General features: G+C 74.9%; 42 protein-coding genes. 27 read left to right on the forward strand and 15 right to left on the reverse strand.

Going from position 1 to position 52,402, the window contains the following annotated elements; all coding sequences use genetic code 11:
* From nadA to LPU43_RS11740, 3 genes are all read left to right on the forward strand, one after another.
* On the forward strand, positions 1-307 hold a 307-nt coding region (nadA, locus tag LPU43_RS11730), incomplete at its 5' end, for a quinolinate synthase NadA (RefSeq protein ID WP_229400317.1).
* A 220-nt stretch (positions 308-527) separates the two neighbouring features.
* A complete protein-coding gene (gene murA, locus LPU43_RS11735) occupies positions 528-1,883 on the forward strand; it encodes a UDP-N-acetylglucosamine 1-carboxyvinyltransferase (RefSeq protein WP_306416127.1) in 1,356 nt (451 codons plus the stop codon).
* 88 nt (positions 1,884-1,971) lie between these two features.
* Positions 1,972-2,571 carry a DUF3043 domain-containing protein gene (locus tag LPU43_RS11740; protein ID WP_229400318.1) on the forward strand — a complete coding sequence of 200 codons (600 nt, stop codon included), beginning with the start codon at positions 1,972-1,974 and terminating at the stop codon, positions 2,569-2,571.
* A gap of 21 nt (positions 2,572-2,592) precedes the next feature.
* On the opposite strand, the gene LPU43_RS11745 is transcribed toward LPU43_RS11740, so the two are convergent.
* From LPU43_RS11745 to LPU43_RS11755, 3 genes are all read right to left on the reverse strand, one after another.
* Entirely contained in the window at positions 2,593-3,591 is a 999-nt protein-coding gene (locus tag LPU43_RS11745) for an ABC transporter ATP-binding protein (protein WP_229400319.1), read from the reverse strand.
* Positions 3,588-4,379 carry an ABC transporter permease gene (locus LPU43_RS11750; RefSeq protein WP_229400385.1) on the reverse strand — a complete coding sequence of 264 codons (792 nt, stop codon included), beginning with the start codon at positions 4,377-4,379 and terminating at the stop codon, positions 3,588-3,590. The genes LPU43_RS11745 and LPU43_RS11750 overlap by 4 nt, the downstream gene beginning before the upstream one ends.
* Before the next feature lie 82 nt (positions 4,380-4,461).
* Positions 4,462-5,313, reverse strand: a complete 852-nt coding sequence (locus tag LPU43_RS11755; protein WP_373321689.1) for an ABC transporter permease — start codon at positions 5,311-5,313, stop codon at positions 4,462-4,464.
* 161 nt (positions 5,314-5,474) lie between these two features.
* Between LPU43_RS11755 and LPU43_RS11760 the strand changes: the two genes are divergently transcribed.
* Positions 5,475-11,063, forward strand: coding sequence for a WG repeat-containing protein (locus LPU43_RS11760; protein WP_229400321.1), 5,589 nt, complete (start codon positions 5,475-5,477; stop codon positions 11,061-11,063).
* Positions 11,064-11,124: 61 nt separating this feature from the next.
* Positions 11,125-12,123 (forward strand): aldo/keto reductase family protein, encoded by a 999-nt coding sequence (locus LPU43_RS11765; RefSeq protein ID WP_229400322.1) that lies wholly within the window; start codon positions 11,125-11,127, stop codon positions 12,121-12,123.
* A gap of 64 nt (positions 12,124-12,187) precedes the next feature.
* Here the strand turns inward: LPU43_RS11765 and LPU43_RS11770 are convergent, their stop codons facing one another.
* Entirely contained in the window at positions 12,188-12,988 is an 801-nt protein-coding gene (locus LPU43_RS11770; protein WP_229400323.1) for a site-2 protease family protein, read from the reverse strand.
* Positions 12,988-13,188, reverse strand: coding sequence for a hypothetical protein (locus LPU43_RS11775; RefSeq protein ID WP_229400324.1), 201 nt, complete (start codon positions 13,186-13,188; stop codon positions 12,988-12,990). The genes LPU43_RS11770 and LPU43_RS11775 overlap by 1 nt, the downstream gene beginning before the upstream one ends.
* A 151-nt stretch (positions 13,189-13,339) precedes the next feature.
* Here LPU43_RS11775 and LPU43_RS11780 point away from each other — a divergent pair, with 151 nt between their 5' ends.
* The 3 genes from LPU43_RS11780 (at position 13,340) to LPU43_RS11790 (ending at position 17,446) form a co-directional block, all read left to right on the forward strand.
* Positions 13,340-15,295 (forward strand): bifunctional adenosylcobinamide kinase/adenosylcobinamide-phosphate guanylyltransferase, encoded by a 1,956-nt coding sequence (locus LPU43_RS11780; protein ID WP_229400325.1) that lies wholly within the window; start codon positions 13,340-13,342, stop codon positions 15,293-15,295.
* Entirely contained in the window at positions 15,285-16,094 is an 810-nt protein-coding gene (locus LPU43_RS11785; protein ID WP_229400326.1) for an adenosylcobinamide-GDP ribazoletransferase, read from the forward strand. The genes LPU43_RS11780 and LPU43_RS11785 overlap by 11 nt, the downstream gene beginning before the upstream one ends.
* A 65-nt stretch (positions 16,095-16,159) precedes the next feature.
* Complete coding sequence (locus LPU43_RS11790; RefSeq protein WP_229400327.1) at positions 16,160-17,446, forward strand: DUF2314 domain-containing protein; 1,287 nt, start codon at positions 16,160-16,162, stop codon at positions 17,444-17,446.
* 34 nt (positions 17,447-17,480) lie between these two features.
* Here the strand turns inward: LPU43_RS11790 and gcvT are convergent, their stop codons facing one another.
* Positions 17,481-18,611: a glycine cleavage system aminomethyltransferase GcvT gene (gcvT, locus tag LPU43_RS11795; protein WP_229400328.1), complete on the reverse strand. Its 1,131-nt coding sequence runs from the start codon at positions 18,609-18,611 to the stop codon at positions 17,481-17,483.
* A gap of 162 nt (positions 18,612-18,773) precedes the next feature.
* Here gcvT and LPU43_RS11800 point away from each other — a divergent pair, with 162 nt between their 5' ends.
* Positions 18,774-20,348 (forward strand): leucyl aminopeptidase, encoded by a 1,575-nt coding sequence (locus LPU43_RS11800; protein ID WP_229400329.1) that lies wholly within the window; start codon positions 18,774-18,776, stop codon positions 20,346-20,348.
* 67 nt (positions 20,349-20,415) lie between these two features.
* Here the strand turns inward: LPU43_RS11800 and LPU43_RS11805 are convergent, their stop codons facing one another.
* Positions 20,416-20,745, reverse strand: a complete 330-nt coding sequence (locus tag LPU43_RS11805; protein WP_229400330.1) for a hypothetical protein — start codon at positions 20,743-20,745, stop codon at positions 20,416-20,418.
* Between the two features lie 178 nt (positions 20,746-20,923).
* Between LPU43_RS11805 and lpdA the strand changes: the two genes are divergently transcribed.
* The 5 genes from lpdA (at position 20,924) to LPU43_RS11830 (ending at position 27,561) form a co-directional block, all read left to right on the forward strand.
* Positions 20,924-22,315 (forward strand): dihydrolipoyl dehydrogenase, encoded by a 1,392-nt coding sequence (gene lpdA / locus LPU43_RS11810; RefSeq protein ID WP_229400331.1) that lies wholly within the window; start codon positions 20,924-20,926, stop codon positions 22,313-22,315.
* A gap of 73 nt (positions 22,316-22,388) precedes the next feature.
* Positions 22,389-24,224: a 2-oxoglutarate dehydrogenase, E2 component, dihydrolipoamide succinyltransferase gene (sucB, locus tag LPU43_RS11815; protein WP_229400332.1), complete on the forward strand. Its 1,836-nt coding sequence runs from the start codon at positions 22,389-22,391 to the stop codon at positions 24,222-24,224.
* 168 nt (positions 24,225-24,392) lie between these two features.
* On the forward strand, positions 24,393-25,727 hold the full coding sequence (locus LPU43_RS11820) for a low temperature requirement protein A (protein WP_229400333.1): 1,335 nt from the start codon (positions 24,393-24,395) through the stop codon (positions 25,725-25,727).
* A gap of 123 nt (positions 25,728-25,850) precedes the next feature.
* Positions 25,851-26,366, forward strand: a complete 516-nt coding sequence (locus LPU43_RS11825) for a hemerythrin domain-containing protein (RefSeq protein WP_229400334.1) — start codon at positions 25,851-25,853, stop codon at positions 26,364-26,366.
* 277 nt (positions 26,367-26,643) lie between these two features.
* On the forward strand, positions 26,644-27,561 hold the full coding sequence (locus LPU43_RS11830; RefSeq protein WP_229400335.1) for an LLM class flavin-dependent oxidoreductase: 918 nt from the start codon (positions 26,644-26,646) through the stop codon (positions 27,559-27,561).
* 45 nt (positions 27,562-27,606) lie between these two features.
* Here the strand turns inward: LPU43_RS11830 and LPU43_RS11835 are convergent, their stop codons facing one another.
* The 3 genes from LPU43_RS11835 to LPU43_RS11845 form a co-directional block, all read right to left on the reverse strand.
* A complete protein-coding gene (locus tag LPU43_RS11835; protein WP_229400336.1) occupies positions 27,607-28,155 on the reverse strand; it encodes a PIN domain-containing protein in 549 nt (182 codons plus the stop codon).
* An 11-nt stretch (positions 28,156-28,166) separates the two neighbouring features.
* On the reverse strand, positions 28,167-28,637 hold the full coding sequence (locus LPU43_RS11840; RefSeq protein WP_229400337.1) for a helix-turn-helix domain-containing protein: 471 nt from the start codon (positions 28,635-28,637) through the stop codon (positions 28,167-28,169).
* Between the two features lie 154 nt (positions 28,638-28,791).
* Positions 28,792-29,028 carry a GntR family transcriptional regulator gene (locus LPU43_RS11845; protein ID WP_229400386.1) on the reverse strand — a complete coding sequence of 79 codons (237 nt, stop codon included), beginning with the start codon at positions 29,026-29,028 and terminating at the stop codon, positions 28,792-28,794.
* A gap of 587 nt (positions 29,029-29,615) precedes the next feature.
* Between LPU43_RS11845 and LPU43_RS11850 the strand changes: the two genes are divergently transcribed.
* From LPU43_RS11850 to LPU43_RS11875, 6 genes are all read left to right on the forward strand, one after another.
* Positions 29,616-29,891, forward strand: a complete 276-nt coding sequence (locus tag LPU43_RS11850) for a hypothetical protein (RefSeq protein WP_229400338.1) — start codon at positions 29,616-29,618, stop codon at positions 29,889-29,891.
* Between the two features lie 13 nt (positions 29,892-29,904).
* Positions 29,905-30,264, forward strand: coding sequence for a hypothetical protein (locus LPU43_RS11855; RefSeq protein WP_229400339.1), 360 nt, complete (start codon positions 29,905-29,907; stop codon positions 30,262-30,264).
* A gap of 99 nt (positions 30,265-30,363) precedes the next feature.
* Positions 30,364-31,263: a TIGR01777 family oxidoreductase gene (locus tag LPU43_RS11860; RefSeq protein ID WP_229400340.1), complete on the forward strand. Its 900-nt coding sequence runs from the start codon at positions 30,364-30,366 to the stop codon at positions 31,261-31,263.
* A 119-nt stretch (positions 31,264-31,382) separates the two neighbouring features.
* Positions 31,383-33,221, forward strand: a complete 1,839-nt coding sequence (locus tag LPU43_RS11865; RefSeq protein WP_373321690.1) for a DUF6311 domain-containing protein — start codon at positions 31,383-31,385, stop codon at positions 33,219-33,221.
* Between the two features lie 66 nt (positions 33,222-33,287).
* A complete protein-coding gene (gene lipB, locus LPU43_RS11870) occupies positions 33,288-33,929 on the forward strand; it encodes a lipoyl(octanoyl) transferase LipB (RefSeq protein ID WP_229400341.1) in 642 nt (213 codons plus the stop codon).
* Between the two features lie 9 nt (positions 33,930-33,938).
* Entirely contained in the window at positions 33,939-34,331 is a 393-nt protein-coding gene (locus LPU43_RS11875; protein WP_229400342.1) for a VOC family protein, read from the forward strand.
* A gap of 399 nt (positions 34,332-34,730) precedes the next feature.
* On the opposite strand, the gene aspS is transcribed toward LPU43_RS11875, so the two are convergent.
* Entirely contained in the window at positions 34,731-36,017 is a 1,287-nt protein-coding gene (gene aspS, locus LPU43_RS11880; protein ID WP_229400343.1) for an aspartate--tRNA(Asn) ligase, read from the reverse strand.
* Between the two features lie 425 nt (positions 36,018-36,442).
* On the opposite strand from aspS, the gene lipA reads away from it, so the two are divergent.
* From lipA to LPU43_RS11900, 4 genes are all read left to right on the forward strand, one after another.
* Complete coding sequence (gene lipA, locus LPU43_RS11885) at positions 36,443-37,531, forward strand: lipoyl synthase (protein ID WP_229400344.1); 1,089 nt, start codon at positions 36,443-36,445, stop codon at positions 37,529-37,531.
* A gap of 69 nt (positions 37,532-37,600) precedes the next feature.
* The gene (locus tag LPU43_RS11890; RefSeq protein ID WP_229400345.1) at positions 37,601-39,403 is read left to right on the forward strand and encodes a hypothetical protein; all 1,803 of its coding nucleotides are present in this window, start codon (positions 37,601-37,603) and stop codon (positions 39,401-39,403) included.
* Between the two features lie 89 nt (positions 39,404-39,492).
* Positions 39,493-40,974: an NAD(P)/FAD-dependent oxidoreductase gene (locus LPU43_RS11895; RefSeq protein WP_229400346.1), complete on the forward strand. Its 1,482-nt coding sequence runs from the start codon at positions 39,493-39,495 to the stop codon at positions 40,972-40,974.
* A gap of 123 nt (positions 40,975-41,097) precedes the next feature.
* Complete coding sequence (locus LPU43_RS11900) at positions 41,098-41,787, forward strand: DUF4191 domain-containing protein (protein ID WP_229400347.1); 690 nt, start codon at positions 41,098-41,100, stop codon at positions 41,785-41,787.
* 156 nt (positions 41,788-41,943) lie between these two features.
* Here the strand turns inward: LPU43_RS11900 and LPU43_RS11905 are convergent, their stop codons facing one another.
* Positions 41,944-42,366, reverse strand: coding sequence for an RDD family protein (locus LPU43_RS11905; protein ID WP_373321691.1), 423 nt, complete (start codon positions 42,364-42,366; stop codon positions 41,944-41,946).
* 253 nt (positions 42,367-42,619) lie between these two features.
* On the opposite strand from LPU43_RS11905, the gene glnA reads away from it, so the two are divergent.
* Positions 42,620-44,044: a type I glutamate--ammonia ligase gene (gene glnA, locus LPU43_RS11910; RefSeq protein ID WP_229400348.1), complete on the forward strand. Its 1,425-nt coding sequence runs from the start codon at positions 42,620-42,622 to the stop codon at positions 44,042-44,044.
* A 104-nt stretch (positions 44,045-44,148) separates the two neighbouring features.
* Here glnA and mptB read toward each other — a convergent pair whose 3' ends face one another.
* Positions 44,149-45,561: a polyprenol phosphomannose-dependent alpha 1,6 mannosyltransferase MptB gene (mptB, locus tag LPU43_RS11915; protein ID WP_229400349.1), complete on the reverse strand. Its 1,413-nt coding sequence runs from the start codon at positions 45,559-45,561 to the stop codon at positions 44,149-44,151.
* 44 nt (positions 45,562-45,605) lie between these two features.
* Between mptB and LPU43_RS11920 the strand changes: the two genes are divergently transcribed.
* The gene (locus LPU43_RS11920) at positions 45,606-47,255 is read left to right on the forward strand and encodes a hypothetical protein (RefSeq protein ID WP_229400350.1); all 1,650 of its coding nucleotides are present in this window, start codon (positions 45,606-45,608) and stop codon (positions 47,253-47,255) included.
* 84 nt (positions 47,256-47,339) lie between these two features.
* Here LPU43_RS11920 and LPU43_RS11925 read toward each other — a convergent pair whose 3' ends face one another.
* Positions 47,340-50,423, reverse strand: coding sequence for a bifunctional [glutamine synthetase] adenylyltransferase/[glutamine synthetase]-adenylyl-L-tyrosine phosphorylase (locus LPU43_RS11925; RefSeq protein WP_229400351.1), 3,084 nt, complete (start codon positions 50,421-50,423; stop codon positions 47,340-47,342).
* A 6-nt stretch (positions 50,424-50,429) separates the two neighbouring features.
* On the reverse strand, positions 50,430-51,197 hold the full coding sequence (locus LPU43_RS11930) for a type 1 glutamine amidotransferase (RefSeq protein WP_229400352.1): 768 nt from the start codon (positions 51,195-51,197) through the stop codon (positions 50,430-50,432).
* A gap of 193 nt (positions 51,198-51,390) precedes the next feature.
* Here LPU43_RS11930 and LPU43_RS11935 point away from each other — a divergent pair, with 193 nt between their 5' ends.
* Complete coding sequence (locus LPU43_RS11935) at positions 51,391-52,320, forward strand: S66 peptidase family protein (protein ID WP_229400389.1); 930 nt, start codon at positions 51,391-51,393, stop codon at positions 52,318-52,320.
* Positions 52,321-52,402 lie beyond the last annotated feature (82 nt).

Raw genomic sequence — 52,402 nt, forward strand, 5'->3', positions numbered from 1 at the left:
CAGGGCCATCGAGGCGGCCCCGGCCGGCTCGGCGTGGGCGGTCGGCACCGAGCTGAACCTGGTACGGCGGCTGGCGCTGGCCCACCCCGACAAGCAGATCATGTTCCTGGACCGGGCGGTCTGCTACTGCTCCACGATGAACCGGATCGACCTGCCGCACCTGGTCTGGGCCCTGGAGGAGCTGGTGGCCGGGCGGGTGGTCAACCAGATCACGGTGGACCCGGACACCGCGCACCACGCCCGGGTGGCGCTGGACCAGATGCTCGCCCTGCCCGGCGCGGACACCCCGCCCCCGGCCACCGCCTGACGACGCTCGGTGAGGTGTCCGGCGGCGGAAAGTGCCGGACACCCCGATTCATGCCCCCCGGGGCGGTGTGACCGCATCCACTGCCGTCACCGAGGGCTATGCTGCCGGGGCGACGACACACACGGGCCCGTTTTCGGCCGGCCGCATCGCGGGTAGCAGGCACGAGCGCCCGCATCCGCATCACCATCAACACAGCAGCACTGACGCGCTGGAGGTTGCGTTGACCGACGACGTCCTGGTCGTACACGGAGGCACTCCGCTTGAAGGGCGGATCCGCGTGCGCGGCGCGAAGAACCTGGTTTCCAAGGCGATGGTCGCCGCCCTGCTGGGCGACAGCCCCAGCCGGCTGTTCGACGTGCCGCGGATCCGTGACGTCGAGGTGGTCCGCGGGTTGCTCGGCCTGCACGGGGTCAAGGTGACCGACGGCGAGGAGGACGGCGAGCTGGTCTTCGACCCGGCCAACGTCGAGAGCGCCAGCACCGACCAGATCAACGTGCACGCGGGCTCCAGCCGCATCCCGATCCTGTTCTGCGGGCCGCTGCTGCACCGGCTCGGCCACGCCTTCATCCCCGACCTGGGTGGCTGCCACATCGGGCCGCGCCCGATCGACTTCCACCTCCAGGCGCTGCGCGAGTTCGGCGCGACGGTCGAGAAGACCCCGGAGGGGCTGCACCTGTCCGCCCCGAACGGGCTGCACGGCACCAAGTTCAAGCTGCCGTACCCGAGCGTCGGCGCCACCGAGCAGGTGCTGCTGACCGCCGTGATGGCCGAGGGCGTCACGGAGCTGCGCAACGCGGCCGTCGAGCCGGAGATCATCGACCTGATCTGCGTGCTCCAGAAGATGGGCGCGATCATCAAGGTGCACACCGACCGGGTCATCGAGATCCAGGGCGTGCCGAAGCTGCACGGCTACAGCCACCGCCCGATCCCCGACCGGATCGAGGCGGCGAGCTGGGCGGCGGCGGCGCTGGCCACGCGCGGCCACGTCGAGGTGCTCGGCGCGCAGCAGGCCGACATGATGACCTTCCTGAACATCTTCCGCTCGGTCGGCGGCGAGTACGAGGTCACCGACCTGCGCCCGCCGCGCGGCGGTCGGCCGGGCCAGGAGGGCGGCATCCGGTTCTGGCACCCGGGCGGGGAGCTGAACGCGGTGGCGCTGGAGACCGACGTCCACCCCGGTTTCATGACCGACTGGCAGCAGCCCCTCGTGGTGGCGCTCACCCAGGCCCGGGGCCTGTCGATCGTCCACGAGACGGTGTACGAGCAGCGGCTCGGCTACACCGAGGCGCTGAACACGATGGGCGCGAACATCCAGGTCTACCGCGACTGCCTGGGCGGCACCCCGTGCCGCTTCGGCCGGCGCAACTTCAAGCACTCGGCGGTGATCGCCGGGCCGAGCAAGCTGCACGCGGCCGACCTGGTCATCCCGGACCTGCGCGCTGGGTTCAGCCACCTGATCGCGGCGCTCGCCGCCGAGGGCACCTCCCGGGTGTACGGCGTCGACCTGATCAACCGGGGCTACGAGGACTTCGAGGCGAAGCTGGCCGAGCTGGGCGCCCACGTGGAGCGCCCGTAACGCCACGGGGCGTAATCTCGCCCACTCTCCGCCGCGCCCGGTGCACCGCGATGTGCGCCGGGCGCTGGCGTTTGGCTACCCTTTCCGCGTGCCGTCGCTGTTTCGCCGCAAGTCCACCGACCTCGCCGACGAGGCCGTCACCGAGGTGACGCCCGAGTCCGCGCCCGCCCGCCGGGGCTACACCCCGAGCAAGAAGGAACTGGGGCGGGAGACGCCGAAGCGGCCCGTCGCCGGGCGGCGGCCGGCCGGCCCGACGAAGCCGCTGAGCAAGGAGGAGTCGCGGGAGCGGCGGCGGCAGATCCGCGCCGAGTCCGCGGCGGAGTTCCGCCGCGAGGGCGGCCCCCGCGACCGGGGCCCGGAGCGGCTGCTGGCCCGCAACGTGGTCGACTCCCGTCGTACGGTGGGCACCTGGTTCTTCGGCGGGGCCCTGATCGTGCTGCTCGGCTCCAACCAGGCGATGCCGCCGATCGTCCGGCTGATCTCGAACATCCTGTGGGGCGCGCTCGCCCTCGGCGTGGTGGTCGACTCCATCCTGATCAGCCGCAAGATCAAGAAGCTGGTGCGGGAGCGCTTCCCGAACACCGGCCAGCGGCTCGGCTCGCTCTACCTGTACGCGATCATGCGGTCGATCACCTTCCGCCGCATGCGCGCCCCCGAGCCCCGCGTCAACATCGGCGACCCGGTCTGACCGGGCTCCCCCCGGCGACGGTTAAGAAGGGCCCCCCGCTCTACCGGAAGCGTTAACAGGGGGCCCTTCCTTGCCGTAGAGGCGGGCGACGACCTCCTCGATGTCCGGCTCGACGATCGAGATGTCGCGCAGGGTCGCCAGGGCGCCCAGGGCGGCCACCAGTTCGGCGGCGCTCGCCGACTCCAGGGCGAAGACGAGCCGGTGCCCCTCGGCCTCCACCCGGCGCAGCGGCGCCCCGGGCAGCTCCGGCGGGTCCGGCAGGGCGGTGTCCAGGTCGGCGACGACGAGCCGACGGGAGCCGTACCGGTCGTGCAGCGCGGCGATCGAGCCGTCGTGCACCACCCGGCCGTGGTCGATCACCACGAGACGTCGGCACAGCCGCTCGATGTCGGCCAGGTCGTGGGTGGTGAGCACCAGCGTGGTGTCGCCGGCCCGGCCCAGCTCACCCAGGAAGCCCCGGACGGCCTGCTTGCTCACCAAGTCCAGCCCGATGGTCGGCTCGTCCAGGAAGAGCACCTCCGGGCCGTGCAGCAGGGCGGCGGTCAGCTCGCCGCGCATCCGCTGGCCGAGGGAGAGCTGCCGGACCGGGGTGTCCAGGAAGCCGTCCAGGTCGAGCAGGCTCCGGCAGCGGCGCAGCCGGGCGGCGTGCGCGTCGGCCGGAACCCGGTAGACGTGCCGGAGCAGGGCGAACGAGTCCCGCAGCGGCAGGTCCCACCAGAGCTGCGAGCGCTGGCCGAAGACCACGCCGACGCGCAGGGCCAGCCGGGTGCGCTCGGGCACCGGGCGCAGGCCGCACACGCGCACCTCGCCGGAGGTGGGGGTGAGCACGCCGGTGAGCATCTTCAGGGTGGTGGACTTGCCGGCTCCGTTCGGGCCGATGTAGCCGAGCATCTCGCCCCGCTCCACCCGCAGGTCGACCCCGCCGACGGCGGCGACGGTCCGCCGCTCGCGGCGCAGCCGCCCGGCCCGCACCCGGACCGTGAACTCCTTGCGCAGGTTCCGTACGTCGATGACGCTCATGACCCCGTACTCCGGTAGTGGCGGATCCCCACGCGCCAGGCCACGGCGGCGAGCCCGGCGGCGACCAGCGCGACCGCCGGCGCGGCCCAGCCCGCCCATGCCGGCAGGCCGAGCGGGTCGGCCCGGCCCAGCAGCGCCAGCGCGGGTTGGTAGCTGACGAAGGCGAACCCCATCCCGTACGCGAAGGCCGCGCGGAACCAGCCGTCGAAGACCGTGACCGGGTACGACGTGAAGTCCTTGCCGCCGTACGTGAGCGAGTTCGCCAACTCCCCCGACTCGGTCCAGTAGAACGAGACGGTGGCGGTGGCCACGAAGATCGACCCGAAGAAGACCACCCCGGCCAGCGGGGCGAGGACCACCAGCGCCGCCCGGCCCGGGGTCCAGTCGATCCCCGCCGAGCCGACCGCCACCGCCAGCACGGCCACGCCGAAGACCGCCCGGGACAGCTTGCGCAGCGGCAGGTCCATCAGCAGGAGCTGGGGCAGCGCGCCGAGCGGACGCAGCAGCACGGCGTCGAACAGGCCGGTGCGCACGTACCGGGGCAGCCGTTCGACGTTGCCGACCAGCAGGTCGGCGGTGGTGAACGCGGCCGAGGAGAGCCCGACCACGACCAGCGCCTCCCGGACGGTGAAGCCGCCCAGCTCCCGGGTCACCCCGAAGATCACCAGCACGGTGAACACGTCGAAGACGGTGCCCCCGAGGTTGCCGACGAGATCCACCACGAACGACGTCCGGTACGACGTCTGGGACCGGACCTGCGCCCCGAGCAGCGCCCGGTACGCGGCCAGCCGGCCGGGCGGCTGCCGGGGGCGGCGCGGGGGCCGCTGTCGGAGGCGGCGTGCGGGGCGTTGCCGGGGCAGCGCCGCCGGCTCAGCCACCCTGCACCACCAGCCGCCGCTCGGCGCGGCGCTGGACCAGCCGGCACAGCGCCAGCAGCGCCGCCGCCCAGCCGGCCTGCACCGCGACCAGCCCGGCCTGGGCGGCCCCCGGGCCCCGCTCCACCAGGACGTCGAGCGGGGTCTGCATGAGCCCCGGGAACGGGGTGGCGAGCTGCAACGCCAGGTAGAGCCCGTCGGGCAGGAAGGGCAGCGGGAAGTAGAGCCCGGCGAGCACCCCCGAGGAGAGCATCCAGAGGATCTGCGGCCCCCGGACGTCGTCCAGCCAGTAGGCCGTGGCGTTGACCAGGAACCGGCAGCCGAAGGAGATCACCACGGCGAGCAGCGCGGAGAGCGCGAACAGCGGCACGGTCGGCCAGCGCGTCGGCAGGTGGACGTCGAAGAAGATCGGCCCCACCGCGAGCGGCGGCAGCAGCCGGGGCAGGCAGGCCCAGGCCGCCCGGCCCAGGTCGGTGGCGAGGTAGCTGGTCACCGGGTGCACCGGCCGCAGCAGGTCGCTGGCCACCTCCCCGGTGCGGATGCGGTCGGCCAGGTCGGTCCAGCCCCAGAACAGGACCACCGCCAGCAGCCCCTGACCGGCCCAGACGAAGGTCGCGAGCTGCTCCCGGTCGTACCCGGCGGCGCTGCCGGCCGCGCCGGCCACGGCCAGGAGGACGTAGCAGCGCAGGAAGCCGAAGACGGTGTTGGTGACGGCACCGGCCAACGCCGCCTGCCGGTACGTGGCGTATCGTCGGAATCCCGATCCCGCTATGGCCCCGAATGTCCGAAACCATAGGATAACGTTTGACCCGGTGGGCGGTGCCACAGTGGCGGTGACAGAGCCCACGCCGTTACCCTCCTTCCGCAGCCACGCCGTGCCCGGCCGGGCGACTCTACCGGCAGGTGGAGCGCCCAGCGCGACAATTCCCAACGAGGTGACATCGCCGTGAGCGATCGACGCGAGCCGGGCACCGGGACGCGCCACGCGGGCGGCGAGGGGCCCGACGGATGAGCGGCGACTTCTTCGACCGCTGGTCCCACTCGGCCGAACCGTCCTGGATGTACGAGCCGACCACGGAGTGGCAGCCGCAGTTCCCGGGACAGCGCTATCCCGGCGACATCGGCCTGCGGCACCTGCCGTCCCAGCAGCGGGGACGGCCGGGCGCCGTGGGCCGGGCCGAGGTGCACCCGGTCAGCCCCGCCCCCGACCCGGTGAGCCCCGCCCCGAACGGGCGCGACGGGGCGTACCCGTGGGACGACCGCGACCACCGCGCGTGGGACGACCGCCGCGCGGCGACGGCCGAGCCGCGCCGTGCCGACGGCCGGCGGGCCTGGTCCGACCGCGCCGCCGCGCCCGACGACCGCCTTCCGGGGTACGACGACCGGCCCGCCGCCTCGGGCGAGCACGCGTGGCGGAGCGGCGGCGACGGGTTCGGCCAGCGGGGCCGCGACGACCGCGAACCCGGCCGGCGCGGCTGGAACGAGCGCGGGCACGACCGGCGCGACGAGCGCGGGCACGACCGATGGGACGAGCGCGAACACGGGCGGCGCGACGAGCGCGGGTACGGCTGGCGGGACGACGACCGGCGCACCGGGGCGGACGACCGGCGTACGAGGGCGGAGGAGTGGCACGCGGGGCCGGACGACCGGGCCGGATACGGCCGCCGGGGCCGGGACGAGGCCACGTGGCACCACGACCAGCGCCCCACGGAGCGGGGGCCGGTCGACCCGTACCCGCAGCGACGCCCCGACCCGGACCGGCCCGGCCGGCACGACCGGCGCGGCCCCGAGTGGACGCTGGACCGCGACCCGGCCGCCTGGCACGGCGACCCCCGGCGCGGCACCGCCGAACCCGATTGGCGGACGCCCCCGGTCGGCGGTCGACGGATGCCACCGGCCGACACGGCCCCGGTCTCCCCCGCACCCCGGGGCGAGGCCGGCTGGCTGCCCGAGCCGGACGAGCGCCCCCACCGGCCGTACGGCGACCGGCCCCGGTCAGACCGACCCGGCTGGCCGGAGCGCCACCGCCCCAGCCTCGACCACGAAGGCCGGTCGACGTTCGACCGGGACGACCGGTCCACCTTCGAGCAGGACGACCGGTCCACCCTGGCCCCCGACGGCCGGTCCGCCTTCGACCGGGAGGACCGGTCCACCTTCGGGCGCGACGGGCGGCAGGGCCCGGAGCGGGACGGCCGGTCGACGTTCGGCCGCAACGGCCGCGCCACTCCCGAGACCGACGACCGGTCCACCTTCGACCGGGACGGCCGGCAGCACCCGCCGGGGACCGGCCAGGGCCAGTCGACGGGCCGACCGGCTCGCCACCACGACCAGCCTGGCATCGGTCGCCCCGGTGCGGAGCAGCCCCAGCGTCATGCGGAACGGGGCGAACGACCGTACCGGGACGCCGCCGGGGACATCGCCGCGCGCGCGGAGACGTACCGCGATCCGGCCCCCCGCCCGGCCTCACCCCGGGGCGGCGGCCTGCCCTGGCCGGAGCCGGACCCCCTGCGCCCGGACCTGGGCCGCAGCCCCGACCCGATCCGGGGACCGGAGCCCAACCGGGGACCGGAGCCCAACCGGGGACCGGAGCCCAACCGGGGACCGGAGCCCAACCGGGGACCGGAGCCCAACCGGCGGCCGGAGCGGCCGGACGAGATGCCCCGTGCCGACGCACGCCCGACGGAGCCGCCCCGCACCGAGGGCCGGCCCGCCGACCGGCCGCGGGCCGATGCCCCGCCGACCGAGGCGTTCCGCGCGGACGCGCGGTGGACGGACGTGCCGCGCACCGAGGGCCGGCCCGTCGACGACGTTGGATCGGGCCCCCGGTTCGCGGACGCCGCCCGGGCGGACCTGCACCGTCAGGGCCGCCCGCTCGACGGCCGGCCCGACGAGCGTCCGGGCCCCGGTCACCGTCCGGTCGAGGACGCCGCCGGCCACCGTTCGGGGGTGGAGAACCCCAACACCGGCCAGCGACCGGCCCACGGATCTCATGCCGCTCCCCCACCGCAGCGGCCCGCCGAGTCCCCCCGGTCCGACGGGTCTTCCCGAACCGACGAGTCTTCCCGGCCTGTCGAGCCGCGTACGCCCGCCGGGCCGGATCGGCCATCGGTCGCGCCTGCCGCCGACGCGCCGCGCGACGAGGTGCCCGCTACGAAGGCGACCGGCAGGCCGGTATCGGGTCCGCCGCTGTCCGACCTGCCCCTCCCGGGCCTGCCCGTGTCCGGCCCGCCGGCTCCGGTCCCGCCCGCCACGGAGCAGTCGGTCTCCGGTCCGCCCATCCCCGCCGTGCCGGCCACCCGGCTGCGGCTGGAGTTCCTGGCGGCTCCCGGGCTGGTCAATTCCTATTCCGCGCCCGAGCCGCGCGAGGAACCACCGCTTGCGGGGGAAGCGCCGACGCGCGCGCCGGTCGGCGAGATCGCAGCGCCCGACGATGACGCACCAACGCCGGAACCGACGGTCGCGGCCGAAGCCGTCGTCCTACCCGAACCGATGGTCACGTCGGAACAGACCGTCACGCCCGAGCCGACGGTCATGCCGGAGCGGGCCGCCACGCCAGAACCGAGCGCAGCCGAACCGGCCGTCACGCCCGAAAGGGCCGCCGTGGCCGAGCCGGCGATCGCACCCGGCCCGGTCACCGTGCCGGAGCCGTCGGCAGTACCACCGGCGCCGGCCACCGCCTCGGAACCGGACGACGCGCCAGAGTCGGCTACCACCTCAGATCCGGCCGACGCACCGGAGTCGGCCACCGCCTCGGAGTCGGCCGACATACCAGAGTCGGCCACCACCTCAGAGCCGGACGACGCCTCGGAGTCGGTCGGTGGGTCGGTCGCGGACCTACCGCTGGCGCGGCAGGTCTCCGGGCCGCCGGCTGCCGAGCCCGTCGAGGCAGCCCCCGCGCCCGCCGCGCCGACTGCCGCGCCGTCACCGGACCTCGCATCGGCCCCCGAGCCGCCCTCTGCCGAACCCGTTGCCGCAGGACCGGCGGGCGACGCCGAGAGGCCGGCCGCGGGCACCGCCGCGCCGGAGTCAGTGACGGCGGGCCCGGAGTCAGTCGCCGTCGAGCCGGAAGCGGACACCGCCAGCTCGGAGGCAGGCCAACTGCCCGAAGTGGAGGCGAGCGAACGACCTGAGGTGAAGGCGGACACCGCCAGCACAGAGGTCGACCAACGGCCCGAGGCGGCCAACCAGGAGGCTGGGCGTGCTCTGGCCGCGCCGTCGCCGCCGCAGCAGGTGCCGACCGGCACCGGGTCCGCCACGCCTGCCGACGCAGCGGACCAGGGCCCACCGATCCTCGCTGACAACCAGCAGGACGCGGGCAGCGTCGCGCCGCCCACCGACGACACCGACGACGCCGGGAAGGCCGGGCGAGGCGGGCGGCAGGACGATCCCGCCCCAGCGCGCGACGACTACGCGCACCGCGTCGACGCACGGCCGACGCCCGATGGGGAGCCGACACGCGACAAGGAGCCGACGCCCGACGAGGAGCCGACAGCCGTGGCACGGCCGACGGCCGACGAGGAGCCGACGGCCGACGCACAGCCAGGCGCGCCGGTGGACGGTGGGTCTGCCACGGCACCGGACGCGCAGACGTCCCCCGCCCCGGCCGGTGCCGCGACGGCCCCCGTCCCGTCGACGACCGGGCCGGACGCCGCGACAGCCGCCCCGGTCCGCCCGACACCCCGGCCCGACCCCGACCAGTCCGACCCCTGGTTCCGACCCAGTCGGCCGGTGCCGTCGACCCCCGACGGGGACTCCTCTCCCGGCACACCGGTCGCGGGCGATCCGGCTCCCGCTGCCCAGTCGCCGGCCGCACCGCCAGGCGCCGTCACGGAACCCCGCCCGGTGGGCTCGTTTCCGGCCCGGCCGGTGTCGGCGCCCCCGGCGCGCCGTCCGACGCCGGAGCCGCCGGTGCGCCCGGTCTCGGGGCCGCCCATGCGGCCGATCTCAGGACCGCCGATCTCAGGACCGCCGATCTCGGGACCACCGATCTCCGGGCCACCCATCTCAGGGCCGCCGATCTCCGGGCCACCGGGGCGGCCGATCTCGGGCGTTCCAGCGCGGCCCGTGTCGGGCGTACCCGGAATGCCGATCTCCGGCGTGCCGGCGCGGCCCGTGTCGGGCGTACCCGGAATGCCGATCTCGGGCGTGCCGGCGCGGCATGTTCCGGGCGTACCGGTCTCGGGTGTTCCGGGGCGGCCCGTCTCGGGGCCGGCCGGGTGGCCGGTGTCGCCGGCCGGGGCGTACGCCGGCGGGATGGACCGGCGGGAGGCGGCCCGGGGCGACGCGGCGGCCGACCCGGAGCGGGCGCTCTCCGCCTTTCGGTGGCGTCTGGACCCGGAGAGCCTGCGCGAGGAGACCGACGACCCGCAGCGGCTGCGCGCCGTGCGGGACGGGCTGACCGCCAAGATCGAGGCCGCCCCGGACAACCGCTCCCGGGCCCGGCTGCTCGGCCTGCGGGCGGTGGCGTCGCGCATCCTCGGCGACCTGGGCGACGCGCTGGGCGACGCCCGGCTCGCGCTGACGTACGCGGAGGCCACCGGCGAGTTGCGCCGGACCGCGCTGGCCCGGGCGCGGCTGGCCCAGGTGTTGCGCTGGCGCGGCGAGTTCGTCGAGGCCGACCGGCTGTTCGCCGAGGCGAACTCGACCGAGCTGCCCGACCGGCTGCGCGCGGCCCTGCACGAGCACGCCGGCCGCTGCTGCTACGACCAGGGCCGGCTGATCGAGGCGTGCCACCACTTCGAGCGGGCGCTGGACCTGCGCCGGTCCACCGACCGCGAGCTGCTGGCCCGGATCCGGGTCGCGCTCGACGCGGTCGCCGCGCGGGCCGGCCGGGACGGCTTCGGCCCGTACGCGCGCGCCCGGGTCGAGATCCTGCGCGCCGGCCGGGCGCTGGTCCCCTCGTACGACGAGGGGTCCGACCGGTGGGGGTACGCCGACGTCGACGGCAACCTGGTGATCGGGGCCGACTACGCCGAGGCGCAGCCGTTCCGGGAGGGGGTGGCCTGGGTGCGCCGGCCCGAGGGCACCCGGTGGGCGCTGATCGACGACTCGGGGCGCACCCTGATCGAAGCCAACAACGGCTACCGGGCGGTCGCCTCGTTCTCCGACGGCCTGGCCTGGGTCTCCATGGACGGCGCGGGCAACTGGATGGCGGTCGACAGGTCCAACATCGTGGCGATCCCGCCTAGCTTCGACGACGTCCGGCCGTTCCGGGGCGGGGTGGCGGCGGTGCGGGTCGGCGACGGCTGGGGCGCGGTGGACCGGAGCGGGGAGCTGGTCCTCCCCACCCGGTACGACGGCCTGACCACGGCCCTCGCGGACGGCCGCTACGTCGACGGCTTCACCGACGAGGGGCTGGCCGTGGTGGAGCGCAACGGTCGGCGCGGCGTGGTGGACCGCACCGGCCGGGTGATCGTGGCGCCGGCGCACCCGGCGCTGGTCGTGCACCCGGTGGCGTTCCTGGTCGGCGACGGCGCCGGCCGCTGGGGCGCGCTGGACCGGCGGGGCGAGCCGCTGATCGACCCGGTGCACCCGAGCCGCGACCGGGTGGTCGAGGAGGTCGAGCAGCTCCTCGCCGACACCAGCCCGCTGCTGTGAGCCGCGCGCGGCGGCAGCCTGTCAGCGGGTGACCAGGACCGGGCCGGACTAGGGTCGGGGGATGGAATTCCGACACCTGGGCCGTTCGGGCCTGATCGTCAGCGAGATCTCGTACGGCAACTGGATCACCCACGGCTCGCAGGTCGAGGAGGACGCCGCGACCGCCTGCGTCCGGGCCGCCCTCGACACGGGGATCACCACCTTCGACACCGCCGACGTGTACGCCGGCACGAGGGCCGAGGAGGTGCTCGGGCGGGCGCTCCGGGGCGAGCGTCGTGAGGGGCTGGAGATCTTCACGAAGGTCTTCTGGCCGACCGGGCCGGGCCGCAACGACCGGGGCCTGTCGCGCAAGCACATCATGGAGTCGATCAACGGCTCGCTGCGTCGGCTCCAGACCGACTACGTGGACCTCTACCAGGCCCACCGGTACGACCACCACACGCCGCTGGAGGAGACGATGGAGGCGTTCGCCGACGTCGTCCACTCCGGCAAGGCGCACTACATCGGCGTCTCGGAGTGGCGGGCGTCGGAGCTCCGCGAGGCCCACCGGCTCGCCCGGGAGCTGCGGATCCCGCTGGTGTCGAACCAGCCGCAGTACTCGATCCTGTGGCGGGTCATCGAGGCCGAGGTCGTGCCGGCCAGCGAGGAGCTGGGCATCGGGCAGATCGTCTGGTCGCCGATGGCCCAGGGCGTGCTCTCCGGCAAGTACCTGCCGGGCCAGCCGCCGCCCGCCGGCTCCCGCGCCACGGACGAGAAGTCCGGGGCGAACTTCATCGCCAAGTTCCTCACCGACGACGTGCTGACCCGGGTGCAGCAGCTCAAGCCGCTGGCGGAGCAGGCGGGGCTGACGATGCCGCAGCTCGCCATCGCCTGGGTGTTGCAGAACCCGAACGTCTCCTCGGCGATCATCGGCGCGTCCCGGCCGGAGCAGGTGCACGACAACGTCAAGGCGGCCGGCGTGAAGCTCGACGCCGCCCTGCTGAAGGCGATCGACGAGATCTTCGACCCGATCGTCGAGCGCGACCCGGCGCAGACGCAGTCCCCGCCGAAGCGGCCGTGACGCCCTCGGTCCCGGCCGGCGCGCCCCGCCGGCCGGGCCCCGGGCCCGCCTCGCCGGAGGCGGCTCAGCCCTGCCAGAAGCGGATCAGATCCAGGCCGGCGGCGTAGAGCCACGGGGGCAGGCCGAGCACGTCCGCCACGGCGAAGACCGCGTCGAAGAACCAGCCGCCGATGTTGGGGTTCCACAGCAGCGCGAAGAGCAGGATGAACCCGAACGGGGCGAACAGGTCGTACATCCGCCGCCACTGCGGGTTGAGCCACGGCTGGATCATGTTGCCGCCGTCCAGGCCCGGCACCGGCAGCAGGTTGAGCACGCTGGCGGTGAGCTGGAGGAACGCCAGCAGCGCCAGCCCGGCCCAGAACTCCACCGACCCGTTGCCGCCGAAGCCGACCCGCAGGACGGCCACCAGCAGCAGGGTGAACAGCACGTTGGTGGCCGGCCCGGCCAGGCTGACCAGGGTGTGCCGCAGCCGCCCCGGGATGGCGTGCCGGTCGACCCACACCGCGCCGCCGGGCAGGCCGATCCCGCCGAGCAGCACCACCAGCACCGGCAGCGCGATCGACAGCAGCGGGTGGGTGTACTTGAACGGGTTGAGCGTCAGGTAGCCCCGGTGCGCGACGCTCCGGTCCCCCGCCCGGTAGGCGATCACCGCGTGGGCGTACTCGTGCAGGCAGAGCGAGACCAGCCAGCCCGAGACGACGAAGAGGAAGACGTCGAACCGGACGTTGCCGAACCGGTTCCAGGCCATGACGCCGCCGGCCACGAAGAGCGCGACCAGCGCCAGGAACACGGGGCTGGGCCGGAACGCCGAGCGGGGCACGCCGAGCACCAGCGGCTCGCCCCCGCCCGGACGGTCCGAGACCATCACTCGACCGGAGGTTGCAGGCTCATCCGGTACTCCACCCGGTCGTCCTCGACGAGCGTGACCGTGGTGACGCCGGACGCCGCGAGCTCCCGCCATGCCTGGCCGACCCACGACTCGGCGTCCGCCTGGCTCCCGAACGTCTCCGCCGGCCCCTCGGTCGACTCGCCGTTCGCGCCCTCGTACCGCCAGCTCCACGCCATGCCGCGTCTCCCCTCGCCGCTGAAGTCCCTGGGACGAACCCCCGCAAGCGTAGTCGGCCCGGCCCCGGCGGGCCGGCCGCCGGTCCACGCACGGTGGGGCTGCCCGGTCGGCGGGGTCGGCCACGCCGGCCCGTTCGTTAAGGTACGGGGCATGTCCGTTGACGGCTGGAACACGCTCCTGGTGCTCGGTGGTATCCGCTCCGGCAAGTCCGAGTACGCGGAGTCCCTGGTCGCCGACGCGCCCACGGTCCGCTACGTCGCGACGTCGGCGACCGGCGACCCGGAGGACGCCGAGTGGGCGGCCCGCCTGGAGGCGCACCGCAGCCGCCGCCCGGGCGGCTGGAGCACCGAGGAGACCGCCGACGATCCGCGTCGGCTGGCCGACGTCATCGCGTCGGCCGGCCCGAACGACACGCTGCTCGTCGACGACCTCGGCGGCTGGGTGACGGTGCTGCTCGACCCGGCCCACCAGCCGGCGGACGACACGGCGACGATCGCCGAGTTGGCGGCGGCGGTCCGCGACTGCCCGGCGCGGCTGGTGCTGGTCAGCCCCGAGGTGGGGCTGTCGTTGGTGCCGACGACCCCGCTGGGCCGGGCGTTCACCGACGCCCTCGGCGCGGCCAACCGGGCGGTCGCCGACGCGTGCGACGCGGTGGTCCTGGTGGTCGCCGGCCAGCCGTGCTGGCTCAAGCCGACCGCTGCCCCCGCCGTCGCCACGCGCGACGGCCACCGCCCCGCGACCGCCGCGCCGGCGGAAGCCGTCGGGGCCGTGCCGGCCACCGCGACCGTCGTGCCGGCCACCGCGACCGTCGTGCCGGCCACCGCGACCGTCGTGCCGGCCGCGCGGCCCGGGGCGCGCCCGAATGCGCCGGAGCCGTCCGCCACGCCGTGGGCGATGCGGCCCACGGGCGCCGCCGCCCCGGTCTTCAAGTCCGGCATGGACCTGCCGATGCCCGACGAGCACGCCGGGCCGCGCGCCGTGGAGCGGCTCGCCACGCTGGACCTGCCCGGGGCGGGGCTGGGCGCGATGGAGCGGGTGGTCGCCTTCGCGGCGGCCACCCAGGGCACCCCGACCCCGGCCCCCTGGGACAGCGTGCGGGTGCTGCTGCTGCGCGGCGACCACGCCGGGGCCGCCGCCGCGGGCTCGGTGCCCGGTGAGTCGGCCCGCCGGGCCGCGCAGGCCCGCTCCGGCCGGGGCGTGCTGGCCCGGCTGGCCGCCGAGATCGGCGCCGACCTCCACGTGACGGAGGCGCCGCCGTCGGGACCGATGGAGGAGGGGCCCGCCCTGGCCCGGGAGACCGTCGAGGACGCCCTGCGGTACGGGTGGCGGCTCGCCGGGGAGGCCGCCGACGCGGGCGTACGGCTGCTGGTGCTGGCCTCGTGCTCGGCCGGCACCGACGCCGCCGCGGCGGCGGTGCTGGCGGCGACGGCCGGCGCGGAGCCGCCGGTGGTGCTCGGCCGCGTGGTGACCCCGGACGGCAGGATCGACGACGCCGCCTGGATGCGACGCTGCGCCGCCGTCCGGGACGCGTTGCACCGCACCCGCAACTCGACCCGGAACGGCAAGGGCGTGCTGGCCGAGCTGGGCGGCGGGGACATCGCGGTGGCCACCGGCGTGCTGATCGGCGCGACCGCCCGCCGGCTGCCGGTGCTGCTGGACGGCCCGGTCGGCCTGGCCGCGGGCATGGTGAGCCGGGAGCTGGCCGGGCAGGTGCGGCACTGGTGCCTGCTCGCCGACCAGGGCGGCCACCCGGCGGTGCGCCTCGCCAGCGACGTGCTGGGCCTGACCCCGCTGCTGGACCTGCGGCTCGACCTGGGCGAGGGCGCGAACGCGCTGACGGCGCTGCCGCTGCTGCGCTCGGCGCTGTCGCTGGCCGCCGCCCTGCCGCCCCGCCCGAACGGCGACGACGCGGACACCGGCGACGGCGACCCGCTCGCAGACGGCACGGGCGGGGGCGACACGGGCGCAGGCGAGGGGGCTGCCGGCGACGCGGAGCCCGGCGACGGCTCGGAGTTCGTCGAGCCGGAGCCGGCCGGCCCCGGGCCGGCCACCACCGGAGCCGACGAGCCGGCCGAGCCGGAGGCGGCCGGCCGGCGTGCCGGCTGAGCCGGCCCCCGAGCCGAAGGGCGACGGGTCGGCGCGGCACCGCCTCGGTGCCGGGGTGCGGCTGGCGCTCGGCACGTTCACCGTCCTGCCGGTGCGCGCCGGCCGGGTGGACCGGGCCGCGGCCGGCACCGCGATGGCGCTCGCCCCGGCGGTGGGCGCCCTGCTCGGGGCGGCGCTGGCCGGGGTGCTGCTGCTCCTGTCGGCCGGCACGGCGCCGCTGCTCGCGGCGGGCGTGACGGTCGGGGTGGCCGCCCTGCTCACCCGGGGGCTGCACCTGGACGGGCTGGCCGACACCGTGGACGCGCTCGGGTCGTACCGCCGGGGGCCGGCCGCCCTGGAGATCATGAAGAAGCCCGACGTGGGGCCGTTCGGCGTGGTCGCCCTGGTCGTCGTGCTCCTGGTGCAGACGGCGGCGCTCGCGGAGCTGGCGGGCCGGTCGTGGCCGGCGGCGCTCGCGGCGGTGGTGACCGCCACGGCGGCCGGCCGGCTCGCCGTCGCCCTGGCCTGCCGCCGGGGGGTGCCGGCGGCCCGGCCGGAGGGGCTGGGCGCGCTGGTCGCCGGCACCGTCGGCCCGGTCGCCCTGGCGCTGGGCGCGGTCGCCGTCGCGGCCGTGGCGGTCGCCGCCGTGCCCGGCCGCGCCTGGCAGGGGCCGGTCGCCGTGCTCGCCGCCCTCGCCGTCGCGGCGCTGCTGCTGCGCCACGTGGTACGCCGCCTCGGCGGCATCACCGGCGACGTGCTGGGCGCCGCCGTGGAGGTCGTCACCACCCTCGTCTACGTGGGGCTGGCCCTGACCCGCTGATCCGCGCGCACCGGGGCGGGTAGCGTTTCGGGCGACAGACCGGCGCGGGGTTCGAGGGAGACCAGATGCTCATCACCGACGACTTCCTGCCGGTCCCGGTCCCCGAGTCGCTCACCGCCACCTACCTGGTGCCGATGACGGGGCTGCCGAGGGTCGGCGTGAAGACGGCCGTACGGGCTCTGGAAGGCCGACTGGCCGAGCCGGTGTACGGGCTGGCCACGCAGATGCTGGACAGCCCGCTGATGAGCGTGGACACCCGGCCCGTCGGCGAGTTCCCCGCGCTGCCGCCGGACCTGCTCACCGCGTTCGGGGCGAGCGAGGAGCAGCTCGACCGGCTCGCCGCCGCCAGCCACCTGGTGGTGGTGCAGGCCGAGTACCGGCCGGGCTGGCCGCCGGCCCACGAGTGGGCGGCCCGCGCCGTCGCGGCGGCGGTCGCCGAGAGCGCCGGCGCGGACGTGGTGGACGTCTTCGGCCTCCAGTTCCTCGACCCGGCCACGGCGCTGCGCTCGCTGCCGGACGCGCAGGGCCGGGTCCGCCTGGTCGACTGGGTGCTGGTGCCGTACTCCTCGGACGCCGAGGGGCTGTGGTTCACCACGAAGGGGCTACGCCGGTTCGGGCTGCTGGAGTTGCAGACCCAGGGGGTGCCCGACCACCTCACCCGGGCCTGGGGCGCGGTGCTGACCGGGGCCGCCCGTCGGCTGCTGCGGGCCTGGACCGACGGGCTGGCCGGCGAGGAGGTGCCCGCGTTCGTGCAGCTCCCGGTGCTGGCGACGGTCACCGGGCACGACATCGCGGTGGCGTACGGGAACCCGGAGCAGCACGGGGCGACCGCGCCGGTGCTGCTGCGGCTGGAGCTGGACCCGGCCACCGACCCGGAGGCCGACTCGTTCCTGAGCCTGCGCCCACCGGCGGGGCACCGCGGCCCGGCGGGGCGCTACTTCGCGGCGGCGTGCGCCACCCTGTTCGACGGCATCGCGCCGGACGTGCGCTACGCCCGCCCCGGCGACGCCATGTCCCGGGCGGTCGCCACCGCCCGGGACGGCCTCGACGGTGTCCGGGCCCGGTTCCTGGCCGGCGCGCTGCCGCCGGAGTCGCAGCTCGTGGTGAAGTACGGGCTCCCCGGCGACGAGGGCCCCGAGTACGTCTGGGCCGGCGTGACCTCGTGGGACGCCCCGGAGCGGATCGTGGGCGTCAGCGCCAGCGACGCCGCCACCGACCCCACGGTCCGCATCGGCGCCCCGGTGACGGTGGAGGCGACGGACGTGGTCGACTGGGCCGTCCTGGACGCCACGGGCGTCCTGGAGGGCGGCTGGACCCAGGCGGTCCTGGACGCCGGCGACCCCACCCCCTGATCAATGGGGCTGGAGGGGGTGGGGCGAGCCGGGGTCAGCGGACCGAGGGGGTGACGAACGGGGGGCGGGTCAGGCGGAGGGGGGCGCGGCGGCCCCGGATGTCGACCTCCACGGTGTCGCCGTCGGCGAGCTTGGGGGCGGTGTCGATCAGGGCCAGGGCGATGCCCTGCTTCTTCGTCGGGCTGAACGTGCCGCTGGTGACCACGCCGACCCGCTCGTCGCCGACGTACACCGCCATGCCGGGGCGCGGGATGGCCCGGTCGACGGCCTCCAGGCCGCGCAGCGTGCGTGCCGCGCCGGCCGCCTTCTCCGCGAGCAGCGCGTCGCGCCCCCAGAACGCCGGCTTGTCCCAGCCGACCGCCCAGCCCGAGCGGCCCTGCACCGGGGTGATCTCCAGCGACAGGTCCTGCCCGTGCAGCGGGTACCCCATCTCGGTGCGCAGGGTGTCCCGCGCCGCCAGCCCGCAGGCCCGCAGCTCGTACGCCGCACCGGCGGCGGTCAGCGCGTCCCAGACCGCGACGGCGTGCCCGGCCGGCACCACCAGCTCGTAGCCCAGCTCGCCGGTGTAGCCGGTGCGGCAGACGGTCAGCTCGGCGCCGGCGAGGGTCGCGGGGCGGAAGCTCATGTACCCGTGGTCGGTCGGCAGGCCCAGCTCGCCGAGCAGCTCCGCCGAGCGGGGCCCCTGCACGGCGAGCACCGCGTACGCCTCGTGCTCGTCGGTGACGACGATCCCCTGCGGGGCGACGGCGCGCAGCCGGCGCACCACCTCGGCGGTGTTCGCGGCGTTCGGGATCAGGAAGACGTGGTCGTCGGCGTGCAGGTAGGCGATGATGTCGTCCACCACGCCGCCGGTGGCCTCGTCGCAGCAGAGCGTGTACTGCGCCTGGCCGGGGCTGATCCGGCGCAGGTCGTTGCTGAGGCAGGCGTTGACGAACTCCGCCGCGCCGGGGCCGACCACCCGCGCCTTGCCCAGGTGCGACACGTCGAACACCCCGACCCCGGTACGCACCGCCGTGTGCTCCTTGAGCACCCCGCCGCCGGCGTACTCCAGGGGCATCTCCCACCCACCGAACGGGGCGAACTTCGCGCCGAGGGCGGCGTGCCTGTCGTGCAGCGGGGAGCGGCGCAGCCGGGTCGCGGCGGCGTCCGAGGTCACGTCGGTCATGGGTGGCAACTTACCCGTGACTGAACGGCTGGTTAGCATCGGCGGGACCCGTCGGCACGGTTCGGCGGGACAGCCATCGTCCGGCGGGATAGGTTGCCGCCGGAGACCTTCATCGCCGGTACGCGACGACGCGCCCGGCCCGGCCCGCCCGGAGTAGCCCCAGTGACATCGCCCAGCACCACCACCCTCAGCCTGGTCGACACCGATCCCGCCGAGCTCGCCGTCGACGCCATCGTGATCGGCCTGCACAGTCAGACCGGCGAGCGGGAGGCCGACGCCGGTCCCGCCGGGACGTTGCTGCTCGCCAGCGGCGCCGAGAGCATCGCCGCCGCCTTCGACGGCAAGCTGACCGAGACGCTGGCACTGCTCGGCGCGACCGGTGCGCCCGGCGAGGTGGTGAAGCTGGCCTCCCTGGGCACCGTCACCGCCCCGGTCGTCGCGGCGGTCGGCCTCGGGCCGGAGCCGACCGGCGCCGCCCCGGCGCCGGAGACCCTGCGCCGGGCCGCCGGCGCGGTGGTCCGGGCGCTGGCCGGGGCGCGCCGCGTGGCGCTGACCCTGCCGCTGCCCGACGACGCCGACGCCTCCCCGGCCCTGCGCGCGGTCGCCGAGGGCGCGCTGCTCGGCGCGTACCGCTTCGCCGGGTACAAGACCCGCCCCCAGCCGGCCCGGCGGGAGCCGGTGGCCGAGGTGCTGATCGCCGTGCCGGAGGCGGGCGACGCCGGCGCGCGGGCCGAGATCGAGCGGGCGCACGCCGTGGCCGGCGCGGTCCGGCTGAGCCGCGACTGGGTGAACACCGCCCCGAACATGCTCCGCCCGCCGGCGTTCGCCGACGCGGTGGCCGAGGCGGCGCGGGCGGCCGGGCTCGGCGTGGAGGTACTCGACGAGACGGCCCTGGCGGCGGGCGGCTACGGCGGCATCATCGCCGTCGGCCAGGGCTCGGAGGCCCCGCCGCGCCTGGTCAAGCTCACCTACACCCCGGCAGAGGGTGGCAACGGCAAGCGGGTGGCGCTGGTGGGCAAGGGCATCACCTTCGACACCGGCGGCATCTCGATCAAGCCGGCGCAGGGCATGTGGGAGATGAAGTCCGACATGGGCGGCGCGGCGGCGGTGGGCGCGGCCATGCTGGCCATCGCCGCGCTGAAGCCGGCGGTGACGGTGACCGGGTACCTGCCGATGGCCGAGAACATGCCGTCGGGCACGAGCTACCGTCCGGGCGACGTGATCACGATGTACAACGGCAAGAAGGTCGAGGTGCTCAACACCGACGCCGAGGGCCGCATGGTGCTGGGCGACGCGCTCGCGCGGGCCTGCGAGGACGGCGCGGACTACCTGTTCGAGACCTCCACCCTCACCGGCGGTCAGGTGATCGCGCTGGGCAAGCGCGTCGCCGGCCTGATGGGCACCCCGGAGCTGTGCGAGCGGGTCCGGGCGGCCGGCGACGCGGTCGGCGAGCCGGCCTGGCCGATGCCGCTGCCGGACGACGTGCGCAAGGGCATGGACTCCGACGTCGCCGACATCTCGCAGGTCAACGCCGGGATGGACCGGGCCGGGCACATGCTGCAGGGCGGGGTGTTCCTGCGCGAGTTCGTCACCGACGACGTGGCCTGGGCGCACATCGACATCGCCGGCCCCAGCTACCACTCGGGCGAGCCGACCGGCTACTGGACCAAGGGCGGCACGGGCGTCCCCCTGCGTACCCTGGTCCACCTGGTGGAGGAGATCGCCGCCGCGGGCTGACCCGCGCGTTCCCCGGAAAGGGTGGCCGTTCCCGCACGAGACGGCCACCCTTCCGCGTACGGAAGGGTCAGTGCTGGTCGGGGCGGCGCTTGCGGCGTTCGTTGTAGTCGCGCATGCGCTGCGGGTAGCCCATCAGGCGGACGTCGTAGATCGGGATGGCCAGCCGGTGGGCGAAGCGGCGGGCGCCCTCCGGGCCGTCGACGCGGCGGCGGGTCCACTCCCCGTCGTCGGCGATGAGGATGACCGTGGTCTCGGTGACCGTGGTCCGGGGCTCGATGAACGCCTCGACGCCCTGCCGGGTGCGGACGAAGTTCTCCAGGTGGTCGAGGTCGGCGCGGTCGGCCGCGCGGTCCCGGCCCGCCGGGCGCGCCTGCTTGCGTCGTCGGAACAGCGCCACCGACCGTCTCCCCTGTCCGCGTCATCGAAGTCCGTGCCAAGCGTACGTGTCGCGGACGTGTCGTTGGGCACCTCGGTACGCGCCCGGAGCGCGGTGGTGACAAGATGACCGAGGTGGGGACTGTCCGTGCCGCCCCCGCCGTGACCCCCGCTGCAGCGACGCGACCTGGGAGTTGGACGTGAGCGAGCCGAACGACGCAACCTTCGACATCGTCATCCTCGGAGGTGGCAGCGGCGGCTACGCGACCGCGCTGCGCGCCGCCCAGCTTGATCTCTCCGTCGCGCTGGTCGAGAAGGGCAAGCTGGGCGGGACCTGCCTGCACAACGGCTGCATCCCGACCAAGGCCCTCCTGCACGCGGCCGAGATCGCCGACCAGACCCGCGAGTCGGCGCAGTTCGGCGTGCAGACCGAGCTGGTGGGCATCGACATGGCGGGGGTCAACTCGTACAAGGACGGGGTGATCTCCCGCCTGTACAAGGGCCTCCAGGGCCTGGTGGGCGGCAACAAGAACATCACCTTCGTCGCGGGCGCCGGCAAGCTGGTCGGCCCGAACGTCGTCGAGGTCGACGGCAAGCGCTACACCGGCCGCAACGTGGTGCTGGCCTCCGGGTCGTACGCGAAGAGCCTGCCCGGCCTGGAGGTCGACGGCGAGCGGGTGATCACCAGCGACCACGCGCTGACCCTGGACCGGGTCCCCTCCTCCGCGATCGTGCTCGGCGGCGGCGTGATCGGCGTCGAGTTCGCCAGCGTGTGGAAGTCCTTCGGCGTGGACGTGACGATCATCGAGGCGCTGCCCCGGCTGGTCGCCGCCGAGGACGAGGAGTCGTCGAAGGCGCTGGAGCGGGCCTTCCGCAAGCGGAAGATCAACTTCAAGGTCGGCAAGCCGTTCGAGAAGGTCGAGAAGACCGACAAAGGCGTCAAGGTCACCATCGCCGGCGGCGACACCGTCGAGGCCGAGCTGCTGCTGGTCGCCGTGGGCCGGGGCCCGAACACCGCCGACCTCGGGTACGAGCAGCAGGGCGTCAAGATGGACCGCGGCTACGTGCTGACCGACGAGCGGCTGCGCACCAGCGTGCCGAACGTCTACGCCGTCGGCGACATCGTGCCCGGCCTCCAGCTCGCCCACCGGGGCTTCCAGCAGGGCATCTTCGTGGCCGAGGAGATCGCCGGCCAGAACCCGGCCGTGATCGACGAGGCCGGCATCCCCCGGGTCACCTACTCCGACCCGGAGCTGGCGTCGGTCGGCCTCACCGAGGCCAAGGCCAAGGAGCAGTACGGCGCCGACAAGGTCAAGACGTACAACTACAACCTGGGCGGCAACGGCAAGAGCCAGATCCTCAAGACGGCCGGCTTCGTGAAGCTGGTCCGGGTGGAGGACGGCCCCGTCGTCGGCGTGCACATGGTGGGCGCCCGGGTCGGCGAGATGGTCGGCGAGGCGCAGCTCATCTACAACTGGGAGGCGTACCCGGCCGAGGTGGCGCAGCTCGTGCACGCCCACCCGACGCAGAACGAGGCCCTGGGTGAGGCGCACCTCGCCCTCGCCGGCAAGCCGCTGCACGCGCACGCCTGATCGAGAACTGATTCCGCGGCGTCCGGCGGCAGACGGGCGAGATCGCACCAGGGGAATGAAGGAGTCTTAGAACATGCCGGTATCGGTCACCATGCCTCGGCTCGGCGAGAGCGTCACCGAGGGCACCGTCACCCGCTGGCTCAAGCAGGAGGGCGACACCGTCGAGGTCGACGAGCCGCTGCTCGAGGTCTCGACCGACAAGGTCGACACCGAGATCCCGTCCCCGGCGGCGGGCGTGCTGAGCCGGATCGTGGTGGGCGAGGACGAGACCGCCGAGGTGGGCAGCGAGCTCGCCGTCATCGCCGGCGAGGGCGAGTCGGCGGGCGGCGGCGAGGCCGCCCCGCAGCAGGAGCAGCAGGAGGAGGAGCCGGCCGAGGAGGCCGCCGAGGCCGCGGCCGAGCCGCAGGCCGAGGCGGAGCAGCCGGCCGTCGAGGAGCCGGCGGCCGAGGCCGCCCCGGCGTCGTCGGGCGAGGGCACCCCGGTCAAGATGCCGGCCCTCGGCGAGAGCGTCACCGAGGGCACCGTCACCCGCTGGCTCAAGCAGGTCGGCGACAGCGTCGAGGTCGACGAGCCGCTGCTGGAGGTCTCCACCGACAAGGTCGACACGGAGATCCCCTCCCCGGTCGCCGGCACCCTGCTGGAGATCAAGGTCGCCGAGGACGAGACCGCCGCCGTCGGCGCCGACCTGGCGATCGTCGGCGCGGCCGGTGCCGCCGCCCCGGCCGAGGCGAAGCCCGAGCCGAAGGCGGAGGCCAAGCCGGAGCCGAAGGCCGAGCCCAAGGCCGAGCCGAAGCCGGAGCCGAAGGCCGAGGCCAAGGTGGAGGAGCCGACGCCGGGCCTGTCGTACAACGAGCCGGCGGCGGAGGCCGAGACGGCCGCGAAGCCGGCGCAGGCCGAGCAGCAGGCCCAGCCGGCGGCCCCGACCGCCGCCCCGTCCGCGCCCGCCCAGGGCGGCGGCGAGGAGGCGGCCGGTTACGTGACCCCGCTGGTGCGCAAGCTGGCCGCCGAGCACGGCGTGGACCTGGCCTCGATCACCGGCACCGGCGTCGGCGGGCGCATCCGCAAGCAGGACGTGCTGGAGGCGGCGGAGAAGGCCAAGGCGGCGAAGGCCGCCCCGGCCCCGGCGGCGCAGCCCGCAGCGGAGGCGGCCCCGGCCAAGCCGGCCGCGAAGCCGCAGCCGAGCGCGAAGCGCGGCACCACCGAGAAGCTGCCCCGGATCCGGGCGACCATCGCCAAGCGGATGCAGGAGTCGCTGCACGAGATGGCGCAGCTCACCACGGTGGTCGAGGTGGACGTCACCAAGGTCGCCAAGCTGCGGGCCCGGGCCAAGGACTCGTTCCAGCAGCGGCACGGCGTGAAGCTGTCGTTCCTGCCGTTCTTCGCCCTCGCGGCGGTCGAGGCGCTCCAGGCGTACCCGATCGTCAACGCCAGCATGGACCTCGACGCCGGCACGATCACCTACCCGAAGGCCGAGCACCTCGGCATTGCGGTGGACACCGAGCGCGGCCTGATGGTGCCGGTGATCCACGACGCCGGCGACCTGAACCTGGGCGGGCTGGCCAAGCGGGTCGCCGACCTGGCGGAGCGCACCCGGACCAACAAGATCAGCCCGGACGAGATCGCCGGGGCGACGTTCACGCTGACCAACACCGGCAGCCGGGGCGCGCTCTTCGACACCCCGATCGTGCCGTCGCCGCAGTCGGCGATGCTCGGCACGGGCGCGGTCGTGAAGCGTCCGGTCGTGGTGAACGACCCGGAGCTGGGCGAGGTCGTCGCGGTCCGCTCGATGGTCTACCTGGCCATGTCGTACGACCACCGGCTCATCGACGGCGCCGACGCGGCCCGTTTCCTGGTGGCGGTCAAGGAGCGGCTGGAGGCCGGCAACTTCGAGGCCGAGCTGGGCCTGTAACCCCACTGTCCGACGCGACGGGCGCCCCGGTCACACCGACCGGGGCGCCCGTCGCCGTTGCGGGCACCGGCTGCCGTACGGGACGGGCGCCCCGCCGGGGCGCTCGGCGCTCGGGTGGGTCTGGGCCGAATCGCCACCCGGCCGGCCCGGCGCTGCGACAGTGGACGGGTGGGCGGCTACCGGCGGCGGGAGCGGAGGCAGCGGCTCGGCCCGGCCGTGCCGGTGGCCCCGGGTGCCCGGGTCGACCGGTTCGAGGTCTTCTTCGACCTGGTCTTCGTCTTCTCGTTCTTCATCATCACCCGGACCACCGCCGCCGCGGTCACCTTCGATGCCGTGTTCCACGCCATGCTGGTGCTCGCGGTCCTCTGGTGGACCTGGGTGGTGCACACCGTGGTGGCCACCCGGGTCCGGCTCGGCCAGGGCTTCGTGCCGGTGCTGATGGTCGTCGGGATGGCGGCGCTGTTCTGCTTCGCGCTGGGGCTGCCCCAGGCGTTCGGCGAACCGGGGGCCAGCACCGGCGGTCCGGTGATCGTCGCGGTCAGCTACATGGTGATCCGCGGCGTGCACATCCTGCTCTACCTGCACGTCGTGCGGGACGCCCCGGAAGAGCGCCGGCAGCTCCTCCGGTTCGCCCCGGAGGTGGTCTTCAGCACCGTCCTGCTGCTCGTGGCCGCGCTGCTCCCCGCCGCGATCCACGACCGGGAGTGGGCGTCGCTGGCACGCGACGGCCTCTGGGTCGCCGTGGTGCTGCTCCAGTACGGCACGGGGCTCATCGGGGCGTGGGGCGGCTGGGAGGTGCAGTCGGCGGAGCACTGGACGGAGCGCTACGAGCTCATCCTGATCATCGCGCTGGGCGAGTCGGTCATCTCGGTGGGCGTGGGCAGCAACCTGCTCGGCCAGCCTCCGGCGTGGCCGGAGGTCGTCGCCGCCGCCCTCGGCATCGTCTTCACCGCCGCGCTGTGGTGGGCCCACTACGACGTCATCGGGCCCGCCGCCCGGATCACCCTGCACGCCACGACGGGCCGCCCCCGGGCCCGGATGGCCCGCGACGCCTACGCGTACCTCTACCTGCCGATGATCGCCGGGATCATCCTGTTCGCCCTGGGCGCGGAGGAGATCGTGCACCAGATCGCCGACCCGGCCAGCTCCATCGGCGAGGCGGCGCACGGCCTCTCCGTACCCCTGCTCTTCGGCGGGGTGATCTGCTACCTGTGCGGGAACATGGCGTTCCAGGCGCGCACGCTGCGGACGCTGTCCTGGACCCGGGTCGCCACCGTCGTGCTGCTCGCCGTCTGCATCCCGGTCGCCACCCACCTGCCCGGCCTCGCCGCCATGGCGCTGCTCGCCGCGATCTGCGTGGGCCTGGTGGCGGCCGAGGTGGTGATCTGGACGGAGGGGCGGCAGGCCCTGCACGAGGAGGTGGGCCGCGAGCGCAGCCACCACGAGATGCAGGAGGCCGCCTGGCGGGCCCGCTGGCACGAGGACGAGCCCGGCGGGCCGTGACGGCGCCGCCCCACCGGGCAGCGCGGGGGGCCGGGTGGCGGGTAGGGTTGCGGCCAGCGTCGCGGTGCACCCGGCAAGGAGACCGCCGAGGGCATGGAGGCGCGGGACCGTACGGGACCCCACGTGCACCCTTCCCCCGATCCGGGCGACCGCCTCGCGACGCTCGGCACCCAGTTGATCGAAGTTCACCAGTGGCTCCGCGAGGAGCTGGCCCGCCTCCGCGCGAGCCTCGAACCGGGCGCGGCCCCGCCGGACGACGCCGACCGGCCCCGCAGCCTCCGGGCGCACTGCCTCAGCTTCTGCGCCGCCCTGACCGCGCACCACACGGGCGAGGACGGCGGCGCGTTCCGGGTGCTCGCCGAGGAGGAGCCCCGGCTGCGCCCGGTGCTGGAGAAGCTCGCCCAGGACCATCGGATGATCGACGGCATCGTGCGCCGGGTCGAGGAGCTGGCCGCCGCCCCGGTCGGCGACGACCCGGCCGCCGCCGCCCGGGTGCGCGCCGAGCTGGACGGTCTCACCGCGATTGTCGAGTCGCACTTCGGCTTCGAGGAGCGCACGATCGTCGCCGCCCTCGACGCGCTGCGCGCCGACGCCGGCACCGCGGAGGACCTGTTCGGCCTGGCCCCACCGCCCCGCTGACCCGCCACCGGGCCTTCCGCCCCGTTGATCAAGGAGTTTGCGTCATCCCGCCCGGCCCGGCATGACGACAACTTCTTGATCGACGGCGCGGACCCCGGCAGGGGGCGGGGTCCGGGGGCGGCCCGGCCGGGGCGGCCGGTCTCGGCGTCAGACGGCGCGGCCGGTCCCGGTGTCAGCCGGGGCGGCCGGCGCCGTTCAGCCGGTGGCGGATTCGCCGGTCGGCAGAATTCGGGGCGGCGGGGTGGCCCGGGGGGCGGCGAGCCGACACGCTGGGGCGATGACGACCTTCTCCCTCCAGGCCAGGCTCACCGACGCGGCGAGCTGGATGGACCTGGCCCGCCGGGCCGAGGCCGCCGGCTACGAGACGCTGTCCGCCGCCGACCACCCGGGCGTCTGCGCCAACCCGTTCGTGGCGCTGGCCGCCGCCGCGTCTGTGACGTCGACCATCGGGCTCGGCTCGTACGTGGTGAACCTCGGCGTCCGCGAGCCGATGCTGGTCGCCGTCGACGTGGCCACCCTCGACGTGGTCTCCGGCGGGCGCGCCCGCATCGGCGTCGGCGCGGGCCACACCCCGGCCGAGTGGCAGGCGGTCGGCCGGGAACGCCCCGACGTGGCCGGCCGGGTGCGCCGCTTCCTCGCCGCCGCCGAGGCCGTGCGCGCCCTGCTCGACGGCGAGGAGGTCACCGTCGACTCCCCCGAGCTGGCCATGCGCACCGCCCGGCTGACCGAGCCCCGGCCGGTGCAGCGGCGCGTCCCGATGACCGTCGGCACCTGCAACTCGACGCTGCTGCGCTGGGCCGGCGCACACGCCGACGTGGTCGGGCTCGCCGGCCTCGGCCGTACCCTCGCCGACGGCTACCAGCACGAAGCCCGGTGGCGCGTCGACCAGATCGAGGCGCAGCTCGCCCGCGTCGCCGAGGGGGCGGCGGGCCGCGCCGACCCGCCCGCGCTGGAGGCGCTGGTGCAGACGGTGGTGGTGACCGACGACGCGGAGGCCGCCGCCGCCGAGCAAGCCGCCTGGACCGGCCTCACCGTCGCCGAACTGCTGGCCACCCCGTTCGTGCTGATCGGCACCGAGGACGAGATCGTCGCGGCGGTCGCGGAACACGAGCGCCGCTGGGGGATCACCCGCTTCGTGGTACGGGCCGACGCCCTCGACCCGCTCGCCCCGGTCCTCCGCCGCCTCGCGTCCTGAACCGGCTCCGGCCCGCCGGCGTGGTGACGGTGCCTCTCGGCGGTTTCAGAGATGCCTACGCGCCTCGCCCGCGAACCGCGGCACGCCGGTGCGACCGAGCAGCATGAGAAGGCCCGGTACGGTGGTCGGCTCTCTCCGGTACACAGCAGCCTGCCTGTGGAGCACGTTCAACGTCTGGGCCGGATAGAGGTCGAGTTGATCGAGCAGGAAGTCGTCCGGGTGGACCGCCAGAACGTCGTACGGCTTGAGAGCCGGTTCCGGGAAGTCGGCGATGTTGAACGTGACGAGCACCTCCGCGCCCGCCCGGACGGCCGCTGCCAGCACATGTCGATCCTTGGGGTCGTTGGTCATCCCGTCGATGAGCGACTCGTAGCCGCTCACCATGGCATCCGGGAACGCCCCCCGCATCTGGGCCACGCGGTGGTCGACCCGCTCCTCCGAGATTCCTCGCTCGACGAGGTTGCGCCGAAGCTCGCTCAGGATTCCCTCGGACCAGAGCGGCCGGTACGCCGCCACTTCGGCAAGCCGCAGCAGGGTGTCGCACAGATGCGCCGGGTAGAGCACGCAGGTGTCGAGAAAGGCCGGAAACGCCACTCAGGCCGCCCTCATCTCGTGCTTCGAGGAGTGGACGTGATGTCGTACAGCCCGTCTTCCTCGGCTTCCGCCGTCATTCGGTCGAGCGTCTGCCTCCGTTCCCGGCGAACGCGCTCCTGGTAGTCGAGGATGTCCCGCAACATGACTCGGCGGTGGCGTCCTCGCATAGTGTGGGGTATCTCGCCGTCGGAGAGCAGCCGTACCAGGGTTGGCCGGGAGATGTTGAGCAGGTCCGCCGCCTCCTGGGTCGTCAGCATCGTGTTGTGCGGCGCAATGGAGATCGCAAGCCCCTCGGAGAGGGCTGTCACCACGTCCCGCAGCACTCCGTACAGCTCGTCCGGAATCTCGATCTCGCAGCCATCTGGACCCACAAGCCGAGCCCGTGCGCGGTTCCCCGCGCTTCGCAGCTCATGCACGAATCGAGCCAGGCCAGCGGGGTCTTCCGGAGGTAGGACCGTGCGTTCCTGCAGGACTCTGGTCATAGCCCAAGCGTATCGCTAATCGAAAAATCCGCAACGGCATCGCGGCGAATGGGCGCTCAGGAAGCCTGGAAACCGCCCGCACGTCGAGGTGGTCGGCCTGCGTGACTGAGCGTCACGGCAGTGCCGGTTCGCCGAGCCAGAGTCACGACCTGCTCTACCCCTGCGGCAACTCCTCGGCGACGAAGACGCCCACACCGTGCACGCCCTCCACCCAGCCCTGCATCTGCAACACGAGGATCGCCTGACGCACGACGGTCTGCGACACGCCGTGTTCCTCCTTGAGCTGCGCGGTTGACGGCAGCTTCTCCCCCGGCGCCAACTCGCCCGACTCGATCCGCTCGCGGAGGTAGTCGGCCAGCTGCGCCCACTTCGCTTTGGCGGGCATCCACACTCCCAGGTCTGCACCGCCATTCGACCATGGATTACCACCCACAACAAGTAAGGCGAAGCTCCTCCCTTGCTTTGCACAACATGGTGTGCAAGGCTTTCGATGACCAGCTCCCAGGTCTGCAAACCCGGAGTTGGTCGCCTGTAGTACCGCCCGGCCGGCCGCCTCCCCCGTGGTCGGCCGGGTGCCCTCTGCCCGCCGCCACCGACGCTGGCGGGCTGCGTGAACAGGCCCGGGGCGGGTGCCGGGCTCCGGTCAACCTGCGCGCACGACCGCCCCCGCCCGCCTCGGTGCCGCGTCCGACCAGAGGAGGCGACGCACGTGCGATCAGTGAGCCGCGAGCCGTCGGGGCGCGTACCCGATGGGCGGTCTTCATGAGGTGGCCGCGACGGGACGCGGAGCCGGTGCCGCTCGCACCCCGCCACCGGCGGACCTGGACGGGGGCGGCGCTGGTGCTCGTGCGGGCTGCGCTGGGCCGACTGCCCCGACCGGCGCGCGGCGGTGCCCACCGAACCGCCCACACCACCGCCGGACAGTCGGGCAGGGCGCTTCGTCCCGGCCCAGGTCCGCCGCGCCAACGGCGGCCGGTGGTGAGCGGCGCGCACCTGCCGCTGCGCCCGCTCTGGCTCTGCCGGGCGTGCGCCGCGCCCTGGCCGTGCGCGACGGCGCGGCTCACCCTGCTGCGCGAGTACGCCGATGCCCGGGTGACGTTGCTGATCTACCTGGCCACGCTGCTGCACGAGGCGGCCGACGAACTGTACACCCTGAACCCGCACGACGGGCCCACACCGGAACAGCTCTTCACCCGCTTCATCGGCTGGGCGAGGCCCCGCCGCACCGGAACGTGCACAGATCAAACGGAATGACGACTCCGGCGCCATGCGTGGGGTCGAGGACGGGGAATCGTTCGCCATCGCTCGCGGCGGCACGCCGATCGGCCGCCTGATCCCGGTCAGGCGGCACGCGTTCGTGCCCCGAGCCGAGGTACGGAATGACGACTCCGGCGCCATGCGTGGGGTCGAGGACGGGGAATCGTTCGCCATCGCTCGCGGCGGCACGCCGATCGGCCGCCTGATCCCGGTCAGGCGGCACGCGTTCGTGCCCCGAGCCGAGGTGATGGCGGCCTTCGCCACCGCAGCCGTGCTGGACCACTCGCGGTTCCGAAGCGACCTCGACATCGACGTCGAGCAGACTCTTGAAGCCCTGCACTTGGAGGCGGGTCAGTATGGTCAGACCTGACGGCTACTGGCCTACCTGCGCCCAGCGGGCGGCGTCAGCCGAGCGCTCCTTCATCCCGCTCACCGCGTACGGGACGGCGACGTACCCGAAGATGGAGGCATGCGGATTCTCATGGCCGGCGCGTCCGGCTTCCTGGGCACCCGGCTGGCCGACCGCCTGGCCGCCGACGGGCACCAGGTCACCCGGCTGGTCCGGCGGCCGGCGCGTACCCCCGACGAGCGGCGGTGGAATCCGGCCGGCGCGCAGCTCGACCCCGCCGTGGTCGCCGAGGCGGACGCCGTGGTCAACCTGGCCGGCGCGGGCGTCGGCGACAAGCGGTGGGACGAGCGGTACAAGCGGCTGATCAGGTCGAGCCGCGTCGACAGCTCCACCACCCTGGCCGTCACGATCGCCGGGCTGCCGGCCGCCGACCGGCCGGCGGTCCTGCTGAACTCCTCGGCCGTCGGCTGGTACGGCAACACCGGCGACCGGGTGGTCGAGGAGGACGCCCCGGCGGGCGAGGGCTTCCTCGCCGACGTCTGCCGGGTCTGGGAGGCGGCCACCCGACCGGCCGAGGACGCGGGCGTACGGGTGGTCCGGCTGCGCACCGGGCTGCCGCTGCACCGCGACGGCGGGCTGCTCAAGCCGCAGCTCCTGCCGTTCAAGCTGGGCGTCGCCGGGCGGCTGGGCAGCGGCCGGCAGTGGCTGCCGTGGATCTCGATGGCCGACTGGCTGCGGGCGGTGCGGTTCCTGCTGGACCGCGACGACGTGGCCGGCCCGGTCAACGTGGTCGGCCCGGCCCCGGTCACCAACGCCGAGTTCACCAGGGAACTGGCCCGTCAACTGCACCGCCCGGCGGTGCTGCCGATCCCGGCGCTGGCCCTGAAGGTGGCGCTCGGCGGCTTCGCCCAGGAGGCGTTGACCAGCGCCCGGGTCCTGCCCGCCGTCCTGCGTCGGGCCGGCTTCGACTACCACCACCCCGACCTTCCCGGCGCCCTGCACGCGGCGCTGCACGACTGAGCGCGAGGCTGTGATTGCCGGGGCCCCTTGCCATGCGGAATGCGTTGACAGGGTGCCCCTCCTTACCCCGGGCTCGTGTCTGACCGGCGTGTCCAGACACGGTTGGTAACGTCCGCTCCGTGCCGTCCTCCCCGTCCCCGTCCCCGGCCGCTGAACCGACGCCCGCCCCCGTCGCCGACGCCCCCGCCGCCCGCCGTGACCGCCGCGCCGACCTGACCGTCGTCCTGGTCGCGCTCGCGCTGGCGGTCTGGGTGACCAGCGGGCTCTGGCGGGACCCGAACCAGCGGGCGATCACCGCGAACTCCAGCGACCAGGCGCTGTTCGAGTGGCTGCTCGCCTTCGGCGGGCACGCGCTCACCCACGGGGAGAACCCGCTCTTCACCCACCTGCTCAACGTCCCCGACGGGGTGAACCTCGCGGTCAACACCTCGATCACCGTGTACGCGGCGGTCTTCGCCCCGCTGACGTACCTGATCGGGCCGCCGGCCACGTTCCTGGTGATCCTCACCCTGAACCTGGCCGCCACGGCGGTGGCCTGGTACCTGCTGCTCTCCCGGCACCTCGTGCGCAGCCGGCTCGCGGCGGCGCTCGGCGCGCTCTTCGTCGCGTACTCCCCCGGCATGGTGTCGCACGCCAACGCCCACCTGAACTGGACCGCCGGCTGGCTGGTGCCGCTGCTGGTCTGGCGGGTCTTCGCGCTGCGCCGCCCCGAGCACCGGCTGCGCAACGGGATCGTGCTCGGCGTCGCCGTCGCGGTGGCCTTCTCCATCGCCGCCGAGGGGCTGTTCTTCACCGCCCTCGCGCTCGGCGTCTTCCTGCCCGTCTGGGCGCTGCACCCCAGCCGGCGGGCGCAGGCCCGCGCCGCGCTGCCCGGCTTCCTCGGCGGGCTGGGCGTCACCGCGCTGACCGCCGGGCTGCTGCTGGCGTACCCGCTGTGGCTGCACTTCGCGGGGCCGCAGCGGTTCCACGGCACCGGCTTCGACCCGGTCATCCACGCCGAGGACATCGCCGCGTACGGGGCGTACCCGAGGCGCTCCCTGGCCGGCGAGGCGGGCCTGGGCACCTCGCTCGCGCCGAACCCGACGGAGGAGAACTCCTTCTTCGGGGTGCCGCTGCTGCTGCTCGCCGTGACCTGCTTCGCCTTCCTCTGGTCGCGGGACCGGGCCCGCCGGGCCACCGTGGCGGCGCTCGGCGTCACCGGCGTGGTCTTCGCGGTGCTCTCCTGGGGGCCCCGGGCGAAGTGGAACGGCGCGCACACCGACGCGCCGCTGCCGTTCCTGCTGCTCGACGGCCTGCCCGTGGTCAACGCCGCCCTGCCGTCCCGGCTGGCCCTCGTGGTCGCCCCGGTGATCGGGCTGCTGCTGGCGTACGCCGTCGACCGGCTGCGGGCCGACCCGCCGCGCCACCGCGCCGCGTCCGCCGCGTGGGTCCTCGGCTTCGCGGCGGCGCTGCTGCCGCTGCTGCCCACCCCGCTGCTGACCAGCGTCCGCGAGCCGGTGCCGGCGTTCATCACCGCCGGCACCTGGAAGGAGTACGTCTCCCCGGGCGGGGTGCTCACCCCGCTGCCGCTGACCCTCGACGTGACCCCGGACGGGCAGCGCTGGCAGGCGTACGCGCTCGCCCACCGGCAGGGCGAGTTCCGCCTCCCCGCCGGGTTCTTCCTCGGCCCGGGCGGCCCGGACGGCCGGGGCCGGATCGGTCCGGTCCCGCGCACCTTCGACACGCTCATGGACCAGGCCGGCCGGACCGGGCTCGTGCCGATCATCACCGAGGGCAGCATCCGGCTCTCCCTGGCCGACCTGCGGTACTGGGGCGTCGAGGTGGTCGTCCTCGCCGACCGGGTGCACGGGGCCAAGTACCCGCTCGACGCCGACGCGCTGCTCCGCACCGCCACGGCCCTGCTCGGCCCCCCGCAGCGGGTGGACGACGTGTGGCTGTGGAGGGTGCCCCCGGCCTGACGCGACGCGCCACGGTGAGCCGGCTCACCGCAGGTGACCGGCGGGTACAGGACTACGCTGGTGGGCGTGACCGCGACGATTCCGGGGCTGACCGCCGTACGTGCAGGGGTGCTCGACTACCAGGCCGCGTGGGACGAGCAGCGGCGGCTGCACGAGGCGGTGGTGGCCGGCGAGCGCGGGGACACCGTGCTGCTGCTGGAGCATCCGAGCGTCTACACCGCCGGCAAGCGCACCGAGCCGTGGGACCGGCCGATGGACGGCACCCCCGTCGTCGACGTCGACCGGGGCGGCAAGATCACCTGGCACGGCCCCGGGCAGCTCGTCGGGTACCCGATCGTGAAGCTGCCCGACCCGGTCGACGTGGTGGCGTACGTGCGGCGCACCGAGCAACTGCTGATCGACGTCTGCGCCGAGTTCGGGCTGGCAGCCGGCCGGGTCGAGGGGCGCAGCGGGGTCTGGGTGCCCGAGGACGACCGGGGCCCGGCCCGCAAGGTCGCCGCCATCGGCATCCGGGTCGCCCGGGGGGTCACCCTGCACGGCTTCTCGATCAACTGCGACTGCGACCTGGCGTACTTCGACCGGATCGTGCCCTGCGGCATCCGCGACGCGGGGGTCACCTCGCTGACGGCCGAGCTGGGCCGCCCGGTCACGGTCGCCGACGTGCTCCCGGTGGTCGAGCGCCACCTCCCCACCCTGACCACGCTCTAGGCTCGGCGGGTGCCGATCGAGCTCGTCACCCTCGTCGTCGCCGAGTACGACCCGGCGATCGCCTTCTTCACCGAGGTCCTCGACTTCGAGCTGGTCGAGGACTCCCCGGCGGAGACCACCGACGGCCGCCCGAAGCGATGGGTGGTGGTCCGCCCACCGGGCGCGCAGACCGGTCTGCTGCTGGCCCGGGCCGACGACGCGCGGCAGGAGGCGGCGGTCGGGGCCCAGACCGCCGGGCGGGTCGGATTCTTCCTGCGGGTCGACGATTTCGACGCCACCCATCGCCGCCTCGTCGACGCGGGTGTGGAGTTCGTCGGGCCGCCGCGCGCCGAGCCGTACGGCCAGGTGGCCGTCTTTCGCGACGTCGCCGGCAACCTCTGGGACCTGCTCGGCCCGATCTGACCGCCCCGGCCCGGTGAGTCGTCAGTTCGAGGCACACCGGGCCGGTGCGCGTCGGCCCGGTACGGCGGCGGCCGGGACATTGTCTTCCAGGCCGGGCACCCCCGCCGCAATGCTGGGCACTCAGCGTGACCGATCCCCTCCCACCCATACCCCGCCCCCTTTGCCTTTGCTCTGCACCCACCCACGCAACAGTTACTGAAAGTCGTTGTTGCGTGGGTGGGAGCAGAGCAAAGGGTCCAAAACGAGTGGGGTAGGTGGCTCGGTTGAGCCAGCTAGACGGCCCATGACCTGGGGCGCGGCCGAGCGGCCGCGCCCCAGGAGGCTCAGAGCATCACTCAGAGTCACATGGGCCGGCGGGTGGAGGACCGCCGCAGAGGGTAGCGGCTGGCTGGTCGCTCGTCAGGGGGTGAGGCGGTGCAGGTCGCGGGGGAAGGCCGTGACCTCGCGGACGTTGGCCGCCCCGACCAGCCGGGCGACGAAGCGTTCCAGGCCGATGGCGAAGCCGCCGTGCGGCGGCATCCCGTGCCGGAACGCGTCCACGTACGCCGCGTACGGCTCGACCGGCTCGCCGCGCGCCGCGAGCGCCGCCAGGTAGTCGTCGTACCGGTGCAGGCGCTGCCCGCCCGTGACCAGCTCGACGCCCCGGAACAGCAGGTCGAACCCGTTCGAGTACGCCGGCCGGGCCGGGTCGGGATGGGTGTAGAAGGGCCGTTTCGCCATCGGGTACCCGGTGACGAAGAGGAACTCCGAGCCGTGCTCCGCGCGGGCCCACTCCCCCAGCGCCCGCTCGTGGGCGGGGGCGAGGTCCGGCTCGTCGGCCGGGGCGCCGGCGATGGCCAGGGCCTCGGTGAAGTGCACCTCCGGGATCCGCGCCGGCACCTGCGGCGGGGTCACGCCCAGCGTGGCCAGGGCTGCGCCGGCCCGCTCCGCCACGGTCGCCAACATCCCGGCGACCGTGTCCCGCAGCACGGCCATGACGTCGGTGTGGTCGGCGACGAAGCCCAGCTCCGCGTCGAGTGAGGTGTACTGCGCCAGGTGCCGGGCGGTGTCGTGCGGCTCGGCCCGGAACACCGGCCCGACCTCGTACACCCGCTCGAAGACGCCGACCATGAGCTGCTTGTAGAACTGCGGCGACTGGGCCAGGTACGCGGGCCGGCCGAACCAGTCCAGCGCGAACACGTTCGCCCCGGACTCGGTGGACGAGCCCACCACCTTGGGCGTGTGGATCTCCACGAAGTCGCGGGCGTCCAGGGCGGCCCGGAACCCGGCCACGGCCGCCGCCGAGATGCGCAGCGCCGCCGACCGGCGCGGGTGGCGCAGGGCGACGGGCGCGTGGTCGAGCTGGGTGGGCAGGGTCGCGGCCAGCGTCGGCCGGTACAGGTCGAACGGGGGTACGACGGCGGGCGGGCCGAGCGGTCGTACCGTCGGGTCGGTCAGCTCGACCCCGGCGGGGGCCGCCGGGTTCGCGGTGGCCGTGCCGACGACCTCGATGACGGTCTCCTCGGTGAGCTTCTCGACGGCGGCGCGGGCGGCCGGGTCGGTGACCACGACCTGGGTCAGGCCGGCGGCGTCCCGCACGATCAGGAACGCCACCGACTTGAGCAGCCGGCGGCGGTGCACCCAGCCGGCGACCCGGACGGTCGCGCCGGCGTGGGCGGGGAGCTGGGTGGACAGGATGCGTTGCACGGCGGGTACCTCCTCGATCAATCGCAACGCGATCCCCGGGAGGTGTGGGCGAGCGGGTCCTCGCGGTGCCACCACACCTTCGCCCCCGCTGGCGCGGGGGCCTCGTTCGTCGCCTGGTGACCGGGGCCAGCCGGGCGGGCTCTACTGGGCGGGCGTACCTACCGACCGCCGTTCTTCCCGCAGCTCGGGAGGGTCTTCGCGCGCCGGCGCCAGACCGCCTCGCAGCGAACGGCGGCTCTCTGGGCTGGCGGGGCGGCGCGTTACTCGGCTCCGTCACAGCTTTGCGGGGCAAGGTACCAGGCTGGTCGGCCGGCGGGTGGGCCATTTTCCCGACCTGGGTGTTAGGAGGGGGCCCTTCCTCTACCGAATGCGTTAACAGGGGGCCCTTCCTTGCAGGCGGTGGGCGGCGTCACAGGGGGCGCGGGGTGACGGGCGTCGCGTCACGTTCATCGACGGCGGGCGTCCGGCGTACGCTCGGTTTCGTGACGATCGAGCATTTCGCGCCGACGACTGAGCAGCCGACGGTCGGGCAGCCGACGATGACCGAGCAGCCGACGACCAGCCCCGGCGCGCGCACCGCGACGGTGGCCCCCGAGGGGCGGCGGATGCTGCGGATCGAGGCGCGCAACGCCGAGACGCCGATCGAGCGCAAGCCCCCGTGGATCAAGGTCAAGGCCAAGATGGGGCCGGAGTACACCCAGCTTCGCGGGCTCGTCTCGCGCGAGGGGCTGCACACCGTCTGCCAGGAGGCCGGCTGCCCCAACATCTACGAGTGCTGGGAGGACCGGGAGGCCACCTTCCTCATCGGCGGCGACCAGTGCACCCGGCGCTGCGACTTCTGCCAGATCGACACGGGCAAGCCGGCCGAGTTCGACGCCGACGAGCCGCGCCGGGTCGCCGAGTCCGTGGTGTCGATGGGCCTGCGGTACGCCACGATCACCGGCGTCGCCCGCGACGACCTGCCCGACGGCGGGGCCTGGCTGTACGCCGAGACGGTCCGCCAGATCCACGCCCTCCAGCCGGGCTGCGGCGTGGAGCTGCTGATCCCCGACTTCAACGCCGTCCCCGAGCAGCTCGCCGAGGTCTTCGGCTCGCGCCCGGAGGTGCTGGCGCACAACGTCGAGACGGTGCCCCGGATCTTCAAGCGCATCCGGCCGGCGTTCCGCTACGAGCGGTCACTGGACGTGATCCGGCAGGCCCGCGCCGACGGCCTGGTCACCAAGAGCAACCTGATCCTCGGCATGGGCGAGGAGCGGGCCGAGGTGTCGCAGGCGCTGCGCGACCTGCACGACGCCGGCTGCGAGCTGATCACGATCACGCAGTACCTGCGCCCCTCGCCCCGGCACCACCCGGTGACCCGCTGGGTCAAGCCGGAGGAGTTCGTGGAGCTGCGCGAGGAGGCCGAGGAGATCGGCTTCGCCGGGGTGATGAGCGGGCCGCTGGTGCGCTCGTCGTACCGCGCCGGCCGGCTCTACCGGCAGGCCCTGGACGCCCGCGAGGCCGTCCGCGCCTGACCGCCCGCCGCGCGCGCCGACCCCGCGCGCCGGCCGTCCGCCCGTCCCGGCGGGTGACATGATCGGGTCATGACCACGGGGGTACGCGGCCAGGGCTACCTCGCCCCGGCCGCGCCCCGGCGGCGGTGGTTCGCGCCGCCCGTCGCCCTGACCGGGCTCGCCGTGCTGGCCGGGCTCGGGTACCGGCTGTGGCTGCTGCTGCACGACGCGCCGCCCACCAACAGCGACGAGGCCACGATGGGGTTGGCCGCGCTGCACATCGCGCAGGGGCGGCACCTGCCCGTCTGGTTCTACGGGCAGTCGTACATGGGGACGCTGGAGGCGTACCTCGCCGCCCCGCTCTTCGCCCTGGCCGGGCCCTCCGTGCTCGCCCTGCGGCTGCCACTGCTCGCCCTGTACGCGGCGTTCCTGCTGCTGACCTGGCGGCTGACCCGCCGGCTCGGCGGCGGCCGGTGGTTCGCCCTGCTGGTGGTGGGGCTGCTCGCGCTCGGCTCGGACCGGGTGGTGAAGAACCAGTTCATCGCCGGCGGCGGGTATCCGGAGCTGAACCCGATGGGGGCCGGGCTGGCGCTGCTGACACTGGGCCTGTGCGCGGCGGGGCGGTCGGGGACGGTCGGGGACGATCGGGTTGCGGCCGGCGTGGCGGGGCGGCCGGGGGCCGTCGGGGACGATCGGGTTGCGGCCGGCGTGGCGGGGCGGTCGGTGGGCCGGGCGGCCCGGTGGGCGGGCTGGGGGCTGCTGGCCGGGCTCACCGTGTGGGTCGACCCCCTGCTGCTGCCGTACGTCGCGGCCACGGGCGCGGTGCTGGCCGTGTGGTGCCGACGGGAGCTGGTCGGCCGGGCCGGGGCGCTGGTCGCCGCCGGGGCGCTGGCGGGGGCCGCCCCGATGCTGGGGCACAGCCTGGCCCACGGGCGTAACCCCCTCGCCGCCGTGTTCGCGGCCAGCGGCGCGGAGACCCCGGCGTCCTGGGCGGACCGGCTGCACGGCGGGCTGGTGCTGGGACCGCCGCTGGGGATGGGCTTCTGCTCGCCGTCGCACTGCGCGCCGTGGCAGCTCTGGTGGGCGGCGGCGTTCCCCGTCCTGCTGGCCCTGGCGACGCTGGCCGCGTGGCGCGCCCTGCGCCGGCCGCGCGGCACCTCGGGCGGCGGGTTCGCCGACGCGGGCGGCGGACTCGCTCACGCGGGCAGGGCCGACGCGGGCGGCGGGTTCGCCGACGCGGGCGGGGCCGACCCGGACAGGGCCGACGAGGGCAGGGCCGGGGCGGCCGTGCGGCTCGCGCTGCTGGCCGGGGCGGCGGGCAGCGTCGCGGCGTACGCGGTGAGCAACGCGGCGGGCCGGACCCCGGTGGAGAGCGCCCGCTACCTGTCCTGCGTGGCGATCGCGCTGCCGGCGCTGCTCTGGCCGCTGCGCGACGCCCTGCGCGCCCGGCGGCCCGGGGCGCGGGGCGGGGTCGCCCGGGTGGCGGCGCTGGCCGTCCTCGCGGCGACGGTCGGCACGGCGGCGGTGGCGACGGTCGACGCGGTGGGCGCGGCGGGGCAGGCCAGGGAGGTCGCCGCGCAGCGGCGCGCGCTGGTCGCCGCCCTCGACCGGCACGGGGTGCGCCACATCTACGGCGGCTACTGGACCTGCAACGCGGTCACCTTCGCCACCGCCGAGCGGGTGGTCTGCGCGGTGGTCGACGACGAGCTGCGGCCCGGGTTCGACCGCTACCCGGCGTACCGGGAGGCGGTGCGGCGGGCGGCGAACCCGGCGTACGTGGCGCCGGTCGGGTCGCCGCTGGCCGCCCGGCTCGACCGGGAGCTGTCCGACCGCTCAGGCGGGGCGCGCGTGGTGCCGGTCGACGGCTGGCGCATCTACCTGCCCGGCTCCTGAACGCCGGTCGGGTGCGCCGACCGATCGACCGACGTCCCATCCTGCGAAGCGGCCCTTGCCGAGGGGCTTCGAAGATGATGAATTTAGTCATGCCCCTGCAACATACCGTGATCATCGGCGCCGGCCCCGCCGGCCTCACCGCCGCGTACGAGCTGACGCGGCGCAACGCCACCGTCGAGGTGGTCGAGGCGGACGACATCGTCGGGGGGATCAGCCGCACGGTCGAGCGCGACGGCTGGCGGTTCGACATCGGCGGGCACCGGTTCTTCACGAAGGTGGCCCGGGTCGAGGCGTTCTGGCACGAGGTGCTGCCCGACGGGGACTTCCTGCTCCGCCCCCGGATGAGCCGCATCCACTACCGGGGCAGGCTGTTCGACTACCCGCTGCGGGCCGGCAACGCGCTGCGCAACCTCGGGGTCGTCGAGGCGGTGCGCTGCGTCGGGTCGTACCTGTGGGCGCGACTGCGGCCCCCGGCGGACCAGAGCCACTTCGAGGGCTGGGTGTCGGCCCGCTTCGGGGCGCGGCTGTACGGGATGTTCTTCAAGACGTACACGGAGAAGGTCTGGGGCATCCCCGCCACCGAGCTCCAGGCGGACTGGGCGGCCCAGCGCATCCGCAACCTGTCCCTGGCCGGCGCGGTGCGCAACGCGCTGCTGCCCCGCCGGGCCCACGCGGACATCACCAGCCTCATCGAGGAGTTCCAGTACCCGAAGCTCGGCCCCGGCATGATGTGGGAGCGCTGCGCCGAGCTGGTCACGAAGGCCGGCGGGACGGTGACCCTGAGGTCGCGGGCCGCCGTGGTGCACCGGGCCGGGGGGCGCGCGGTGGCGGTGACGGTGGCCGGGCCGGACGGCGAGCGCCGGGTCGCCGCCGACCACGTCGTCAGCACCATGCCGCTGCCCGCGCTGGTCCGGGCCCTGGACCCGCCCGCGCCGCCGCACGTGCTGGCCGCCGCCGACGCGCTGCGGCACCGCGACTTCCTCACCGTGGCCCTGGTGGTGCCGGCCGCCGCCGGCTTCCCCGACAACTGGATCTACGTGCACACCCCGGGGGTACGGGTCGGCCGGATCCAGAACTTCGGCTCCTGGTCCCCCTACCTGGTGCGGGACGGGTTCACCTGCCTCGGGCTGGAGTACTTCGTCGACGCCGGCGACGACCTGTGGGACTCGGCCGACAACGCGCTGGTCGCCCTGGGCACCGCCGAGCTGGAGGCGCTCGGGCTGGTCCGCCCCGGCGCGGTCTCGGCCGGGTACGTGGTGCGGATGCCGAAGGCGTACCCGATCTACGACGCCGGGTACGAACAGGCCGTGGAGACCATGCGCGCCTGGCTCGCCGAGGCGGTGCCGAACGTGCACCCCGTCGGCCGCAACGGGATGCACCGCTACAACAACCAGGACCACTCGATGCTCACGGCGATGCTGGCCGTGGAGAACATCCTCGACTCCGCCGGGCACGACGTGTGGACCGTCAACGTCGAGGAGGAGTACCACGAGCAGGCCGGCGCGACCCCCGCCCCGGACGGGCGGCGGGGCACGGGTCGCGCCGCCCCGGTCCTGCCCCGTCGCCCGTGACCCGGGCCGCCGCCCCGGGCCGTGCGGCCGGTCCTGCGGCCCCTCGCCGGCGGCACCCCGCCCCTCGGGGCGGCACCTGGCCGCGAATCAACGGGGCGTGCGCCGACCACTAGACTCTGTGGCATGGCAAAGCCCCAGGAGAAGGTCTCGTTCGGCCAGCGGTTGAAGCAGATCGGGATGGTGTTCAAGTTCACCGCCAAGCAGGACAGGTGGTTCGCGCCGCTGGCCGCCGGCGCGGTGCTGATCCCGCTCGCGCTGACCGTGGTCGCGGTGGTCCTCTGGGGCTGGCTCTGGCTGCCGCTGGGCATCCTGTTCACCCTGCTCGCGCTGCTGATCGTGCTCAACCTGCGGTCCAACAAGGCGATGATGAACGCCGCCGAGGGGCAGCCGGGCGCGGCGGCGCAGATCATGGAGAGCATGCGCGGCGACTGGCGGGTCACCCCGGCGGTCAGCGCCACCACGCAGATGGACATGGTGCACCTGGTCATCGGCCGCCCCGGCGTGATCCTCCTGGCCGAGGGGAACACGCAGCGGGTGCGCGGCCTGCTGGGGCAGGAGAAGCGCCGGCTGTCCAAGGTCATCGGCTCCGCCCCGCTCTACGACTACATGATCGGCCAGGCCGAGGGCGAGCTGCCGATCCGCAAGCTGCGGATGACCCTGATGCGGCTGCCGCGCAACCTCAGCGGCAAGGACGTCAACGCCCTCGACAAGCGGCTCAAGGCGCTCACCGCCCGGCCGCAGATGCCCAAGGGCGCGATCCCGAAGAACATGCGCCCGGCGCGCGGCGCGTTCCGCCAGACCCGCGGCCGCTGACCCTCTCCTTCTCCCGCGCGCCGCACCCGGCCGCCCGCACCTGACACCCCCTCCTGAGCGCACTTCCACGGAATCAGTGGCTATTCGCACGCCGAAGGCCACTGATTCCGTGTTTTTGCGCAGGGACGGGACGGGCGAGGGGCGGGAAGCTGGGGTTCAGGTTCGGGGGGCGGGGGTGACGACCGAGCCGGTCAGGCGGTCGTGCAGGCCGCGGCGGTGGCCGTCCATGATCAGGGCCGGCACCACGAGGGTCAGCAGGAGGCCGCGCAGCAGCGCCCGGACCAGGCCGATCCGGCCGCCGTCGGTCCAGGACAGGCAGCGGATCCGGGTGACGTACATGCCGGGGGTCTGGGCGAACAGGCCGAGGAAGAAGCCGTACTCGAAGATCAGCACGACGACGGGGGCCCAGCCGTCGCGGACCGGGTCGGCGAAGAAGTTGGACACCAGCAGGCAGAGCACCCAGTCGATGACCAGGGCGCCGAAGCGGCGGCCCAGGGAGGCCGGGACGAAGCCCGGGTCGGCGGCCGGCGGCGCGGGGTGCGGTGGTGTGCTCGGCGCGGGGCGCGGTGGCGTGCTCACGGTGGCCAAGGGTAGTCACGGCGGCGGGGCGGCCGGCACCGCCCCGGGCGGCGAAGCGGGCGAAAGCGAGTAAAATGCGGCCCGCAGCCGTGGCGGGTATCGTCCGAACGGACAGCGGATGGCGACTGACCGGCGAAGATGACGCAGCGCGAGCGACGTAACGCGCCAGAAACACTGAAGATACGGCCGGGCAACCGCACGGTCATAGCGTCGCCAGAAGCCAGCCACCGGAGTGCACCTGCCAGGAGGACGTGTGTTCGCCAACCCCGAGGAACTCCTGCGATACCTCAAGAACGAGGACGTGAAGTTCGTCGACGTACGTTTCTGTGACCTGCCCGGCGTGATGCAGCACTTCAACATGCCGGCGGAGGCCTTTGACGACAGCGTCTTCACCGACGGTCTCGCCTTCGACGGGTCGTCGATCCGCGGCTTCCAGACGATCCACGAGTCGGACATGCTCCTGCTCCCCGACGTCGCGACCGCCTTCATCGACCCCTTCCGCGCGCAGAAGACCCTCGCGCTGAACTTCTTCGTGCACGACCCGTTCACCCGCGAGGCGTACTCCCGCGACCCGCGGAACGTGGCGAAGAAGGCCGAGGCGTACCTCTCCGCCAGCGGCATCGCCGACACCGCGTACTTCGGCGCCGAGGCGGAGTTCTACATTTTCGACTCGATCCGCTACGAGACCTCGGGGCACCAGTCGTTCTACTACATCGACTCGATCGAGGGCGCCTGGAACACCGGCCGCGTCGAGGAGGGCGGCAACCGCGGCTACAAGACCGCGTACAAGGGCGGGTACTTCCCGGTGCCGCCGGTCGACCACTACGCCGACCTGCGCGACAGCATGGTCCGCCGCCTGGTCGACGCCGGCTTCACCGTCGAGCGCTCGCACCACGAGGTCGGCACCGGCGGGCAGTCCGAGATCAACTACAGGTTCGACACCCTGCTGCGCTCGGCGGACGACCTCCAACTCTTCAAGTACCTGATCAAGAACGAGGCCTGGGCCAACGGCAAGACGGCCACGTTCATGCCGAAGCCCATCTTCGGCGACAACGGCTCCGGCATGCACGCCCACCAGAGCCTGTGGCTCAACGGCGACCCGCTGTTCCACGACGAGACCGGCTACGCCGGCCTGTCCGACCTGGCCCGCTGGTACATCGGCGGTCTGCTGCACCACGCCCCGTCGCTGCTGGCCTTCACCAACCCGACGGTCAACTCGTACCGTCGTCTGGTGCCCGGCTACGAGGCGCCGGTGAACCTGGTCTACTCGCAGCGCAACCGCTCCGCCTGCACCCGCATCCCGGTGACCGGCAACAACCCGAAGGCCAAGCGGGTCGAGTTCCGCGTGCCGGACCCGTCGAGCAACCCGTACCTCGCCTTCTCGGCGATGCTGATGGCCGGCCTGGACGGCATCAAGAGCAAGATCGAGCCGCCGGCCCCGATCGACAAGGACCTCTACGACCTCCCGCCGGAGGAGCAGCGGGACGTCAAGCAGGTGCCGGGCTCGCTGGCGGCCGTGCTCGACGCGCTGGAGGCCGACCACGACTACCTGCTCGACGGCGGCGTCTTCACGCCGGACCTGATCTCCACCTGGATCGACTGGAAGCGGGCCAACGAGGTCGACCCGGTGCGCCTGCGCCCGACCCCGCACGAGTTCGCGATGTACTTCGACTGCTGACCCCCGGGCCAGCACGCTCCGTCACGAACCGGCCGGGCCGGCTCCGCACCACGCGGGGCCGGCCCGGCCGCTTCTCCGCCGTACCGGCGTCGGCGCAGCGCTGGTCAGTCGGCTCCCGCGGCGGCGGGGGCCGGCGCACGGGCGGCCCTGGCCGACCGCACGAAGCGGACGAGCAGCACGATCACCAACAGGGTCATGAGGGGCGCGCCCGGCACCTTGGTGTAGCGGGCCAGGCCCGTGCCCTCCGGTAGCACCAGGAACGACCCCACCAGCGCGACCACGGCGAACCACACCCCAGTGCGGGCGGTGGCGGCGAGAACGGTGAGCGGCCAGATCCAGTACCAGGGGTGCACGATCGGGGAGAGCGCCACGGTGGCGGCCAGCGCCAGGCCGGCGTGGAACAGCGGATCACGGGTGCGGGCCCGCCACCAGAGCCAGACCAGCAGCACGGCGAGCGCGACGAGGCCGACGCCCCGGGCGGCCGGCAGGGCGTCGACGTGCGCGCCGAAGAGCAGCGCGACGTACCCGACGGTCTGCCCGACGGCGGTCGACGGCGACGTCCAGGCGATCACCTCGCCCCCGCTCTCCAGACCGGAGATCCAGCCGAAGTCCAGCCCACCGGCGAGGGTCACCCCCACCACGGCGGCGACCGCCCCGGCCACCACCGGGGTGCCGTCACGCAGCAGCGACCGGAACCGGTACGGCCCGGCGATCGCGGCCAGGGCGGCGAACGGCAGCACCACCGCGCCGGTGACCTTGATCGACGCGGCCAGCCCGAGCAGCACGCCCCCGGCCAGCAACGGGGCGGAGCGACCGGGGTGGGCGGCCACCACGGTCAGGCCGGCGACCAGCAGGCCGACCATCAGCGCGTCGTTGTGCGCGCCGGCGACCAGGTGCACGCCGATCAGGGGGCAGGCCAGCGCCAGCCACAGCGCCCGCCCGACCGGCACCCCGCAACGGCGGGCCAGCGCCGGCAGGCACCACGCGGTCAGCGCCAGCCCGGCCACCGCGAGCAGCCGGAACAGCACGATGCTGGCGGTCAGCGACCCGGTCGCCTTCACCACCGCCCCGGCGAGCAGCACGAACAGCGGCCCGTACGGGGCGGGGGTGTCGCGCCAGATGTAGGAGATGGTGTCCAGCCACGGGCAGGGCAGCGTCGACACCCCGTGCTCGTACGGGCTGATCCCGCCCGCGAAGCTTGCGCCCTGGCAGGCGTACGCGTACACGTCCCGGCTCGCCATCGGCGGCGCGACCAGCAGCGGCAGCAGCCAGAGCCCGGCGGTGACCAGGGCCCACCGCGCGGAGGGCACCCCGTCCCGCAGCGACCACCACGCCCACGCCATCAGCGCGGTGCCGGCCAGCCAGGACAGGATGATCAGCGGCCCGTTCGGGCCTTGCCAGATGCTGACCGGTGTGGGCCGCAGGTCACCGCCCGGGAACGCTCCGCCGAGGAACCCGGACACGGCGAGCAGCAGGGAACCGGCCAGGCCCGTCCAGCGCGCGAGGTGTTTAGGCACGCCCGCCATGCTGCCAGTACGGTGGGCGCGGCACGGAGGTGGGCATGCGAGGCAATCGGGCGGTGGCGGTGGCCGCCACGTCGGCGGCCGTCCTGGGCGTGGTGTACCTGCTGCTGCCCCGGATGGGCTCCGACCTCTCCGCCCAGGTGGCGCGGGCCGACTTCTTCGCCGCGCACGGCACGGCCCTGGTGGACCTGCGGTGGTACGGCGGAATCCAGCCGCTCGGCTACAGCCTGGTCTCCCCGCCGGTGATGGCCGTCCTCGGCGTCCGGGTGACCGGCGCCCTCGCGTCGGTGGCGGCGGCGACGGCGTTCGCCGCGCTGCTGGTCCGTACCGGCGTGCCCCGCCCGCTGCTCGGCGGCCTGGCCGGGGTGGTCACCATCGCGGGCAACCTGGTCTCCGGGCGGGTCACCTACGGCCTCGGCGTGGCGTTCGGGCTCGCCGCCCTGCTCGCCCTCACCCTGCCCCCGCACGCCCCGCCGGGGCGACGCCGGCTGCGCGCCACCCTGGTCGTCGCGGGGGCGCTGCTGGCCTCGGCGACCAGCCCGGTCGCCGGCCTCTTCGTCGGCCTGGCCGGAGCGGCGCTGCTGCTCACCCGCCGGTACGCCGACGGGCTGCTGCTCGGCGTCGCCGCAGCGCTGCCGTTGGCGGTGACCGGGCTGCTGTTCGGCGAGGGCGGCTGGATGAACATCAGCCGCACCGACACGACCCGGGCGGTGGCGACCAGCCTGGTGGTGGCCGCGCTGGTGGCGTACCGGCCGGTCCGGGCGGGCGCGCTGCTGTCGGCGGCCGGGGTGCTGCTCGCCGCGCTCGTGCACACGCCCGTCGGGCTGAACGCGACCCGCCTGGTCGTGATGTTCGCGCTGCCCGTGCTGGCCGCCGCCGCCCGGCTGCCGGACCGGGCCGTCCGGCGGCTGCCGGGCGGGCTGCGGCGGGCCGGCGCGACCGGCGTCGCCCTGGCGGCGCTGCCGGGCGGACTGCGGCGGGCCGGCACGACCGGCGTCGCCCTGGCGGCGCTGCTGGCCGCCGTCTGCTGGTGGCAACCCCCGGTGGTGCCGGCCGACCTGAAGGGCGTCGGGGCCCCGACCAGCGACCCGGGCTACTTCGCGCCACTGCGCGCCGAGCTGGCGCGGCGCGGGCTCACCGGGCGGGTGGAGGTGCCGCCGACCCGCGACTACTGGGAGGCTGCCGGACTCGGCGACGTCCCGCTGGCGCGGGGCTGGTTGCGGCAGGCCGACATCGCCCGCAATCCCCTCTTCTTCACCACCGTGCCGGGCGCCACCGGCACCGGCGTTCCGCTGACCGCCGACAGCTACCGGGCCTGGCTGGCCGACAACGCCGTGCAGTACGTCGCCGTGCCCGACGCCGAGCTGTCCTGGGTGGGGCGCGCCGAGGCGGAGCTGGTCGACGGCGGGCTGCCGTACCTCACCGAGGTCTGGTCCGAGCGGCGCTGGCGGCTCTACGCGGTGTCCGACCCGACGCCCCTGGTGGCCGCCCCGGGTGCGCTGGTCGGGCAGGACGCGGTCTCGGTGACCTTCCGGATGCCGGGCCCGGGCACGGCGCGGGTGCGGGTGCGCCACAGCCCGTGGCTGCGGGTGGACGGCCAGGCGGTGCTGCGGCCCGACGGCGGGTGGACGGCGGTGACGGTGTCCCGTCCGGGCACCTACCGCATCTCCACCGCGCCGCTCGCCTGACGACGACGGTCATGCGCCGCCGACGCGGTTAGGAAGGGCCCCTTCCTATGCAGAAAGCGATAAGAAGGGGCCCTTCCTTTCACCTCAGGCGTCGAAGGTGCGTTCCATCGCCGCGCGGGAACGGCGGGCCGTGCGCAGGTACTCGTCGAGGAACTCGCCCGGGTCGTCGCGGCCGAGCAGCCGGGCCACCCCGGCCAGCTCCACGCCGTGCCGGGGCAGTTGGTCGCCGGCCCGGCCGCGCACCAGCATCAGCGCGTTGCGGACCTGCGCGGCCAGCGTCCACCCGGCGGCCATCTCGGTGGCGTCCGACGGGTCGAGCAGGCCGGCGTCGGCCGCCGCCGCGAGCGCGTCGAGGGTACGGGTGCCGCGCAGCGCGGGGAGCCGGCCGGCGTGCCGGAGCTGGAGGAGCTGTACCGCCCACTCCACGTCGGCGAGCCCGCCCCGGCCCAGCTTGGTGTGGGTGGCCGGGTCGGCGCCCCGGGGCAGCCGCTCGGTCTCCACCCGCGCCTTGATCCGGCGGATCTCGACGATCTGCTCCCGGTTCAGCCCGTCGGCCGGGTAGCGGACCGGGTCGACCAGCGCCTCGAACTCGGCGGAGAGGTCGGCGTCGCCGCAGACGTGGCGGGCGCGCAGCAGCGCCTGTGCCTCCCACACCTTCGACCAGCGGGCGTAGTAGCGGGCGTACGCGGCGAGGCTGCGCACCAGGGGCCCCTGCCGCCCCTCGGGGCGCAGGTCGGCGTCCACCCCGAGCGCCGGGTCGGGGGCCGGGGCGTCGAGCAGCCGGCGCAGCTCCTCGGCGATGGCGCGGGCGGCGGCGCCGGCCGCCGCGTCGTCCGCCCCGCGCGGCGCGTCGTAGACGAAGAGCACGTCGGCGTCGGAGAGGTAGTTCGACTCGTACCCGCCGAGCCGGCCCATGCCGATCACCGCGAACCGCAGCCCGGGCAGGGCCGGCTGGGTGGCCCGGGCGGCGCGCAGCGCGGCGGCGAGGGTGGCGTCGGTGACGTCGGCGAGCGCGGTGCCGACGGCGGTGACGTCGGCGAGGCCGAGCGCGGCCCGCCCGTCCGGGTCGGCGGACGAGCCGTCGCGGCCGCGGTCGGGGCGGCCGGCGGCGGCCCGCTCCTGCTCCCGGGTCGGCCTCGGGGCCAGCGACCCGGCCCGGCTGAGCACGTCGGCGCAGGCGATGCGGACCAGTTCGCGGCGGCGCAGCGCCCGGACCGCCCGGGTCGCCTCGACCGGGTCGGCGTGCCGGGCCGCCGCGGCGGTGAAGCCCTCGCAGAGCACATGGTGGGGGCGCGGGGTCAGCTCGTTCTCCTCGGCGAGCAGGCGCAGCGCCTCCGGCTCCCGGGTCAGCAGGTCGGCGGCGTACCGGGAGGAGGAGAGCACCCGGGCCAGCCGGCGGGCCACCGGGCCGGAGTCACGCAGCAGCCGCAGGTACCAGGGGGTGCTGCCGAGGGAGTCCGACACCTGCCGGTAGTTGAGCAGCCCCCGGTCCGGTTCGGGGGCGTCGGCGAACTCGCTGAGCAGCACCGGCAACAGGGTCCGCTGGATGGCGGCGGTGCGGCTCACCCCGCCGGTGAGGGCCTGGAGGTGGCGCAGCGCCCCGGCCGGGTCGGCGAAGCCGAGGATCTCCAGCCGGTGCCGGGCCGCCTCCGGGGTGAGCCGCAGCCCGTCGGCGGGGACCCGGGCCACGGACTCCAGCAGCGGCCGGTACAGCAGCTTGGCGTGCAGCCGGCGTACGTCGGCGGCGTGGGTGACCCACTCGGCGCGGAACTCCTCGACGGCGCTGCGGCCCGGCGTGGCCGTGTAGCCGAGGGCGGCGGCGAGCCAGCGCAGCGCGGCCGGTTCGGTGGGCACGGTGTGGGTGCGGCGCAGCCCCTGGAGCTGGAGGCGGTGCTCGACGCCGCGCAGGAAGCAGTACCCGCGCAGCAGGGCCTCCCCGTCGGCCCGGCCGACGTAGCCGCCGGTCACGAGGGCGCGCAGGGCGGGAATGGTCCCGGGCGCGCGCAGCGACTCGTCGCCCCGGCCGTGCACCAGTTGCAGGAGCTGGACGGCGAACTCGATGTCGCGCAGCCCGCCGGGGCCGCGCTTGATCTCGCGGTCCAGCTCCTTCGGCGGGATGTTGTCGATGATCTTGTGGCGCATCGCGCGGACGTCGGAGACGGCCTCCGGGCGCTCGGCGGCCCGCCAGACCAGCGGGGCGAGCTGGTCGATCCACTCCTGGGCCAGCTCCCGGTCGCCGGCCGCCGGGCGGGCCTTCAGCAGGGCCTGGAACTCCCAGGTGCGCGCCCAGCGCCGGTAGTACGCCAGGTGGCTGGCCAGGGTGCGGACCAGCGGCCCCCGGCTCCCCTCGGGGCGCAGCGCCGCGTCGACCGGCCAGGCGACCAGCCCGCAGATGTGGATCAGCCGGGTGGCGACCGTGGTGGCCGCCGGCAGCTCGTCGTCCTCGGCGCAGACGAAGATCACGTCGACGTCCGAGACGTAGTTCAGCTCGACGCCGCCGCACTTGCCCATCGCCACCACGCCCAGCCGGGGCCGGGTCGTGCCCTCGGGCAGCTCGCCCACAGCGATGTCGTACGCCGCCGTGAGGGTGGCGTCGGCCAGCGCGGAGAGCGCGGCCATGACCTGCTCCAGCGCCCGTCCCCCGGTCAGGTCCGCCGCCGCGATCCGCAGCAGGGCGAGCCGGTACGCCTGCCGCAGCACCGCGATCGGCTGGGTGGAGCGGGTGAGGCGGGCGGCGGTGGCCAGGTCGAGCCGGCCGTCGGCGGCGGTGGCGAGCACCGACCACTGGTGCGGGTTGGCCACCAGGTGGTCGCCGAGGGCGGAGGACGCGCCGAGCACGGCGACGAGCCGGCGGCGCAGCCCCGGGTCGGCGCGCAGCGCCCCCAGCAGCGGCGAGTCGGCGAGTCTCCCGCCGTCGGCGGTCGTGGCGGCGGCGCGGCGCTCGGCCTCGACGAGCCGGTGGAGCTGGCGCAGGGCCAGGTCGGGGTTGGCGGCCCGGGACAGCGCGGTCAGCAGCTCGACGGCACCCTCGTCGGCGGGCTCCTGCTCCACCGGCCGCCACAGGCCGAGCCCGGACGGGCCGAGCAGGTCGGCGGCCCGGCCGCCGTCGTCGCCGTCGGCCGCGCCGAACCCGTAGCGGAGCAGCCGGCCCCGGGTGGGTCTACTCATCACGGGTCAGTGCCCGAGCAGCGGCAGGTCGCGCCGCACGGTGTCGTCGCCCAGCTCGCCGAGGGCGAGGGCGGCGAACCGGATCGCGAACGGCTGCCACACCTCCTCGACGTCGGCCATCAGCCGGTCGCAGGCGGCGACCACCAGCTCGGGGTCGTACCCCAGGTCGGCGAGCAGGGCCGAGTCGGTAGCCCAGTCGGCGATCATCGCCGTGTCGCACTCGATGTGGAACTGGAAGCCCCAGGCCCGGTCGCCGAGACGGAACGCCTGGTTCGGGTAGCGGGTGGAGGCGGCCAGCAGGGTCGCCCCGTGCGGCAGCTCGGTGATCTCGTCGACGTGCCACTGGAACACGTCGGGGATCAGCGGCACGTACTTGAACAGCGGGTCGGTCTCGGCGGCGTCGCGCTTGCCGACCACGGCGGGGCCGACCTCGGGCCCCGACGGGCTGCGCTCGACCAGGCCGGCGTGCGCGGTGGCCAGCAGTTGCCCGCCGAGGCAGATGCCGAGGGTGGGCACCCGGTGCCGGACGGCCTTGCGCAGCAGCCCCTCCAGCTTCGGGAACCAGGGCGCGCCGGGGGTGCCGTCGGGCAGCGGGTACGGCGGCTGCGGGCCGCCCAGCACCACCAGGGCCACGTACCCGTCGAGGTCGTCGGGGAGGTCGTCCCCGGCGTGCGGGCGCAGCACCCGCAGCTCCAGGCCCCCCTCCACGAGCCACTCCCCCAGGCGGCGGACGTCATCGGTCGGATCGTTCTCGATCACCAGCGCGGTTCCCACGCGTCGAGGCTATCCGGTACGCCCGCGCCGCCCCGGAACGCCCCGGAACGCCTCGGCCCGCCGAGGCGTTCCCCGGCGGTGGCGGCGACGGCGGTGGCCGGGCGGTGGCGCTGCCCGGCGGCGGCGGTTGCCGGGAGGGGCCCGGCGGACCGCGCCGAGGGGGCCGCTCCGAGGGTTAGGCTCTGCGGCTGTGATCGCCGACGACGCCGTCCTGCGCCCGCCCGTGCTGCGCCCGGGGGACACGGTCATGCTGGTCTCCCCGTCCGGGCCGACCCGGCCCGAGCGGGTGGCCCGGGGCGTGGAGCTGCTCACCGGCTGGGGGTTGCGGCCGGTGCCCGCCCCGCAGGCGTACGCCCGGCGGGGCTACCTGGCCGGGGCGGACGAGCTGCGCGCCGCCGACCTGAACGCCGCGTTCGCCGACCCCGAGGTGCGCGGGGTGATCTGCACCCGGGGCGGCTACGGCGCGCAGCGGATCGTGGACGCCGTCGACATGGCGGCGGTGCGCCGCGACCCGAAGGTGGTGGCCGGCTTCTCCGACATCACGGCGCTCCAGCTCGCGCTCTGGCGGGGCGCCCGGCTGGCCGGGGTGCACGGCCCGGGGGCGGCCTGGCGGGACGAGCGGACCCCGCTGCGCTCGGCCGAGTCGCTGCACGCCGCGCTGATGACCACCGAGCCGGTCACGATCGCCGCGGACCCGGGCGAGGAGACCTTCGGCGTACGGGTGCCCGGTCGCGCCACGGGGACGCTGCTCGGCGGCAACCTGTGCCTGCTCGCCGCCTCGGTCGGCACCCCGGACATGCCGGACCTGACCGGGGTGGTCCTCCTCGTCGAGGAGGTGCAGGAGCCGCCGTACAAGGTCGACCGGATGCTCACCCAGCTCCGCCGCGCCGGCGCCCTGGCGGGCCTCGCCGGGGTGGCCGTCGGCCAGTTCACCGACTGCGCGGACGGCTGGGACACCACGGTCGTCGACGTACTGGGCGAGCGCCTCGGCGACCTCGGCGTCCCGGTCCTGGGCGGCCTCCCGATCGGCCACGGCCACGGCCAGCTCACGGTCCCGATCGGCGTCCCCGCCACCCTGGACGCGAACGCCGGCACCCTGACGGCCGCCCCCGCCGTCCGCTGACCCCGCCCTCTTCCCCACCCCCACCCCCTCCCCCACCCCGGCCCTTCCCCGGTGATCAAGAAGTTTGCGTCACTCCAGGGGC

Origin of the sequence: Micromonospora okii, assembly GCF_020884795.1 — a bacterium.
GTDB classification, from domain to species: Bacteria; Actinomycetota; Actinomycetes; order Mycobacteriales; family Micromonosporaceae; genus Micromonospora; species Micromonospora okii.

Bases quoted from the DNA above. Each gene is read 5' to 3' on its own strand.
- LPU43_RS11920 (WP_229400350.1), top strand. From the start codon at position 45,606: ATGCGAGGCAATCGGGCGGTGGCGGTGGCCGCCACGTCGGCGGCCGTC.
- LPU43_RS11775 (WP_229400324.1), bottom strand. From the start codon at position 13,188: ATGGCGTGGAGCTGGCGGTACGAGGGCGCGAACGGCGAGTCGACCGAG.
- LPU43_RS11855 (WP_229400339.1), top strand. From the start codon at position 29,905: ATGCGTGGGGTCGAGGACGGGGAATCGTTCGCCATCGCTCGCGGCGGC.
- LPU43_RS11925 (WP_229400351.1), bottom strand. From the start codon at position 50,423: ATGAGTAGACCCACCCGGGGCCGGCTGCTCCGCTACGGGTTCGGCGCG.
- LPU43_RS11900 (WP_229400347.1), top strand. From the start codon at position 41,098: ATGGCAAAGCCCCAGGAGAAGGTCTCGTTCGGCCAGCGGTTGAAGCAG.
- LPU43_RS11780 (WP_229400325.1), top strand. From the start codon at position 13,340: ATGTCCGTTGACGGCTGGAACACGCTCCTGGTGCTCGGTGGTATCCGC.
- LPU43_RS11840 (WP_229400337.1), bottom strand. From the start codon at position 28,637: ATGACCAGAGTCCTGCAGGAACGCACGGTCCTACCTCCGGAAGACCCC.
- LPU43_RS11760 (WP_229400321.1), top strand. From the start codon at position 5,475: ATGAGCGGCGACTTCTTCGACCGCTGGTCCCACTCGGCCGAACCGTCC.
- LPU43_RS11895 (WP_229400346.1), top strand. From the start codon at position 39,493: ATGCCCCTGCAACATACCGTGATCATCGGCGCCGGCCCCGCCGGCCTC.
- LPU43_RS11765 (WP_229400322.1), top strand. From the start codon at position 11,125: ATGGAATTCCGACACCTGGGCCGTTCGGGCCTGATCGTCAGCGAGATC.
- LPU43_RS11890 (WP_229400345.1), top strand. From the start codon at position 37,601: ATGACCACGGGGGTACGCGGCCAGGGCTACCTCGCCCCGGCCGCGCCC.
- LPU43_RS11790 (WP_229400327.1), top strand. From the start codon at position 16,160: ATGCTCATCACCGACGACTTCCTGCCGGTCCCGGTCCCCGAGTCGCTC.
- LPU43_RS11830 (WP_229400335.1), top strand. From the start codon at position 26,644: ATGACGACCTTCTCCCTCCAGGCCAGGCTCACCGACGCGGCGAGCTGG.
- LPU43_RS11860 (WP_229400340.1), top strand. From the start codon at position 30,364: ATGCGGATTCTCATGGCCGGCGCGTCCGGCTTCCTGGGCACCCGGCTG.
- LPU43_RS11770 (WP_229400323.1), bottom strand. From the start codon at position 12,988: ATGGTCTCGGACCGTCCGGGCGGGGGCGAGCCGCTGGTGCTCGGCGTG.
- sucB (WP_229400332.1), top strand. From the start codon at position 22,389: ATGCCGGTATCGGTCACCATGCCTCGGCTCGGCGAGAGCGTCACCGAG.
- gcvT (WP_229400328.1), bottom strand. From the start codon at position 18,611: ATGACCGACGTGACCTCGGACGCCGCCGCGACCCGGCTGCGCCGCTCC.
- LPU43_RS11745 (WP_229400319.1), bottom strand. From the start codon at position 3,591: ATGAGCGTCATCGACGTACGGAACCTGCGCAAGGAGTTCACGGTCCGG.